Genomic DNA, 56,050 nt, shown 5'->3' with positions numbered 1-56,050 from the left:
GGAGGCGCCCGGATGCGGCAAGAGAAATTTCTGAACGATCGTTCGATTTTTGCTAAGCTGCGCGCAAATCACATTGCCGGCCCGCCGATTCATCAGGTCCGGCGCATGCAAACCAACAGACGGGGATCACGCATCATGGGTTTGTCGATCAATCTGGAAGGCAAGGTTGCGCTGATCACCGGCGCGTCGAGTGGCCTGGGAGCGCGCTTTGCGCACACGCTAGCCGCAGCCGGCGCCAAGGTCGTGCTGGCGTCGCGCCGCGTGGAGCGGTTGAAGGAGCTGCGCGCCGACATCGAATCCAAGGGCGGCAGCGCCCACGTCGTCCGCCTGGACGTGACGGATCCGGACAGTATCCGCGCGGCCATTGCACACGCCGAGACCGAAGCCGGCACGATCGACATCCTCGTCAACAATTCGGGCGTTTCGACCACGCAGCGGATGGTGGACGTGACGCCCGACGATTTCGATTTCATCTTCGACACCAACACGCGCGGCGCCTTCTTCGTGGCGCAGGAAACGGCCAAGCGCATGATCGCGCGGGCCAAGGGAGCGGAGAAGAACGGCTCGCCGCTGCCGCAATCGCGCATCGTCAACATCGCCTCCGTGGCGGGGCTGAAGGTGCTGTCGCAGATCGGTGTGTACTGCATGAGCAAGGCCGCCGTGGTCCACATGACCCGCGCCATGGCGCTGGAGTGGGGCCGCTACGGCATCAACACCAACGCCATCTGCCCGGGCTATATCGATACCGAGATCAACCATCACCACTGGGAAACCGAGGCCGGGCAGAAGCTCGTGCAGATGCTGCCGCGCAAGCGCGTTGGCAAGCCGGAAGACCTGGATGGGCTGATTCTGCTGCTGGCGTCCGACCAGTCTGACTTCATCAACGGCGCCGTCATCAACGCGGACGACGGCATGGTCTGAGCGGCCCGCTCAGTGCCCCATCAGCCGCTGCACGAGCTCCAGCGACGTGTTGGCGGCGTACTTCTTCATCAGGCGCGCGCGGTAGATTTCCACCGTGCGCGGGCTGATCTCCAGCTGCTTGCCGATCTGCTTGCTGGTTTTCCCTTCCACCAGCTGCGCGGCGATGTCGCGTTCGCGTGGCGTCAGGGCCGCGGTGACGGGGCGGTGCGAGGAAAGATCCTCGAAGGTCCAGATGCCTTCGCCCAGCGGCTTGGCGCGATCGAGCGCGCGGCCCGTGACGTGGCACCAGAACAGCTCGCCGTTGGCGCGCTTCATGATGCGCTCGTCTGAATAGCTGCCGCGCGCGTTCATGACCGGGATGATGCGCGCGCCGGTGCGCTCGTATTCATCGTGTGTCGGATAGAGCAGCTCAAACGATTGCCCGATCATCGCCGTGCGCGCGTGGCCGAAGATGCGCGCGGCCTCGTCGTTGACATCGAGCATGACGCGCTCGCGGGACATCACCATGCCCACCGGGGCAAGCTGGAATGCAGTCTGATAGTCGAGAGCGGGCATATGTATTCGTACGTATTGCTGCGTCGCGCGACGCTTGCGTATTCTCGCCAGATTGTATCGTTACTATTTTCCGGCGCTGCATCGCACAAACCCCAACTGGGCGATCGGTCAAAACCCTGCCGGATGTGTTGGACCACCAAGGAGAAGCACGCATGAACAAAATCTTCGCCAGCGCCAATGAGGCGCTCGCGGGCGTCGTCAAGGACGGCCAGACCATCGCCGTGGGCGGCTTCGGCCTGTGCGGCATTCCGGAAGCGCTGATCGCCGCGCTGCGCGACTCGGGCGTCAAGAATCTGACCTGCATCTCGAACAACGCGGGCGTCGATGGTTTTGGCCTCGGCCTGCTGCTGGAAACCCGCCAGATCAAGAAAATGATTTCGTCCTACGTGGGCGAGAACAAGGAGTTCGAGCGCCAGTACCTGGCCGGTGAACTCGAGCTCGAATTCACGCCGCAGGGGACGCTGGCCGAAAAGTTGCGCGCTGGCGGTGCGGGCATCCCGGCGTTCTTTACCAAGACCGGTGTCGGCACGATCGTGGCCGAGGGCAAGGAGCTGCGCGAGTTCGACGGCGAGACCTACGTCATGGAGCGCTCGCTCGTGCCGGATGTGTCGCTGGTCAAGGCGGCCGTGGCCGACAAGTCCGGCAATCTGCGCTTCAACCTGACCGCACGCAACTTCAACCCCGCTGCGGCCACGGCCGGCAAGATCTGCATCGTCGAAGTTGAAAAGATCGTGGAATTGGGCGAGCTTGCGCCGGACGACATCCACCTGCCTGGCATCTACGTGCACCGCATCGTGCTGAATGCCACGCCCGAGAAGCGCATCGAGAAGCGCACCATCCGCGCAGCCAACTAAGGAGACCGACATGGCCTGGACCCAAGACCAAATGGCGGCACGCGCTGCCCAGGAACTGCAAGACGGCTTCTACGTGAACCTCGGCATCGGCATCCCGACGCTGGTTGCCAACCATACCGGCGACAAGGAAGTCTGGCTGCAGAGCGAAAACGGCATGCTCGGCATCGGTCCGTTCCCCACCGAAGACGAAGTCGACGCCGACCTCATCAACGCCGGCAAGCAGACCGTGACCACGCTGCCCGGCAGCGCCATCTTCGGCAGCGACCAGAGCTTTGCGATGATCCGCGGCGGCAAGATCAATCTGTCGATTCTCGGCGCGATGCAGGTCAGCGAAACGGGCGATCTCGCCAACTGGATGATCCCGGGCAAGATGGTCAAGGGCATGGGCGGCGCGATGGACCTCGTGGCGGGTGTCAAGCGCGTGATCGTGCTAATGGAGCACACCGCCAAGAAGAAGGACGGCACCGAAGACCTGAAGATCCTGCCCAAGTGCACCTTGCCGCTGACCGGCGTGGGCGTGGTCGATCGCATCATTACGGACCTGGGCGTCATCGACGTGACGGAGCAGGGCCTGCGCCTGGTGGAAACCGCGCCGGGCGTGTCGCGCGAAGAGATCCAGGCCAAGACCGGCGTGAACCTGCTGTAATCCGGAGACCACGATGCTGCAAGGAAAAACCGCACTCGTCACGGGCTCGACCAGCGGGATCGGCCTGGGCATCGCCTGCGCGCTGGCCGCGCAGGGTGCCAACATCATCATGAACGGCTTTGGCGATGTGGAAGCGCCCAAGGCCCAGATCGCGTCTGCAGGCAAGAACGCCATCCGCATCGGCTATCACGGCGCCGACATGAGCAAGCCGGCCGAGATCGAAGCGATGTTCGCCTATGCCGAAGCCGAGTTCGGCGGCGTGGACATCCTGGTCAACAACGCCGGCATCCAGTACGTGGCCAACGTGGAGGATTTCCCGGTCGAGCGCTGGGACGCCATCATCGCCATCAACCTGAGCTCGGCGTTCCACACCACACGGCTGGCCATCCCGGGCATGAAGCGCAAGAACTGGGGGCGCATCATCAACATCGCTTCGGCGCATGGCCTGGTGGCGTCGGCGCAGAAGTCTGCATACGTGGCGGCCAAGCACGGCATTGTCGGCTTGACCAAGTCGGTGGCGTTGGAGACGGCCCAGACCGGCATCACCTCCAACGCGATCTGCCCGGGCTGGGTGCTGACACCGCTGGTGCAGAAGCAGATCGACGCGCGTGCAGAGAAGGAGGGCATCCCTGCGCTGCAGGCCAAGAAGGAGCTGCTGATGGAAAAGCAGCCCTCGGGCGAGTTCGTCACGCCCGACCAGCTCGGCGCGCTGGCGGTGTTCCTCTGCAGCGACGCGGCCGAACAGGTGCGCGGCGTGGCCTGGAACATGGATGGCGGCTGGGTCGCGCAATAAGCGTTCTGGTGCGTTCAAGAAGCCTCGCCGCGGCGAGGCTTTTTTGTTGCCCGCGACCGCATGCGCTGTTGCGCCGCCGCATGCTCGCCGGGCCGCGTACAATCGGGCCTTGTTCTCCAGCCGTTCATGTGTAGGAGTTGTCCATGGCCGTTTTGCCGCGCCTTGCTTTCGTGCAGTGCCTGAGCCCGTCTGGCTTGCACCGGATGGCGTATCACGAGTGGGGCGACCAGCAGAATCCGCGCGTGCTGGTGTGCGTGCACGGCCTGACGCGCACCGGCCGCGATTTCGACGTGCTGGCGCGGGCGCTGTGCAACGACTATCGCGTCATCTGCCCCGACGTGGTGGGGCGCGGGCGTTCCGATTGGCTGGCCGATCCCAAAGGCTACGTGCTGCCGCAGTACGTATCCGACATGGTGACGTTGCTGGCGCGGCTCAATGTCGAATCGGTTGACTGGTTCGGCACGTCGATGGGCGGGCTGATCGGCATGGGCCTCGCGGGCCTGCCGAACTCGCCGATCCGCAAGCTGCTTCTGAACGATGTGGGGCCGCGTGTGACCGAGTCGTCGTTGGCGCGCATTGGCGACTACCTTGGTCTGAACGTCCGCTTCAAGACGTTCGACGAAGGGCTGGCGTATCTGAAGACCATCAGCGCGTCGTTCGGGCCGCACTCGCCGGAGCAATGGCGCGAACTCAATGCCGCGATTCTCAAGCCACAGGGCGGCGAATGGATCCTGCACTACGATCCGCGCCTGGCCGAGGCGTTCAAGAGCACGACGCCCGAGATGATCGCCGCCGGCGAGGCCATGCTGTGGAAGCTGTTCGAGGCGATTCCGGGTGACGTGATGGTCGTGCGCGGCGCGCAGTCCGACCTGCTCACGCGCGAAACCGTCGAAGCCATGATGCAGCGCGGAAAGCACGTGAACACGGTGGAGATTCCCGACGTCGGGCATGCGCCCACCTTCATCCAGCCGGACCAGGTGGCGATCGCCCGCAAGTTCTTCCTCGGTCAATGACCGTTTGTCTGAACCCGATTCGATTTGCAAGATGAGCACTGAACTGAAGCGTTACAACGTCGAGCATCGCTATTCCGACGCCGCGGTTTTCAACGGCGTCGTCTATGTGGCCGGCCAGGTGCCGGAGACCACGCTGGACGCCGGCATCGCTGAGCAGACGGCCGAGGTGCTCGCCATCATCGACCGCGTGCTGGCCGCCAATGGTAGCGACAAGACACGCATCCTGATGTGCCAGATCTTCCTGAAGGACATCACCGAGATTGGCGAGATGAATAAGGTCTGGGACCAGTGGGTCGCCGCCGATTCCAAGAATTCGCCGCCGCGCGCCACGGTGCAGGCCGCGCTGGCCAACCCGAAGTACCGCATCGAAATCGTCGTGACGGCTGCACAGAAGACCTGAGCCCGTCGCGTCACAGCAGGACGCATCATGGAGAACAAGACCGACCGGCCGGCCGAGGCGGCCGGGCAGGTGGCAACCTCGGCGGCAGAACAGGTTGCACGGGCGATCGAATACCTGGCGGCCAACGCGGGCGATCATGTGACGCTCACCGGCGAGCCGCTGGAGTCGCACGCGCGCGGCACCATTGCCGTACTCGAGGCGCTGCGTGTCGATACGCCGTCGCTGCAGGCGGCCGCGCTGTTCCTGTTGCCCACACTGGCCGTGGACGGCGAAAAAACGCTCGAGCCCGCATTCGGCGCCGAGGTGGCCAAGCTCGTGCACGATGTGCGGCAGTTGCTGCGCATCGGCGCAATCGCGGGCGTCGTCAGCCCCAACGATGCCAGCATCACGCGCAAGAATGAAGCCGAAGCGCGCCGGGCGCAGGTCGAGGCGCTGCGCAAGATGTTGCTCGCGTTTGCGCAGGACATCCGCGTGGTGCTGATCCGGCTGGCGTCGCGGCTGCAGTCGTTGCGCTGGCTGGCGCAGAACAAGCGCCCCGCGCCCGACGGCATGGCACGCGAGACGCTCGACGTCTACGCGCCGCTGGCCAACCGCCTCGGCATCTGGCAACTCAAGTGGGAGCTCGAAGACCTCGGCTTCCGCTTTGAAGACCCCGACACCTACAAGCGCATCGCGCGGCTGCTCGATGAAAAGCGCATCGAGCGCGAGAAGTTCATTGGCGAGGCCATTGCGAAGTTGCAGAAGACACTGCACGACGCGGGCATCCAGGCCGAGGTGAGCGGCCGGCCCAAGCACATCTACAGCATCTGGAAGAAGATGCGCGGCAAGGAGCTCGACTTTGCCGACCTGTACGACGTGCGCGCGTTTCGCGTGATCGTCGACGACATCAAGGAGTGCTATACGGTGCTCGGCTTCGTGCACCACATGTGGCAGCCGATCCCGAAGGAGTTCGATGACTACATCTCGCGCCCGAAGGCCAACGGCTACATGTCGCTGCACACGGTCGTGATCGGCGACGACGGCCGCGCGCTGGAGGTGCAGATCCGCACGCGCGAGATGCATCACTTTGCGGAGTACGGCGTCGCCGCGCACTGGCGTTACAAGGAGGCCGGCAGCAAGGGCTACACCGGCCAGTTCTCAGCGAGCGAGCGCTACGACGAGAAGATCGCCTGGCTGCGCCAGCTCCTCGCCTGGAAGGATGATGCCGAGCACACCGTCGCGCATGAAGACTCTCCGTGGGAGCAGCTCAAACACACCGAGCTGGACGACCACATCTACGTGCTGACGCCGCAGGCCCGCGTCATCGCCTTGCCGCAAGGCGCGACGCCGGTCGACTTTGCGTATTACCTGCACAGCGATCTGGGCCATCGTTGCCGGGGCGCGCGCGTCGATGGCGCCATGGTGCCGCTGAACACGCCGCTCAAGAACGGGCAGACGGTGGAGATCGTCACCGTCAAGCAGGGCGGGCCGTCACGTGACTGGCTCAACCCCGAGCTGCGCTATCTGGTGAGCAGCCGCGCCAAGACGAAGGTGCGCGCCTGGTTCAATGCGCTCGAGCTGGAAGAGACGCTGGCGCAGGGCCGCGCACTCATCGACAAGACGCTCCAGCGCGAAGGCAAGACGGCGGTCAACCTGGAGGACCTCGCGGCCAAGCTCGGCTTCAAGTCGCCGGATGACCTGTACGCCGTTGTCGCCAAGGACGAGCTGAGCCTGCGCCGCGTCGAGGCCGTCCTGCGCTCCGACGGCGCGCCGCCGCCTCCGCCGGTGGACGATGAGGCGTCGATCACCAAGAAGAGCAAGGCCACCAGCGTCGCGCGCGGCGCCAAGAGCGGGGTGCTCGTTGTTGGCGTGGATTCGCTGCTCACGCAGATGTCGCGCTGCTGCAAGCCCGCGCCGCCGGACCCGATCGTCGGGTTTGTCACGCGCGGGCGGGGCGTGTCGATCCACCGGCAGAGCTGTGCGACGTTCCAGCAGCTCGCCGCACGCGCGCCGGGGCGGGTGATCCAGACCGAGTGGGGCCAGCGCAGCGATTCGGTGTACCCGATCGATATCCACGTGGAGGCGCTGGACCGCCAGGGGCTGTTGCGCGATATCTCGGAAATCCTCTCGCGCGAGAAGATCAACGTGACAGGCGTGCGCACGCTCTCGAGCAAGGGCGTTGCCAAGATGCAGTTCACGGCCGAGGTGGCGGAGGCCACACAACTGCAGCGCGCCCTCACATTAATCGAGGAAGTTACGGGGGTATTGTCAGCGCGGCGAAAGTGATGGTATAGTTTCGTCTTTCGGCAGGCTCGTAGCTCAGCTGGTTAGAGCACCACCTTGACATGGTGGGGGTCGTTGGTTCGAGTCCAATCGAGCCTACCAACGCATTTAGCAGGACGCGTCGGGTAGGGTGTGCAAGCCGTCATCCCTCGGTTCGTTCCGTACAACTGCATACAAGGCGAAACATGATCCAGGCACCGCGAACTACCACCGCTTCGGAGCGACAGTAGTCAAGGTGCGGTTTTCGCCCTTTGCGGTCTGCCCAAGCGGTAGTCAGCGCAAATGAAAACGCGGCCTTGGCCGCGTTTTTTTTCGTCCGCGTTTTGGTGTCGTGCGCGGCGACCCGGCTGAAAGCGCTTCGAAGCGCCGATTCGATAACCTGCCACGCCACCCGGCGAGGCGCACCACAGAATGACGACCGCCGCGAGCCTCAAAAGCGCGACGGTGACTCACAGGAGCAAGCATGATCGCAATCACGTTGCCGGACGGTTCCCGGCGTGAGTTTCCGGGCCCCGTCACGGTCGCCGAAGTGGCGCAGAGCATCGGTGCGGGCCTGGCCAAGGCCGCATTGGCTGGCCGCGTGGACGGCCAGCTGGTCGACACGAGCTACACCATCGACCGCGACGCCAAGCTGGCCATCATCACCGACAAGGACGCCGACGGCATCGACGTGATTCGCCATTCGACCGCGCACTTGCTAGCCTACGCCGTCAAGGAGCTGTATCCCGACGCACAGGTCACGATCGGTCCGGTCATCGAAAACGGCTTCTACTACGACTTCGCCTACAAGCGTCCCTTCACGCCGGAAGATCTCGTCGCCATCGAAAAGAAGATGACCGAGCTGGCCAAGAAGGACGAGAAGGTCACGCGTGAAGTCTGGAGCCGCGACGACGCCATCAAGCTGTTCGAAGGCATGGGCGAGAAGTACAAGGCCGAGATCATCGCGTCGATCCCGGAGGATCAGGAAATCGGCCTGTACCGCGAGGGCAACTTCGTCGACCTGTGCCGCGGCCCGCACGTGCCGTCCACCGGCAAGCTGAAGGTCTTCAAGCTCATGAAGGTGGCCGGGGCCTATTGGCGCGGCGACCACAACAACGAGATGCTCCAACGCATTTACGGCACGGCCTGGGCCAAGAAGGAGGACCAGGACGCCTACCTGCACATGCTGGAAGAGGCCGAAAAGCGTGACCACCGCAAGCTCGGCCGCGAACTCGACCTGTTCCACATCGACGAGTACTCGCCCGGCACGGTGTTCTGGCACCCCAAGGGCTGGACGCTGTGGCAGGAGGTCGAGCAGTACATGCGCCGCGTGTACCGCGAGAACGGCTACCAGGAAGTGAAGGGGCCGCAGATTCTCGACAAGTCGCTGTGGGAAAAGACCGGCCACTGGGACAAGTACCGCGAGAACATGTTCATCACGGAATCGGAAAAGCGCGAATACGCGCTCAAGCCGATGAACTGCCCCGGCCACATCCTCATCTACAAGCAGGGCATCAAGAGCTACCGCGATCTGCCGCTGCGCTTCGGCGAGTTCGGCGCGTGCCACCGCAACGAGCCCTCGGGCGGCCTGCACGGCATCATGCGCGTGCGCGGCTTCACGCAGGACGACGGCCATATCTTCTGCACGGAAGACATGATCCAGTCCGAAGTGACGGCCTTCACGACGCTGCTGCAGAAGGTCTACAAGGATTTCGGCTTTACCGAGATTCTGTACAAGTTGTCGACGCGCCCTGAAAAGCGCATCGGCTCCGACGAGAGCTGGGACCGTGCTGAGGCGGCCCTGGCTGAAGGTCTGCGTGCGTCCGGCTGCGAGTTCGAGTATTTGCCCGGCGAAGGGGCGTTCTATGGGCCGAAGATCGAATATGTGCTCAAAGATGCACTTGGTCGGCAATGGCAATGCGGCACGATCCAGGTCGACCCGAACCTGCCGGAGCGCCTGGACGCCGAGTTCGTCGGCGAGGATGGCGCGCGCCACCGCCCGATCATGCTGCACCGGGCCATCGTCGGCAGCCTCGAGCGCTTCATCGGTATCCTGATCGAGCAATACGCCGGCGCGCTGCCGACCTGGCTTTCGCCGGTGCAGGTGGCGGTGCTCGCCATCACCGATTCGCACGCCGAGTATGCACAATCCGTTGTGCAATCCCTGCAAAAACAAGGATTTAGGGCGATCGTCGATTTGCGGAACGAGAAGATTGGGTATAAAATCCGCGAGCATTCCATGCAGAAGGTCCCCTACCAGGTTGTGGTGGGCGACAAAGAGCGGGATGAAAATCAGGTGGCCGTGCGTGCCCGTGGCAACGTCGATCTAGGCTCCATGCCGCTGTCGGCGTTCGTTGAGCGACTGCAGAACGATCTCGCCAACAAGTCATGAGCTGGGCACGGCTTGTTTTTTTGCTTCTTTGAGGACATTCAACATCGCTACCGATAAATCTCACCGCATCAACCGCGAAATCACTGCGCCGGAAATCCGGCTGACCGGGGTTGAAGGGGAACAGATCGGCATCGTCAAGCTGCAGGAAGCTCTGCGCATGGCGGAAGAAAAGGACGTCGATCTGGTCGAGATCGCGCCGACTGCGCAGCCGCCAGTCTGCCGCCTGATGGACTATGGCAAGTTCAAGTATCAGGAGCAGAAGAAGGCCCACGAGGCCAAGCTGAAGCAGAAGGTCATCCAGGTGAAGGAAGTCAAATTCCGCCCGGGTACCGACGATGGTGACTACGACGTCAAGCTGCGCAACCTGAAGCGCTTCCTGGAAGACGGGGATCGCACCAAGATCACGCTGCGTTTCCGTGGCCGCGAAATGGCTCACCAGGAAATCGGCATGCGCATGCTCGAGCGCCTGAAGACTGACCTGGAGGAATTCGGTCAGGTCGAACAGATGCCGAAGATGGAAGGTCGCCAGGCCGTGATGATGTTGGCGCCCAAGAAGAAAAAGTAATGCAGTGGCGGCTGGACGATTCCGGCCGCGCTGAGCAGGTTCCTGACGGAAACGTCGGAAAACGCGATGGTCTGCAAAGCCCGTCGCGATACAACAAGTGAGTCCGGGTCATGCAAGTGTCGGCGCCAGCCGTCCACCTGGCTTCATGTCAAAAACGGAGTTGTTCCATGCCGAAGATGAAGACGAAGAAAAGCGCCTCCAAGCGCTTTACTGCCCGTCCTGGTGGCACGATCAAACGTGGCCAAGCCTTCAAGCGTCACATCCTGACCAAGAAGACCACCAAGAACAAGCGTCACCTGCGCGGTACCGAGGGCGTCCATGAGACGAACCTGAAGTCCGTTCGCGCAATGATGCCGTACGCCTAACCCCTGACTACGAAAGGAGAATTCCATGCCTCGAGTAAAACGTGGGGTCACAGCGCGGGCCCGTCACAAGAAGGTTATCAACGCTGCCAAGGGTTACCGCGGCCGCCGCAATAACGTCTATCGCATCGCCAAGCAGGCGGTCATGCGTGCTGGCCAGTACGCCTACCGCGATCGTCGCAACAAGAAGCGCGTGTTCCGCGCCCTCTGGATTGCACGTATCAACGCTGGCGCCCGCGAGCATGGTCTGACCTACAGCAAGTTCATGAACGGCCTGAAGAAGGCGTCCATCGAACTGGACCGCAAGGTGCTGTCGGACATGGCCATTCACGACAAGGTGGCATTTGCCGCCATCGTGAACCAGGTGAAAGCCAACGTCGCCTGAATTGGATTGGCCGGGCAGGCCGCTGGAATTGCCCAGCAGCGTGCCGGCTGGTCACCCTGACGGGGCTCTCACCGAGCCCCGTTTTTTATTCCGCGCATTCCGCGGACCGAATCCTCCGAATTCTTTTCGCTCGCCTTCCCATGTCACTGGATCTGGATCAAGTCGTCGCCGATGCCCAAAACGCGTTTGCCTCCGTGCAGGACAACGCCTCGCTGGAAAACGAGAAGGCGCGCTTTCTCGGCAAGTCCGGCGTGCTGACCGACTTGCTCAAGGGCCTCGGCAAGCTCGATCCGCAGACGCGCAAGACCGAAGGCGCGCGCATCAACCAGGCGAAAAGCCGCGTGGAAGAAGCGTTGAACGCGCGCCGGCAGGCCCTGGCCGATGCGCTCATGAACGCCCGCCTCGCGGCCGAGGCCATCGATGTGACGCTGCCCGGCCGCGACGTGGCCGAGGGCAGTCTGCACCCGGTGATGAACACTTGGGAGCGCGTCGCCAAGATTTTCGGTTCGATCGGTTTCGATGTGGCCGACGGCCCTGAAATCGAATCCGACTGGATGAACTTCACGGCGCTGAACAACCCGGACAACCACCCGGCGCGCTCGATGCAGGACACGTTCTACATCGACGGTCGCGACAGCGAAGACAAGCTCCTGCTGCTGCGCACCCATACGAGCCCGATGCAGGTGCGCTATGCCCGCATGCACGTCGAGAAGTACAAGCACCTCGACCGCATTCCGCCGATCAAGGTCATTGCGCCGGGGCGTACGTACCGCGTCGACAGCGACGCCACACACTCGCCGATGTTCCATCAGGTCGAAGGCCTCTGGATTGCAGACAACATCAGCTTTGCCGACCTGAAGGGCGTCTATACCGATTTCCTGCGCAACTTCTTCGAGCGCGACGACATCCAGGTGCGCTTCCGCCCGTCGTATTTCCCGTTCACCGAGCCGTCGGCCGAGATCGACATGGCATTCGGCAACGGTAAATGGCTGGAGATTTCCGGCTCCGGCCAGGTGCACCCGACCGTGGTGCGCAACATGGGCCTGGACCCCGAGCGCTACATCGGCTTCGCGTTCGGCTCCGGCCTGGAGCGCCTGACGATGCTGCGCTATGGCATCAACGATCTGCGCCTGTTCTTCGAGGGCGACGTGCGTTTCCTGCGCCAGTTCGCATAAACCTCGTTCGCTGATTCTCGTCGCCCCGTCCATCGAATTCTTCTTTTCGTCGCGCCATGCAATTTCCGGAATCCTGGCTTCGCAGTTTCGTCAATCCGCCGATCACCACCGATGAACTGTCCCATCGTCTGACGATGGCGGGTCTTGAAGTGGAAGAGGTCGACCCTGTCGCGCCGCCGTTCACGAAGATCGTGGTCGGCCATGTAGTGGAGGTGAACAAGCATCCGGACGCCGACCGCCTGAATGTGTGCAAGGTCGATGCGGGCACGGGCGAATTGCTGCAGATCGTCTGCGGTGCGCCGAACGTGTCGGTTGGCATCAAGGTGCCCTGTGCGCTGGTGGGCGCCGAGCTGCCGCCGGGCGAAGAGGGCAAGCCGTTCAAGATCAAGGTCGGCAAGCTTCGTGGCGTGGAGAGCTACGGCATGCTGTGCTCTGCCCGCGAGCTGAAGCTGTCGGAAGACCACGGCGGTCTGCTGATCCTGCCGGAAGACACGCCGGTGGGCGAGGACATCCGCAAGGTGCTCGATCTGGACGACCAGATCTTTGTCATCAAGCTCACGCCCAACAAGGCCGACTGCCTGTCGATCCATGGCGTGGCGCGTGAGGTGTCCGCGCTGACGGGCGCGCCCATCACGGTGCCGTCGATGGCGCCCGTGGCGGTGACGCTCGCGGACAAGCTGCCGGTCAAGGTGGAGGCGCCGGACCTGTGCGGTCGTTTTTCGGGCCGCATCATCCGCGGTGTGAATGCGCACGCGAAGACGCCGGCCTGGATGGTGTCGCGCATCGAGCGCGCGGGCATGCGCAGCGTGTCGGCGCTGGTCGATATTTCGAATTACGTGATGCTGGAGCTGGGCCGTCCGTCGCACGTGTTCGACCTGGACAAGATCCACGGCGGCCTGACGGTGCGCTGGGGCAAGGCTGGCGAACAACTGAAGCTGCTCAACGGCGAGACCATCACCGTCGATGAGAAGGTCGGCGTGATTGCCGACGAGCAGGCCATCGAAAGCCTCGCCGGCATCATGGGCGGCGACAAGACCGCCGTCACGCTGGACACGCAGAACATTTACGTCGAAGCCGCATTCTGGTGGCCGGAAGCCATCCAGGGCCGTGCGCGCCGCTACAACTTCTCGACCGATGCCGGCCACCGCTTCGAGCGTGGTGTTGACTATGCCACCACCGTCGAACACATCGAGCGCATCAGCGCGCTGATCCTCGAGATCTGCGGCGGCCAGGCAGGCCCGATCGATGACCAGATCGTCAACCTGCCCAAGCGCGAGCCGGTGCGCATGCGCGTGGCCCGGGCGGCGCGCGTGCTGGGCATCGCCCTTTCGCATGAAGTCGTGGCCGATGTGTTCAAACGTCTGGGCCTCACGTTCAGCGTGGAAGATGATGTGTTCATCGTCGAGCCGCCGTCGTATCGCTTCGACATCGAGATCGAGGAGGACCTCATCGAGGAGGTCGCGCGCATCTATGGTTTCGAGCAGATTCCCGCCAAGCCGCCGGTTGCCGAAAACGCCATGCGCCCGACCAACGAAGCGCGGCGCACGATGCATGATGTGCGTCACGCCGTGGCCGCGCGCGACTATCACGAAGTCGTCAACTTCGCCTTCGTCGAGACCGCTTGGGAAACCGACTTCGCCGGCAACAGCAACCCGATTCCGCTGCTGAACCCGATCGCCAGTCAGTATTCGGTGATGCGCAGCACGCTCATCGGCGGCCTCGTCGACAAGGTGCGCTACAACCTGAACCGCAAGGCTTCGCGCGTGCGCATGTTCGAAGTCGGCCGCGTGTTCCATCGCGATGCCAGCGTTGCGGATGGCGGTCTGTCGGTGGCGGGCTATGCACAGCCGATGATGGCCGGGGGTATTGCCTACGGCCCCGCGAAGGAAGAGCAGTGGGGCGTGCAGACGCGCGGCGTTGATTTCTTCGACGTGAAGGGCGATGTCGAATCGCTGCTGTGGCCGCTCCAGGCGCGTTTTGAACGCGCTGAGCATCCCGCGCTGCATCCGGGGCGCTCTGCACGGGTGGTGCTGAATGGCCGCGCGATCGGCTGGATCGGCGAGCTGCATCCGCGCTGGTTGCAGAAGTACGATCTGCCGACCGCACCCGTGGTCTGGGAACTCGAGTTGGAGGCCATCACTGCCGTCGGTCTGCCGACGTATCGCGAAGTGCCGCGCGTGCCCGCCGTGACGCGCGACATCGCGCTGGTCGTGCGTCAGGATGTGGCGGTGCAGGACCTGGTCGACACGTTCGAAAAGGCGGCGGTTGGCACCCCGTGGCAGCGTTATCTGCAGGGCGTCGTGCTGTTCGATGAGTTCCGCCCGAAAGCGGCGACGGCGGCCATTGGCGCGCAGGAGAAAAGCCTTGCCTTCAGAATTACGTTGCAAGATACTGACAGCACCCTCCAGGACGACATTGTCGAGGCCGCCACACAGCAACTGATTCGGGCGGCCGGCGATGCATTCGGCGCGCGCCTGCGCGCCTGACGTCTTTGACGTCCGCGCTGCGCTACAGACACGAACGAACCTCTGTATCCGAGCTCGATCACGCAAGCGAATCTATGAACGATCAACACGCGCCCGCGTTGGCGGCTTCCCTGGGCGACCCGCTCGGTTCTTCTTCGGCACTCGCCGAGACGCGGGATGCGCGCGGCCACGATGTGCCGACACTCACCAAGGCCGAACTCGCCGAGATGCTGTTCGAGCAGGTCGGCCTGAACAAGCGCGAGTCGAAGGACATGGTCGAGGCGTTCTTCGACGTGATTCGCGAGGCGCTCGAGCAAGGCGACAGCGTCAAGCTGTCCGGCTTCGGCAACTTCCAGTTGCGCGACAAGCCGCAGCGCCCCGGCCGCAATCCGAAGACCGGCGAGATCATCCCGATCACCGCACGCCGTGTCGTCACGTTCCATGCGAGCCAGAAGCTCAAGGCGCTTGTCGAAGAGCGCGCCGAGCCGCTGCCGGTGAGCGCTGCGTAATTCCCTTCATTCCGTTTCTTTCGCCAGCCCTTCATGGCCGCCGATAAACACACGGAGCGGGTCAACCTGCCGCCCATTCCTGCCAAACGCTACTTCACGATTGGTGAGGTCAGCGATCTGTGCGCCGTGAAGCCGCACGTGCTGCGCTATTGGGAGCAGGAATTCACCCAGCTCAAGCCGGTCAAGCGGCGCGGCAATCGCCGGTACTACCAGCATCATGAAGTGCTGCTGATCCGGCGGATTCGTGAACTGCTGTATGAGCAGGGCTTCACGATCAACGGCGCGCGCAACCGGTTGGATGAACTGCGGCATGGCGCAGCGCCGGCCGAGACCGAAGCGCCGGAGAAGGAAGTCGCCGCCCCACAGCGGCCCGCCATCGGCGGTTCAGTCGATGTGCAGGGATTGCGCCAGGCGCTGATGGCAGTGCTCGATGTGCTGCGGCCGGACAAGCCGTAGACGGATACCGCCTTCCCACACATCGCCGACGCCGGATAGGCGGACATGAAAAAGCCCGCGTAACGTCATCCGTTACGCGGGCTTTTGTTTTGGTCGGGGCGAGAGGATTTGAACCTCCGACCACCTGCACCCCATGCAGGTACGCTACCAGGCTGCGCTACGCCCCGAAGCCTGAAAGTATAACAGAGGCACCTCATCGGTGACTAGTGGGTTGCGCGCCGATACCTTGCCGGCGTCATTCCGAGTTGCTGTTGGAATGCCTTGTTGAATGCGGCTTCGGATTGGTAGCCCACACGTGCGCCGATCTCTCCGACGCTCTGGCGCGTGTGCGTCAGCTGATCGTGGCGGTGACCACGCGCTGCGATGGCTGTATCACGGTGCACACGGCGCAGGCGCTCACGCATGGCGCGACACATGACGAGATTGCGTATGCGCTGAGCGTGGCGATCTCGCTCAATGCCGGCGCGGCCCTGGTCTATTCGGCACGCGTGATGGACGCCGTGCAGGCGTATGAAAACGCCTGAGCGCCGAGCCGCACACTAGCGCGCGATCCGCAGGCGGCAGGTAGCCTGCCGTGTCTCGCCAGGGGCGAGCAGATGCAGGCCCTCGCCGTGATGGATCGCGTTGGGCAGGCCCATCCACGGTTCAACGCAGTAGAAGTCAGACGTGGCGTTTTCTGTCCACGTGGTGATGGCGTGCCAGGGCACCGGCGCGCCGTCGACCTCGAAGCGGATGCGGCGGCCAAGCGGCGCTTCGCCGTGCGGCGGAATGACCAGCGTTGCAGCGCCAGCGTCATCGAGCAGGTGATAGCGGTCTTGCAGCGCCGGGTCGTCGAGCTGGTAAGTCCTGCGCCCGGGCTCGGGGCGGTCGAGACTGCCATCGGGCAGTTGGCGTGACAGCCGTGCCGGCGGCATCAGCAGCTCGGTCGCGCCGCGCAATGCATGCGGCAGCGCCAGGTAGAAATGATGGCCGGCGTAGAAAGGCATCGGGGCATGCGCGTCACCTTCGTTCCGATGCTTGACCGAGAAGGTCGCCTCGAGCCCATCGTCAATCAGCCGGTACGTCACGCGAAACTCAAAGGCGAACGGATAGCCTTGACGTGTCTCGGGGCTGTCGCGCAGCAACAGAACGATGTGCGCGTCGCTTGCGTCTTCCACCTCGAACGGCAAGTCGCGTGCGAAACCGTGTTGCGGCAGGGCGTGAAGTTGCCCGCGCGCGTCGCGCCAGCGGCCGGTCTCCCCTTCTGCGAAGTGCCGGCCGATGAAGGGAAACAGCAGCGGATTGCCGCCACGGACCTTGGCTGCGTTCGACCAATTGGCCGGCTCGGGCCAGAAGAGAATGTCTTCGCCGCGATGGCGCCAGCGCACGAGCCGCCCGCCGGCATCGGGTGCCAGCAGCAGCATGGACCCATTGGCGTGCGACTCACCGATGCGGATGAGCGTGCGGTCTTGAAAGCGGGCGGTGGGCAGGTCGTACATAGGCGGGCGAGGTGGCTTGTTGGCATGGGAATCGCGTACTAGATTGTCAATGCGTTTTGCCCGGAGGGAAACCATGTCCGTCAATTGCGTGCTGCCCGCACATACCGTTCCCCCGCCCGACGAGCCGTCGCCACCGGGCATTCCACCAGATCTGCCATCGCCCGATGAACCCCCGCCGCCCGTCGAGCCACCGGAGATGTTGCGGACGTAATCTGCTGTTACCAATCGTCACAGCTTTGTGGGAAGCGGTTCGTAAGATAAGCGCCAGTTCTCGCGTAACTGCGCGTTTCTACAACGACGATACGAGCCCAAACATGTCGATTCTTCCGCGTCTGACCCTGTGCGCAGTCCTGGCGGCCTCCATGGCCGGTTGTGTCGTGGCGCCGCCGCAGCCCACGCGTACGGTGGTGGTGCGCGAGCCGGTTCCGGTCGCGGCACCTGCACCGGTGGATCCGCGCGCGCGCTTCGACCAGGTGCAAGGTCGCCTCGCAGAAGAATTCCACCGCATCGACGTTCGCCAATCAGAGGGCTACATCGATCCGTATCGCGCGGATGGCCTGCGCGATCGCCTGCGCCGCATCCGCCAGGAAGCCAACGACATGGCCAGCCAGCATCGCGGTGGCTTGTCCGGCGACGAGCAGCGCGCCCTGAATGACGAACTCGGCGCCGTGGCGCACGATATCGGCCGCTAAGCCGCTTTTCCGATCCCTTCATTCGCCGATGTTGCGTTGCAGTATCGGCGAAATGCATTGTTGCGCCGCGTTGCGTGCGCGACCCGCGGAAGCTGATACGCTTGCGTTCCTCCTGAACGAGCAAGCCCGACGCCGCTGCCGCCTCCCGCAGCCGGTTCTGGCCTTGTGCCGTGCGAAAGATCATCCACTGCGACTGCGATTGTTTTTACGCCGCCATCGAAATGCGCGACGATCCGCGCCTCGTCGGCAAGCCGCTGGCCGTCGGTGGGCGGCCGGAACGGCGCGGCGTGGTCGCGACTTGCAATTACGAAGCACGCAAGTTCGGCATCCATTCGGCGATGCCCATGGCGCAGGCCGTCAAGCGTTGTCCCGATTTGCTGATCGTGCCGCCGTCCATGGAGAAGTACCGCCAGGTCGCGCGCCAGATCTTCGCCATCTATCACAGCTACACGCCGCTGGTCGAGCCGCTGTCGCTCGACGAGGCTTATCTTGATGTGACTGACAGCCCGATGCTCGCCGGCAGCGGCACCCGCATCGCTGAAGACATCCGCCGCCGCGTGCGCGAAGAGATCGGCATTACCGTGTCGGCGGGCGTTGCGCCCAACAAGTTCATCGCCAAGATCGCCAGCGACTGGAACAAGCCCGATGGCCTGTTCGTCGTGCGGCCGGAGCAGGTGGACGCCTTTGTGGCCGCGCTGCCTGTGGACCGCCTGTTCGGCGTGGGCAAGGTGACGGCGGCCAAGCTGCGCCGCCTCGGTGCCGAGACGTGCGGCGACCTGCGCGCCTGGGGCACCGACCGGCTGCAGCAGCATTTCGGCGTCTTCGGATTTCGCTTGCATGACCTGTGTCGCGGCATCGACCACCGGCAGGTGCAACCTTCGCAGATCCGCAAGTCCGTCAGCGTGGAAGAAACCTACGCCACCGACCTGCGCACGCTCGACGATTGCCAGCGCGAACTGGCGATTCTGGTCGAACAGCTGGCCGCGCGCGTCGAGCGGGCCCGCGCCGGCAACATGATCCACAAGACCTACGTCAAGATGCGCTTCGCCGATTTCCGTGGCACGACGGTGGAGTGCATCGCACCGCAGGTGTCGCTGCCAGTGTTCACGAAGCTGCTGACACAGGGCTTCGAGCGTCGCCGGATGCCTGTGCGGCTGCTGGGGGTGGGCGTGCGGCTGTATGAGTCCGACGCGCATGCGCGCCAGCAGCCGCTGTTCGAAGATTTTGCTGCGGGGTAACGATTGCGCCTCCGGTTCCAGCAACCGGATGGGAATTGTCCTATTTTCTGTCTGCATTGCGGCGATAGAAGGGCGGAATGTCGCCTGCGGGTAAAATGCCCGCTTTTTTGCATAATCCGCCGCCGCGCGCCACACGTGCGCGACAGTGCATTCCGTCACATTCGGGTGCACGCAGACAGGAGACGCAGTAATGAGTTTGTTCCGTACCAAGAACGTGGATCACATGATCCGCACCGGCCACAGCGATACCGGCCTGAAGAAAGTCCTCGGTCCGCTGGATCTCACCTTCCTCGGCGTTGGCGCCATCATTGGCACCGGCATTTTCGTGCTGACGGGCACCGGGGCGCTCACCGCGGGCCCCGCACTGACGCTGTCGTTCATCGTCGCGGCGCTGGCGTGCGGGTTTGCCGCGCTGTGCTATGCAGAATTCGCCTCGACCATTCCCGTGTCCGGCTCCATTTATACGTACGCTTACGCGACCATGGGCGAACTGGTGGCCTGGATCATCGGCTGGGACCTGATGCTCGAATACGGCCTGGCCACATCCGCGGTTTCGGTGGGCTGGTCCGGCTATTTCCAGTCGCTGCTGTCAGGCTTCGGCCTGCATCTGCCGGTGGCGCTCACCGCTGCACCCGGCGCGATTCCGGGCGTGCAGACGCTGTTCAACCTGCCGGCGCTGGTGATCATGCTGCTGATCACGACGCTGCTGTCGTTCGGCATTCGCGAATCGGCGCGTGCAAACAACATCATGGTGGCGATCAAGGTGACGGTGGTGCTGCTGTTCATCGCGGTGGGCGCACGCCATGTGCAGCCGGCCAACTGGCAGCCGTTCATGCCGTTCGGCATGGAAGGCGTATTCGGGGCGGCGGCCATCGTGTTCTTTGCCTTCATCGGCTTCGATGCCGTGACGTCCGCGGCTGAAGAGGTGCGCAATCCCAAGCGCGACCTGCCCATCGGTATCATCGGCTCGCTGGCGGTCTGCACGATCCTCTACGTGCTGGTGGCGGCCATCATGACGGGCATCGTGCCGTTCGCGAAGTTTGCAGGCGTGGATCACCCCGTGTCTCTCGCATTGCAGGTGGCGGGCGAAACCTGGGTGGCGGGGTTTGTCGATCTTGGCGCCATCATCGGCATGACGACCGTGATCCTGGTGATGGCCTACGGCCAGACGCGCATCATCTTCGCCATGTCGCGCGATGGTCTGCTGCCCAAGCGTCTGTCGCACATTCATCCGCGCTATTCGACGCCGTTCCTGAATACGTGGGTGGTCGGCATCGTGTTCGCGGTGATTGCCGCCTTTGTGCCGCTGAACGTGCTGGCAGAGCTGATCAACATCGGCACGCTCGCCGCGTTCTCCCTGATCGCCGTGGCCGTGCTGGTGCTGCGCCGTACGCGTCCGGACCTGCATCGCGGCTTCCGCTGTCCTGGGGTGCCGGTGGTGCCGTTGCTGGCGATCGGCATGTGCCTGTTCCTGATGAGCCATCTGCAGGCCGTGACGTGGATTGCCTTCGGGGTGTGGGTCGTCATCGGCCTGCTCGTGTACTTCGGGTATGCCCGCCGCCGTTCGCTGCTGCATGTGTCGGAGCAAGGTGGTGGTGCACCGGCCTCCGAGACGGTGCACTGACTTCTGCGCCAAAAGGGCGCCGCGGCGTGGAGCGCCTGCACAGGCTCCACGCCGCCTGCATCGCCGGATGCGCCGGCCATCCATTCCCTCACAGCATAGGGTGGCGGACGCGCCCGGCGCACGCATCGAAACACGTCGATGCGGCTCGCAGGGTATTTCGTTGCATCCCGTGAAATTTCGGTGGTGTCGCCGGCCTGACGACATGACGATGTCGTAAAACCTGCAACTGGGAGCGCCGAGCGTTCCACCAGCAGACTGCATGCAATGGATTTTGTGATTGCGACTTTGCTTTGCAGTGCCGTCTTGGCCCCGACAAAAAAGCATAACGGCGCAGGTGCCCCGCGAGCCCTGATGCCGCCTGGGGTCGCCCCCTGTGAGGCTCGCCAGGATGCCACGAACGCGCAAACGGTGCTCGCACGCGCGTCCCAAGCTGTGGTTAAAATGATCTGTGCAGCCAGACAAATGTCTGACGAAACCCTGCCGGCCCCCCCGCACGGTTTCCACGCAACAGCGTGTGCGTTGTTGTCCATTGCAATCGGAGGGCTTTGACGATGGAAATCAAGTTCGAAAAGAAAGAGGCGTACGACATCAACAATGAAGGCCTGCTGTTCGACGCGCTCGTCGACGGCGAAAAGGTGACTTGCGTGGCAACGCGCGAGGCGCTTTGGGAAGGCCTGGAAGGTGATCAGGTGTTGTCGCTTCAGGCGGCCTTCGAGGCCGGCCAAGAGCGGATTCAGGATGCTGCCCGTGTGCTCATCGCCGATGGCGTACAGCGCGCCAACGGGCTGACCGATTTGCCGCAGCCGGTCGTGGTCAAGCGCGTGCATGTTGCCGTGGCGTGAGTCCGATCGATTGCCTCGATAGACATCGGCATGACCGATGTCCCCACGGTGGACATCGCCTCCGCCGTCAAACCAAAGCCGGCCCGCGTGGCCGGCTTTTTCATGGCGCGCATTTTCCCGGGTTGACATCGCGCCAATCCGCTCACATGATTAACATGTTAATAATATGGGGCGCTGGAGGCGGATGTGCGGCGAGGCAAGGTGAGGTTGTCAGACGGCCGGCAGCAGGACTGGGTGCAGGCCGACGGCACGCAGCCGGCCAGGGGTCCGGGGCCAGTGCAATGGCTGCCGCCGGTCGACGGCGCGGTGGTCGGCACGCTGCTCAACTTTCGCGGTGAGTTGGAGGCGCTCGGCGACGCGCTCGCCGAGCCGCCATACCAGGCGCCTCCCAACGCGCCGGTGCTGTATCTCAAGCCCGCCAATACACGCGTTGGCCATAACCAGTATGTCGTGCTGCCGCCTGATGTCGACGGCATCTGGGTCGGCGCATGCCTTGGCGTGGTCATCGGCCGGACAGCCACACGCGTGCGCGTGCCGCACGCTGCCGAGTGCATTGCCGGCTATACCATCGTCAACGACCTGACGGTGCCGCACGCAAGTTATTACCGGCCGCCGGTCCGGCACAAATGCCGGGATGGCTTCTGCCCGATCGGGCCGTGGGTGGTGGACCGCGAAGACCTGCCGGATGCCGACGCGCTGGACATCACCGTGCGGATCAACGGCGAGATCGCACAGCGCGCGAACACGTCGACGCTCGTGCGGCCCATCGGGCAACTGCTCGCCGACGTGACGGCGTTCATGACGCTGGAAGCCGGCGATGTGCTGCTCGCGGGCATCCCCGAGAACCCGCCGCTGGCGCGCGCCGGTGATCGGATCGATGTCGGCATCGCACACATCGGCACGCTGACGACACATCTCCTGCGGCAGGCGGAGGCGGTCCAATGAAACACGCCCGCATTGCGTATGACGGAGCAGTCCACCACGCGGGAGCCGTCCCCGGGGACGACACCCGCCTGCGGCTGAGCGACGGGCGCGTGCTGCGCGAAACAGAAGTCGTTTGGCTGCCGCCCATTGAACCGCGCACCATCTTTGCGCTGGGTCTGAACTATGCCGATCACGCCAAGGAACTCGCCTTCAAGGCGCCCGCCGAGCCGCTCGCGTTCCTGAAAGGCTCCAATACGTTGATCGGCCACCGTGCGCATACCGTGCGTCCGGCCGGCGTCGCATTCATGCACTACGAGTGCGAACTCGTGGTCGTCATCGGCAAGGCCGCGCGCAACGTGCCGCGGGAGCACGCGTACGAATATGTCGCCGGCTATACCGTGGCCAACGACTACGCCATCCGCGATTACCTCGAAAACTATTACCGCCCGAACCTGCGCGTGAAGAGCCGCGACACCTGCACGCCCCTCGGCCCGTGGCTCGTCGACCGCAACGATGTGCCCGACCCGATGAACCTCGCGCTGCGCACGACCGTCAACGGCCGCGTCACGCAGCAAGGCAGCACGCGCGACATGATCTTCGACATCCCGGCGCTGATCGCGTGGTTCTCGAGTTTCATGACATTGGGCGCGGGCGACATGATCCTGACCGGTACGCCGGAGGGCCTGGCCGATACGCAGCCGGGCGATGAAGTCGTCACCGAGATCGAAGGCATTGGGCGATTGGTCAGCACCATCGTCGCTGAACAGAGCAAGGAGACCGCATGACTGCCATCAGCATGGACCCCGTCAAACATTGGATCGACGGCAGGCAGGTCGACAGCGCCGAGCGGTTCGTCACGACCAACCCGGCCACGGGGGAGGCCATCGCCGAGGTGGCTTCCGGCGGCGAGGCGGAAATCCACGCGGCCGTGGCAGCGGCGAAGGCGGCGTTTCCGGCCTGGGCGAACACGCCCGCCAAGCAGCGCGCCAGGCTGATGCGCCGGTTGGGCGAACTGATCGAGCAGAACGTGCCGCAGCTGTCGGCACTGGAAACGATGGATACCGGCCTGCCGATCGCGCAGACGCGCAAGCAGCTCATTCCACGCGCTTCCGAGAACTTCCATTTCTTTGCGGAGGTCTGCACGCAGGTCAATGGCACGACGTATCCGGTGGACGACCAGATGCTGAACTACACGCTGTACCAGCCGGTGGGCGTGTGCGCGTTGATCTCGCCCTGGAACGTGCCATTCATGACGGCCACCTGGAAGGTCGCGCCGTGTCTGGCGCTGGGCAATACGGCGGTGCTGAAGATGTCGGAGCTCTCGCCGCTGACGGCGGACCAGCTTGGCCGCCTGGCGCTGGAGGCGGGCATTCCGCCGGGTGTGCTGAACGTGGTGCAGGGTTATGGTGCCACGGCGGGCGATGCCCTGGTGCGCCACCCCGGTGTGCGCGTGGTGTCCTTCACGGGCGGAACCGTCACCGGCAAACGCATCATGGAGCGCGCCGGGCTGAAGAAGTTCTCGATGGAACTGGGCGGCAAATCGCCGGTGCTGATCTTTGACGATGCGGATCTGGACCGGGCGCTGGACGCGTCGCTCTTCACGATCTTTTCGATCAACGGCGAGCGCTGCACGGCCGGCTCGCGCATCTTCGTGCAGGAAACGGTCTACGACGATTTCGTCGGCAAGTTTGCCGAGCGTGCCAAGCGGCTGATCGTGGGAGACCCGGCCGACGAGCAGACCAACGTCGGTTCGATGATCACGCGCGCGCATTGGGAGAAGGTGACCGGCTACATCCGCCTCGGCGAGCAGGAAGGCGCGAGGATCCTGGCCGGCGGCCCGGACAAGCCCGCCGGCCTGCCCGCGCATCTGCAGCATGGCAACTTCGTCGCCCCGACGGTGCTGGCCGATGTCGACAACCGCATGCGCGTGGCGCAGGAAGAGATTTTTGGCCCCGTGGCGTGCCTCATCCCGTTCAAGGACGAAGCCGACGGCCTCAGGCTCGCCAACGACGTGGAGTACGGCCTGGCGTCGTACATCTGGACGCAGGACGTGGGCAAGGTGCACCGGCTGGCGCGCGGCATTGAGGCAGGCATGGTCTTCGTCAACAGTCAGAACGTGCGCGACCTGCGACAGCCGTTTGGCGGCGTGAAGGCATCCGGCACCGGACGCGAGGGCGGCGAGTACAGTCTCGAAGTGTTTGCCGAAATCAAGAACGTCTGCATCTCGATGGGCAGCCACCACATCCCGCGCTGGGGCGTCTGACGCATCAGCCGACCAACCAAGAGAAGGGCGCAAGGAGACACCATGGGCAAGCTGGCCTTGGCCGCGAAGATCACCCACGTGCCGTCGATGTACCTGTCGGAGCTGCCCGGCAAGCACCACGGCTGCCGCGCCGCGGCCATCGAGGGGCACCGGATCATCGGGCAGCGCTGCCGCGATCTGGACGTGGACACCATCGTCGTGTCGGACGTGCACTGGCTGGTCAACGCCGGGTATCACGTCAACTGCAATGCGCGCTTCGAGGGCGTCTACACCAGCAACGAGCTGCCGCATTTCATCCAGGACATGCGCTACGCGTATCCGGGCAACCCGGCGCTCGGGCGGCGGATTGCCGAGACAGCCACGGCGCGCGGCGTGTTCACACGCGCGCATGAGATCGACAGCCTCGAACTCGAGTACGGCACGCTGGTGCCGATGCGCTACATGAACGGCGACCAGCACTTCAAGGTCGTGTCGGTGGCCGGCTGGTGCGCCTGGCACAAGCTGGACGAGAGCCGCCGCTTTGGCGCCGCGCTGCTCGAAGCCATTGAAGCCAGCGACAGCACCGTCGCATTCCTCGCCAGCGGATCGCTGTCGCACCGCTTCAATGACAACGGAAGCCCCGAAGGCGCCATCCACCAGATCAGCCGCGAGTTCTACCGCCAGGTCGATCTGCGCGCGGTGGATCTGTGGAAACAGGGCGACTGGAAGACGTTCTGCGCGATGCTGCCCGATTACGCATCGCTGTGCGAAGGCGAGGGCGGCATGCACGACACGGCGATGCTGCTCGGCCTGCTCGGCTGGGATGCCTACGACCGGGGTGTGGAGATCGTCACCGAGTACTTTGCCAGTTCCGGCACGGGCCAGATCAACGCGATCTTCCCGGTGCCGGCGCGGTCATGAGGAGGCTGCCATGCCGCACGTGATTGTCGAATACACGGCCAACCTGGGCGACGATGCCCGCATTCCTGAACTTCTGCAGACCATCAACGAGACGCTGATCGCGCAGAACGGCGTGTTTCCGACGGGCGGCATCCGCTCGCGCGCGCTCCAGCTGACGGACTACCGCGTGGCCGACGGCAAGGAGGACGACGCCTTCGTCCATGTCGCGCTCAAGATCGGCGCGGGTCGCCCGCCCCAGATCAAGAAGGCGGCTTGCGATGCCTTGTTCGAGGCCATCAAGGCGCATTTCGCCGAGGCCTTTGCGCGTCGCTATCTGGCGCTGTCCATGGAGCTGACCGAATTCGACGAAGGCGGCAGCTACAAGCACAACAACATCCACGCACGTTTCCGCAAGGCCTGATCCATGCTCGACACCACGACCGTCCAGACCATCGCGCGGCGCCTGCACCAGGCCGAGACCGAGCGCAGGCAGATCCGCCAGGTGTCGCTCGACCATCCCGGGATCACAATCGAAGACGCCTACGCGATCCAGCGCGAATGGGTGGCGATGAAGCTGGCAGAGGGCCGGCGCCTGAAGGGGCACAAGATCGGCCTGACCTCGCGCGCGATGCAGCAGTCGTCGCAGATCGACGAGCCGGACTACGGCGCGCTGCTCGACGACATGTTCTTCGCGGAGGGCGGCGACATTCCCGCCAGCCGCTTCATCGTGCCGCGCGTCGAGGTGGAGCTGGCCTTCGTGCTCGGCAAGCGGCTGCAGGGGCCGGGGGTGACGCTGTTCGACGTGTACGACGCGGTGGATCACGTGATTCCCGCGCTGGAGATCATCGACGCGCGTTCGCAATCGATCGATCCGGACACGGGCCGCCCGCGCAAGGTGTTCGACACGATCGCCGACAACGCTGCCAATGCCGGCGTGGTGATGGGCGGGCGGCCGATCCGCATGCGCGACGTGGATTTGCGCTGGGTCAGCGCCATCTTTTCGCGCAACGCCGTCATCGAGGAGACGGGGGTGGCGGCGGGCGTGCTGAACCATCCGGCCAACGGCGTCGTATGGCTCGCCAACAAGCTCGCGGCGCACGGCGTGGCGCTGGAGCCGGGGCAGGTCATCCTCGGTGGTTCATTTACGCGGCCGGTACCCGCGCGCCCGGGTGATACATTCCACTGCGATTACGGCCCGCTCGGCAGCATCGCCTGCCATTTCGTCTGACCCTGACAGGATTCCTGCCATGCAACTTCCGGTGAACCACTTCAAGCGCGCGCTGGCCGAACGGCGCCCGCAGATCGGCCTGTGGCTCGCGATGACGCATCCGTATCCGGCCGAGATCGTGGCCGGGGCCGGCTTCGACTGGCTGCTCATCGACAACGAGCACGCGCCCAACCAGCTGCAGTCGACGCTTGCCCAGCTGCAGGCTCTTGCGCCGTATCCGACGCATCCGATCGTGCGGCCGGCCTGGAACGATCCGGTCGAGATCAAGCGGCTGCTCGACATCGGCGCGCAGACCTTGCTGGTGCCCATGGTGCAGAACGCCGACGAAGCGCGCGCCGCGGTGCAAGCGATGCGCTATCCGCCCAACGGCATGCGGGGTGTGGGCAGCGTGCTGGCCCGTGCGTCGCGCTGGAACCGCGTCGACGACTACCTCGCCCAGGCGGATGCGCAGATGTGCACGCTCATCCAGGTCGAAACCGCCGAGAGCCTGACGCATCTCGACGCGATTCTCGCTGTTGAAGGCGTGGACGGCGTATTCATCGGCCCGGGCGATCTGGCGGCGTCGATGGGGCACCTGGGTGAGCCGGGCCATCCGGAAGTCCGCAAGACCATCGACGATACGATCGGCCGCATCGTGGCATCCGGCAAGGCGGCAGGCATCCTGTCGGCCGACCAGGCGCGGGCCCGGCATTACCTGTCGCTTGGCGCGACGTTTGTTGCGGTCGGCACCGATGTGACGTTGCTGGCCCGCAGCGCCGAACAGCTCGCGCAGGCGTTCAAGGGCGAGGGCGCGGCCAAGCCGCAGGCGGCCGGCACCGTGTATTGACGGCCGTTACTCTTCGCCGGTGAAGCGGGCCATCGGGGTGTGCGTTTCCATGAGATGGATCGCCTCGTCGATGGCCGTATAGAGGGCTTCCAGCCTCTCTCGCCCCAGCTGCGCCTCGATGCGCGCGTACTGGGCGTCCACCTGCGGTTCCACGTCGGCCAGGAACTGGCGGCTCTTCGCCGTGAGCGAGATCACCTGCCGGCGCTGATCCACCGACGACTTCGTCCGCACGATCATCTCCGACTGCTCCATGGCCGCCAGCATGCGCGTCAGGCTCGGGCTCAGGATGAGGCACGCATCGGCGAGCTGATTCGGCTCCATGTCGCCGGTGTCGTTGAGTGTGCGCAGCACGCGCCATTGCTGCTCGGTGATGCCGTACTCGCGCAAGATCGGCCGAAAGCGCGCCATGAAGGTTTCACGGGCACGCAGCAGCAGGTGCGGCAAATTGCGACGTTTGAAAGCGGAAGCCATGCCCCGCACCCTCACGCGCTGCGCAGTGCGGCGACCACCGGCGTGTGGTCGGACGGCTGCTCCCAGGTGCGCGGCACGCGGTCGATATGGCACGACTCGCACAGCTTGGCCAGCTCGGGGGACAGCATGATGTGGTCGATGCGCAGGCCGGCGTTGCGCTTGAAGGCAAAGAGCCGGTAGTCCCACCACGAGAAGAGCCTGTCTTCCTGATCGAACATGCGGAAGGCATCGACGAGCCCGGCGCCTTCCAGCGCACGAAACGCGGCCCGCTCTTCCGGCGACACCAGGTTCTGGCCCTCCCACTTTTTCGGGTCGTGCACGTCGCGGTCGTCCGGGGCGATGTTGAAATCGCCCAGCAGCATCAGCCGCGGATGGGCGGCCATTTCGGTTTTCAGCCAGTCCTGCAGCGCGGCCAGCCAGCGCATCTTGTAGGCCATCTTGTCGGAGCCGAGCGCCTGGCCGTTGGGGAAGTAGGCAGAGATCACGCGCACCGGGCCATCCGCCATGTCGTACGTGGCGGCCACGATGCGCTGCTGTTCGTCCTCGAAGCCGGGGATGTTCTTGACCACGTCGCGGCCCTCGGGCACGGCGGCCTTGCGCGAGAGGATGGCGACGCCGTTGTACGTTTTCTGGCCCGTGAACAGGGACGCATAGCCGGCGGCGTCAAGCTCGGCCAGCGGGTAGCGGTCATCGGGCAGTTTGAGCTCCTGGAGGCAGAGCAGATCGATGGGCGTGGCGTCGGCTTCGCGCTGGGCCAGCCATTGGAGCACGTGCGGCAGGCGAACCTTCAGGGAGTTAACGTTCCAAGTGGCGACACGCATGGGAGGTCAGGTCCTTGCAAATGGCGACGGCGCGCGCGGCGCCGCCCAGGGGTGCGTTATTGTGCCATCAAGCACCCTGCATCCAGATGGAAACGCCGCTTCGGCGCGAGGCGCGAAGCGGCGTCCTGATGACGACGGTGCGGCGTGTCAGGCCGCTTCAGCGACCATGCCGCCGTGGCGCAGCAACGCGTCGATGCTGGGCGCCCGGCCACGGAACGCGGTGAACGACTCGATCGCCGGGCGGCTACCGCCCACGGCCAGCACTTCGCGGCGATAGCGCGCGCCGGTTTCGGCATCCAGCACCGAGCCGCTCAGCTTGCTGGCTTCTTCGAACGCCGCGTAGGCGTCTGCCGAGAGCACCTCGGCCCACTTGTAGCTGTAATACCCGGCCGCGTAGCCCCCCGCAAAGATGTGGCTGAACGTGTTCGGCCAGCGCGAGAGTTCGACCTGCGGCACCACGTGGAAGCGGTTGTTGATCTGGCGGGACAGCTCCAGCACCGAGGTCGAACCCTTCGGATCGAAGTCGGTATGCAGGTGCATGTCGAACGCCGAGAAGACGATCTGGCGCAGTGTCGCCATGCCGTTCTGGAAGTTCTTCGCGGCCAGCATGCGGTCGTACAACGTGCGCGGCAAGGGCTCGCCGGTGTCCACGTGGCGCGTCATGCGCGAGAGCACCTCCCACTCCCAGCAGAAGTTCTCCATGAACTGCGAGGGCAGTTCCACTGCATCCCATTCCACGCCGTTGATGCCGGACACGCCGAGTTCATCCACCTGCGTGAGCATGTGGTGCAGGCCGTGGCCGAACTCGTGGAACAGCGTGATGACCTCGTCGTGCGTGAACAGCGCCGGCTTGTCGCCGACCGGGCCCGAGAAATTGCAGGTGAGGTAAGCCACCGGGGTTTGCACCCGTGCGTCGTCGAGCAGCTTGCGACCCCGTGCGTCGTCCATCCATGCACCGCCGCGCTTGCCGTCACGTGCGTACAGGTCGATGTAGAACTGCGCGAGCAACTCGCCCTGCGCCGATTCCACGCGGAAGAAGCGCACGTCCGGATGCCACACCTCGGCCTGCTCCGGACGGATCTGCACGGAGAAGAGCGTCTGCACGACATCGAACAGGCCGTCCAGCACGGCGGGTTCCGGGAAGTACTGCTTCACCTCCTGCTCGGAGAACGCGTAGCGCGCCTCGCGCAGCTTTTCCGACGCGTAGGCCATGTCCCACGGCTCGAGCTTGTCGATGCCGAGGTTGTCGCGGGCGAAGGCCTGGAGTTCGGCCCAGTCCTTTTCAGCGAAGGGGCGCGCGCGGTCGGCCAGCTCGCCGAGGAAGCGCAGCACGTCTTCGGGCGAGTCGGCCATCTTGGGCACGAGCGAGAGCTCGCCGAAGTTGCGGTAGCCGAGCATGCGCGCTTCTTCTGCACGCAGGGCAAGCTGCTCGGCCATGTTGGCGGTGTTGTCCCACTCGGGTTTGCCGCCGCCGTATTGCGCGCCGAGTTCCGACGCGCGCGTGACATTGGCTTCGTACAGCGTGCGGCGCAGTGCGCGGTCATCTGCGTACTGCAGCACCGGGAAGTACGACGGGAAGTGCAGGGTGAACTTCCAGCCCTTAGCATCCGGATTGTCGCGGCGGGCCGCTTCGCGTGCGGCCTGCTTGGCGTCTTCGGGCAGGCCGGCCAGGCGGGCTTCGTCGTCGATCAGCAGGGCGTAGGCGTTGGTCGCATCGAGGACGTGGTCGCTGAAGGCCTTCGTCAGTTGCGCCTGCTGCTCCTGGATGGCAGCGAAACGGGGCTTCTGGTGTTCGGGCAATTCGGCGCCGCCCAAGCGGAAGCCGCGCAGTTCGTTGTCGAGCAGCTTCTTGCGTGCCGGCGACAAGGTGGCGTATTCGGCGCTTTCGGCAATCGCCTTGTACTTTTCGAAGAGCTCCAGGTCTTGGCCCAGGCCCGACCAGAATTCCGTTACGCGGGGCAGGTTGGCGGCGTGCGCTTCGCGCAGCGCAGGCGTGTCCGCCACCGCGCTCAGGTGGCTGACGATGCCCCAGGCGCGGCCGAGCGGTTCGGTGGCCTCTTCCAACGTGGCGACGACCGTCTTCCAGCTGACCGGCGTGGCCGGGTTCTTGACCTGCGCGACTGCCGCGGCGGCCCGCTCGAGCAGCACGTCGATGGCCGGGGTGATGTGTTCCGGGCGGATGTCCGCAAAGCGCGGCAGACCGGAAAAATCGAGCAGCGGGTTGTTGGCTTGGAGCGAAGTGTCGGTCATGGCGGGCTCAAAAGAGAAATGCGCGGGACAAAAAAAGCGTCCAATCCGGAAGGTTGGGACGCTTTCCTCGATTCCAACAGGATCCGGTGAAGCTTACGCCGCCAGCGTGGCTCCATCGGCGGCACGCTCGGCGGCTTCCAGCGTGTTGATCAGCAGCATGGTGATCGTCATGGGCCCCACGCCGCCCGGCACCGGTGTGATGTAGCCAGCGACTTCCTTCACGCCGGCAAAGTCGACATCGCCGCACAGTTTGCCGGCCTCGTCGCGGTTCATGCCCACGTCGATGACGACGGCGCCGGGCTTGACCATGTCTGCGGTGATGATGTTGCGGCGGCCCACGGCGGCCACGATGATGTCGGCCTCGCGCGTGTGGGCGGCGAGATCACGTGTCTTGCTGTTGCAGATCGTGATGGTCGCGCCGGCCTGTAGCAGCAGCATCGCCATCGGCTTGCCGACGATGTTCGAGGCGCCCACCACCACCGCGCGCGCGCCGCGCACCGGGTAGTTGATCGATTCGAGCATCTTCATGCAGCCGTACGGCGTGCACGGGCGGAACAGCGGGGCGCCGGTCATCAGCGCGCCGGCGTTGGCCACGTGGAAGCCGTCGACGTCCTTCTCGGGCGCGATGGCTTCGAGCACCTTGTGGCTGTCGATGTGCTTGGGCAGCGGCAACTGCACGAGGATGCCGTGGATGCGCGGGTCGCGGTTCAGCGCGTCGATGCGGCCGAGGAGGTCGGCTTCGGTGAGGTCGGCCGGGTAGCGGTCGAATACGGAAAGGAAGCCGTTGTCCTCGCACGCCTTGATCTTGTTGCGCACGTAGACCTGGCTGGCGGGGTCTTCACCGACGAGGATGACGGCGAGACCAGGCTGGTGGCCGCGCGCAGTGAGGGCGGCGGCGCGTTGTGCGGCTTGCGCGCGGAGTTGCTTGGCAAGCGCGTTGCCGTCGATGAGTTGGGCAGTCATGGCTGGACGGAGGAGGGAGAGGGCAAACCGCGATTATAAATCGGCGCCCACCCCGCCACCGCCCGATGTGCGCTCAGCTATTGCGCGACAGTGCCAGGCGCAGCAGATCCGCCACGGTGTTCACGTTGAGCTTTTCCATGATGTTGGCGCGGTGCGCCTCCACCGTCTTGATGGAAATGCCCAGGTCGTCGGCGATCTGCTTGTTCAGCCGGCCTGCGACGATGCGTTCGAGCACCTGCTGCTCGCGCGTGGTGAGCTTGCTCAGGAGGTCCTTCGCTGCCTTCTGCTCGCGCGCGGCGGAGTCTTCGGTGCGTGCCTTGCTGAGCATGCGCTCCACCAGCTCGCGCAGCTCCGATTCATCGAAGGGCTTTTCGATGAAGTCGACGGCGCCTTTCTTCATGGTCGACACGGCCATCGGCACGTCGCCGTGACCGGTCACGAAGACGATCGGCATGCGGCTGTTCTCGGCCAGCAGGCGGTCCTGCAGTTCGGGGCCGCTCATGCCCTGCATGCGCACGTCGAGAATCAGGCAGCCGACCCCCTCGCCGCGCTTGTCGTCGACCAGGAATTCTTCAGCGCTGCGATACGTGCGCACGGTGTAGCCGTTGCCTTCGAGCAGCCACGTCAATGAGTCACGCATGGCTTCATCGTCATCGACGACGAACACGGTTTCGTTGCGCGGGGCAACTGCAGCGGGCGTTGTACTCATGGAGTCGTCCTCGGTCTACGTTCTGTGTTTTACGTTCTGGAAGCGATGGCGTGCGAATCACGGCCGATCTACAGCGGATTCAGCGGCAGGATGATTTTAAACGTACAGCCGATGCCGTCGGCGTTGTTTTCCACCCAGAGCCGGCCGAGATGGGATTCTATGATGGACCGGCAGATGTTGAGCCCCATCCCCATGCCGTCGGATTTGGTACTGAAGAACGGTTCGAACAGCCGTTCCTTGGTGCTGTCGTCCACGCCCGGGCCCTGGTCGATGACCTCGATCAGCACGGAGTTTTCCGGGTCGTCGATCAGGTTGGCGTGCAGGCGCAGCACGCTCGCGGCGCGCAGGCGCGGATGCGCCGCCATGGCTTCGGCGGCGTTCTTGAGCAGATTGACGAGCACCTGCTCGATCAGCACCGGGTCGACATACAGCGGCGGCAGGTCGGCCGGCAGGCGCGTGAGGATCGTGATGCCACGCCGTGTGGCTTCGAGTTCGGCCAGGCCGACGGCATCGGCCACGATCTCGCGCAGGTCGGCTTCGCGCCGCTGCGGCTGGCTGCGCTTCACGAACCCGCGGATGCGCTGGATGATGGTGCCCGCGCGCACGGCCTGCGCGGACGTCTTCTCCAGCACCGGAATCAGCTCTTCGGCGGTGCTGCGCCCGCTCTTGAGGCGGCCGACGGCGCCCATGCAGTAGTTGTTGATGGCGGCCAGCGGCTGGTTCAGTTCGTGGGCGAGCGACGAGGCCATCTCGCCCATGGTCGTCAGGCGGCTGGTGAACTGCAGGCGCTCCTCGTGCTGGCGCGTCATCTCTTCGGCGGCCTTGCGCACGGTGATGTCGGTGGCAATCTGCATCTGGGCGAGGTGGCCGTCCACCCACTGGATGTAGCGCCGGCGCACCTCAAACCACTTCTGCATCGACGGCACGTAGATTTCGCGCGCGTCGGCGGCGTGCGGCGTCAGCTCGGACGCGGGCAGGCCGGCGTAGGCGTCCACCAGGTCCAGTGCATCGCTGGAGACGTCTTCCGTGCTGACGTCGTGCCCGGACAGCTGCAGGTGACCGAAGGCCTCCCAGCCAAACAGCTGGCGGTAATAGCGGTTGGCGAACAGCAGCTCCGCCTTGTCGGTGGACAGCACCGACACGGCGGCATCCAGGCTTTCCAGCACCGTGGTAAAGCGGTCATGCGCGGCGGCGAGGTCTTCACGTGCGCGCTTGGGTTCGGTGATGTCGGTAATGGAACTCATCCACCCCGTGTGCCGGCCGCGTGCGTCGATCAGCGGCGAAACGTACATCCGCGCATAGAAGCTCGTGCCGTCGCGGCGCATCATGCGCAGCTCCATCCCGTTGGCGGGCGCCTTGCCGCGCAGCGTCAGCTCGATGTGCTTCTGCATTTCGCCGATCTCATTCGGGGGCCAGTACGGAAACGGCGGCATGCGGCCGACCAGCTCTGCCTCGGTCCAGCCGATCATGCGGCAGAACGCCGGGTTCACGTAGGTGATGCGGCCATTGAGATCGAGCGCGCGCATGCCGATCACCATGGAGTTTTCCATGGCGCGGCGGAACGACGTCTCCGCCAGCAGCGCCCGTTGCGCCTCGGAGCGCCGACTCGTGTGGCGCCACACGCTCCACAGGCTCCAGATGACGAAGCACGACAGCCCGGCCACCAACCACATCAGCATGTTATTGGGCAGGTTGGACGGCGCCGGATACGCTTCGGCCCGCAGCGACAGCGAATGCCCCGGCGGATCGAGCAGCACTTCGTACGAGGCCGCGGCCTTCGGCACGGGCCGCAGCGACGTGCTGGCGCGCACCACGTTGTTCTTGTCGACCAGCGAGAACCGGTAGCGGTCGGTCAGCTCGCCGGGCAGCAGTTGCGTGAGGATGCCGGTGACCGAATACATGGCGCCCACGGTGCCGAGGAACTCGTTGTCACGCACGATCGGCACTTCCATCAGCATGAAGCTCTCGCCGCGCTCGTTCTGGATTGGGCGCGAGTACACGGCCCGCTGGGTCTCGCGCGCGGCATCGTAGGCGGACTGGATTTCGGGCTCGAGCGGGTGGTCGCGCGTCTCGCGCACCCGCCCGGCGAACTCGGAGTTGGACGGAAACGCCCAGCGCGGGCGCCGCGTGGCGTCCAGCCAGTTGATGAAGACGAGCTCGGGATTCTCGCGCAGCAGTTGCCGCGCGGCGTCGCGGTAGGCGCTCGGGTCGAGCTGCGCGGCGCCGATGTCACGCGCCAGCGCGGCCACCTGGTCCTGGTTGCTCTGCAGGGACAGCCGCACCTTCTGCTCGGCCCAGGCCGCGTCCCGGTAGAGGGCATCGCGCTGTTGCTGCACTTCGGTGGCGTGCAGCTGATACAGGATGAAGATCATCGCGCCGGCAAACAGGACGATCGCCACCAGCGGGATGAACATGAACCAGTTCGTCGTCCATAGCCGCCCCAGCCGCGTCAGCCACAGGCGCCGCGGCACGTTCGGGCGCACGCCGTCTTCGGGGGGCAGTTCGGGCGCAGCGGCGGCCGGCGGCTCCGGTGCGGCCGAATCCTGCGAGGCGTGGGAGGGGGCAAGCATGATGGGCGGGCGAACGCCGGAACTCTGCGGAGGTAGGGAAGTGGGCATCTGTGCAACTGCGCAAAACCAAGTGTAACGGCAATTAGCGTGCTGGTCGCTTGGGGAAACCGCTTGGTGAGATGCGCGCAGCATGCGGCAAATGCTGCGGTGCAATGTCAAAACTGCTTTGTTCTGCACTGCGGCAATATTCCGCATTATAAAAAACCATATCGCAATTTGAAAATTCCGCTTGTGCTCGCTTTGGGGGTACCCATAGAATCAGCGCAAAAGTCGGGGCGGCCCGTGTGCGCGTGCGAACGTGTGTGCCGGCGGGGCGCCTCTCAAGAGACGCATCAAACGTTACTGCTACCCAAGGAGACCGCCATGTCGGCCGTACCAGAGCAAGTCCTGGGCGCCACGCGCGCCAGCGACGTCGATCCCCAGGAAACCAAGGAATGGCTGGAGGCGCTGCAAGGCGTCATCGGCGCAGAAGGCCCGCAGCGCGCGGCGTTCCTCCTCGACAAGCAGATCGAGTACGCCCGCATCAACGGCGTGACCTCGCCGCTGCACGCAGAAACTCCCTACATCAATACGATTCCGGTCGAAAACCAGGAGCGCATTCCGGGCGACCAGGAAATCGAACACCGCATCCGCTCGTACACGCGCTGGAATGCCATGGCGATGGTGCTGCGCGCGAACAAGGACACCAACGTCGGCGGCCATATCTCGTCGTTCGCCTCCGCTGCCACGCTGTATGACGTCGGCTACAACCACTTCTGGCACGCCCCGTCGGACAAGCACGGCGGCGACATGGTCTTCGTGCAGGGGCACTCGGCGCCGGGCGTGTACTCGCGCGCGTTCCTGCTGGGCCGCCTGACCGAAGAGCAGCTCGACAACTTCCGCCAGGAAGTGGATGGCAAGGGCATCTCGTCGTATCCGCACCCGTGGCTGATGCCGGATTTCTGGCAATTCCCGACCGTGTCCATGGGCCTGGGCCCGATCATGGCGATCTACCAGGCGCGCTTTACCAAGTACCTGGCCAGCCGCGGCCTGATCCAGAACTGGGAAAACCGCAAGGTCTGGGCGTTCCTGGGCGACGGTGAAACCGACGAGCCGGAATCGCTCGGCGCGATCGGCATGGCCGGCCGTGAAAAGCTGGACAACCTCGTCTTCGTGATCAACTGCAACCTGCAGCGCCTGGACGGCCCGGTGCGCGGCAACGGCAAGATCATCCAGGAGCTCGAGAGCGAATTCCGCGGCGCCGGCTGGAACGTGATCAAGGTGATCTGGGGCAGCCGGTGGGATCAGCTGCTGGCGCGCGACACCAAGGGCCTGCTCATGCAGCGCATGATGGAATGCGTCGACGGCGAATACCAGACCTTCAAGTCGAAGAACGGCGCCTACGTGCGCGAGCATTTCTTCAACACGCCGGAGCTCAAGGCCATGGTGGCCGACTGGTCCGATGACGACATCTGGGCGCTGAATCGGGGCGGCCATGATCCGCACAAGATCTATGCGGCGTTCAAGGCGGCAACCGACCACAAGGGTCAGCCGACCGTCATCCTCGCCAAGACCATCAAGGGCTACGGCATGGGCGAAGCCGGTGAAGCGATGAACATCGCCCACCAGCAGAAGAAGATGCCGGTGGAGGCAATCCGCAAGCTGCGCGACCGCTTCAACATTCCGGTGCCCGACGACCAGCTCGAGCACGTCCCGTACGTCAAGTTCGAAGAGGGCTCGAAGGAGCTCGAATACATGCGCAAGGCGCGCATGGATCTGGGCGGCTATCTGCCCGCGCGTCGCCAGAAGGCCGACCCGCTGCAGATCCCGGCCCTGTCGGCGTTCGATGCGCTGCTCAAGGCCACGGGCGAAGGCCGCGAAGTCTCCACGACGATGGCCTTCGTGCGCATTCTGAACATCCTGCTCAAGGACAAGAACATCGGCAAGCACGTCGTGCCCATCGTGCCGGATGAGTCGCGCACGTTCGGCATGGAAGGCCTGTTCCGCCAGGTCGGCATCTGGAACCAGGAAGGCCAGAAGTACGTGCCGCAGGATCACGACCAGTTGATGTTCTACAAGGAATCGCAGACGGGTCAGGTGCTGCAGGAAGGCATCAACGAAGCCGGTGCCATGTGCGACTGGATCGCGGCCGCCACGTCGTATTCGACGCATGGCGTGGCGATGATCCCGTTCTACATCTACTACTCGATGTTCGGCATCCAGCGCATCGGCGACCTGTGCTGGGCCGCCGGCGACATGCGCTCGCGCGGCTTCCTGCTGGGCGGCACCTCGGGCCGCACGACGCTCAACGGCGAAGGCCTGCAGCACGAGGATGGTCACTCGCACGTGTACCACGCTGCCATCCCGAACTGCATCTCGTATGACCCGACGTTCCAGTACGAACTGGCGGTCATCGTGCAGGACGGCCTGCGCCGCATGTATGTCGAGCAGGAAGACGTCTACTACTACCTGACGGTGATGAACGAGAACTACGAGCACCCCGAAATGCCGGCGGGTGCCGAGGCCGACATCATCAAGGGCATGTATCTGTTCAAGAAGGGCGTCGAGAACAGCAACGCACCGCGCGTGCAGCTGCTGGGCTCGGGCACGATCTTCCGCGAGGTGATTGCCGCGGCTGAACTGCTCAAGAAGGATTGGGGCGTCGAGTCGGACCTGTGGGGCTGCCCGAGCTTTACCGAGCTGGCCCGCGAAGGCAACGCCACCGCCCGCTGGAACCTGCTGCACCCGACCGAAACGCCGCGCGAGTCGCACGTCGAGAAGATGCTCAAAGGCGTGCGCGGCCCGGTCATCGCTTCGACCGACTACGTCCGCACCTTCGCCGAGCAGATCCGCGCCTTCGTGCCGCGCCGCTACGTGGTGCTGGGCACCGACGGCTTCGGCCGCTCGGATACCCGCGAGAAGCTGCGCCACTTCTTCGAGGTGGACCGCTACTGGGTGACGGTCGCGTCGCTCAAGGCGCTCGCCGATGAGGGCGTGCTGCCGCGCGAAAAGGTGGCCGAGGCACTGAAGAAGTACAACCTCGACCCGAACAAGCCCAACCCGATGACCGTATAACGGAGCCGCCGGGCGCGCTGGTTGCGCCCCGGCCGGGCACTGCCCTGGCAGGCTCCCGCGACGTGCATTTGCCTGCACGATGCGGTAGCCTGCGGGGCAATGTGTGCTCGCCGCCGGACGCGCCCGCCGCCAGACCTCTGGAGACAGAAGAATGAGTCAAGTCGTAGAAATCAAGGTGCCGGACATCGGCGACTACAAGGATGTCCCGGTGATCGAAGTGCTGGTCAAGGCGGGCGATACCGTCAATGCCGAGGACTCCCTCGTTACGCTGGAATCGGACAAGGCGACCATGGACGTGCCGTCGCCGAAGAGCGGCGTCGTCAAGGAAGTGAAGGTCAAGGTGGGCGACACCGTGTCGGAAGGCTCGCTCGTGCTGCTGCTCGAGGAGCAGGGCGCGGCTGCGGCTCCGGCACCCGCACCCCAAGCTGCACCGGCTGCTGCTGCACCGGCGCCTGCCCCTGCTGCGCAAGCTCCGGCTCCGGCGCCGGCCGCAGCGGGCGGCGGCACGATCGAGGTGAAGGTCCCGGACATCGGCGACTACAAGGACGTGCCGGTCATCGAGATCAGCGTGAAGGTGGGCGACAAGGTGGAAGCCGAGCAGTCGCTGATCACGCTCGAATCGGACAAGGCGACGATGGATGTGCCGTCGCCGGCCGCCGGTACAGTGAAGGACATCCGCGTGAAGGTCGGTGACGCCGTGTCGGAAGGGACACTGATCGTCGTGCTGGAAGGCGCGGGCGGCGCTGCGGCCGCTGCCCCGGCTCCGGCACCGGCACCGGCACAAGCGCCTGCACCGGCTGCGGCTGCGCCGAGCCTGGCCCCTGCGGCCGCGCCCGCTGCTCCGGCTGCCGCGCCGGCCACGTACACCGCTGACACCGTCGGTACGGTGGGCAAGGCTGCCCACGCCAGCCCCTCGGTGCGCAAGTATGCGCGTGAGCTTGGCGTGGACGTCAACCTCGTCGGCGGCACCGGCCCGAAGGGCCGCATCACGCAGGAAGACGTGCAGCGCTACGTCAAGAGTGTGATGAGCGGCCAGGCAGCTGCCCCGGGCAAGGCTGCGGCGGCCGCACCGGCTGGCGGCGGCGAACTGAACCTGCTGCCGTGGCCGAAGGTGGATTTCACGAAGTTCGGCCCAGTCGATCCGAAGCCGCTGTCGCGCATCAAGAAGATCTCGGGCGCGAACCTGCATCGCAACTGGGTCATGATCCCGCACGTCACCAACAACGACGAAGCGGACATCACCGATCTGGAAGCGCTGCGCGTGCAGCTGAACAAGGAAAACGAAAAGGCCGGCGTGAAGTTCACGATGCTGGCGTTCGTGATCAAGGCAGTCGTTTCGGCGCTGAAGAAATTCCCGACCTTCAACGCCAGCCTGGACGGCGACAACCTCGTCTTCAAGCAGTACTACCACATCGGGTTTGCGGCGGACACGCCCAACGGTCTGGTCGTGCCGGTGATCCGCGATGCGGACAAGAAGGGCCTCATCGACATCGCCAAGGAGATGGCCGAGCTGTCGAAAGCCGCGCGTGAAGGCAAGCTCAAGCCGGACCAGATGCAGGGCGGCTGCTTCTCGATCTCGTCGCTGGGCGGCATTGGCGGTACGCATTTCACGCCGATCATCAACGCGCCGGAAGTGGCCATCCTCGGCCTGTCGCGCGGCTACCAGAAGCCGGTGTGGGACGGCAAGCAGTTCGTGCCGCGCCTGACGTTGCCGCTGTCGCTGTCGTACGATCACCGCGTGATCGACGGCGCGGAGGCCGCACGCTTCAACGCGTACCTGGCGAGCGTGCTGGCGGACTTCCGCCGCGTCAGCCTGTAAGCCCGGGCGGGTTCGGCACGCATCTGGCTTCGGGCCTGTGCGTGCCGACCCACATGGGCTTGCGGCGGTCGGCGAACTTCTCGCGAGGGCGACATGACGACGTGCGTGGTGGTCAAGAAAGACGGCGAAGTGGCGATTGCAGCCGATTCCCTGGTGACGTTTGGCGATACCCGCCTGGCGCGCGGCTACGAGCAGAACCAGAAGATCTTTCAGGTGGGCGATTCGTTGATCGCGCTGGCGGGCACGACGGCCCACTTTCCGGTCATGCGCAGCCTGCTCACGGGCCTGGCCGATGAGTGTCGCCTCGGCTCGCGCGACGACGTCTTCCGAACCTTCCTCAAGGTGCACGAAAAGCTGAAGGACGAGTACTTCGTCAACACCAAGGAAGACGACGACGACCCGTATGAGTCGTCGCAGATCACGTGCCTGATCGCCAACCCGACCGGCATCTACGGCGTCTATTCGTACCGCGAGGTGTTTTCGTTCGACCGCTTCTGGGGCATCGGCTCGGGGCGCAATTTCGCGCTGGGCGCCATGTCGGCGGTGTTCGATCTGCCCGGCAAGAGCGCCGCAGATATTGCGCAGGCCGGCGTGTCGGCGGGCGTGGAGTTCGACAAGAGTTCGGGTGGCCCGATCGAGGTGCACACGGTACGTCTGCAGGATTGAAAGCGTCGGCGGCCAGGGCAATGCCCGCAGCCGACGACAAGAACAAGGAGTCAGGAATGAGCGTGGTGGAAATCAAGGTGCCGGACATCGGCGATTTCGATGCGGTGGAAGTCATCGAAGTGCTGGTCAAGGCGGGCGATGCCGTCGAGAAAGAGCAATCGCTGATCGTGCTGGAATCCGACAAGGCCAGCATGGAGGTGCCGTCGGACGTGGCCGGCAAGATCGTCGACGTGAAGGTCAAGGTGGGCGACAAGGTCAGCAAGGGTACGGTGATTGCCACGGCGGAAGCAGGCGCTGCCGCAGCGCCCGCACCCGCGCAGGCACCGGCTCCGGCCGCTGCGCCCGCCGCGGCTGCGGCGGTATCGGCCCCCGCACCGCAAGCGGCCAAGCATGCCGGCGGCGCCGATATCGAATGCGAGATGCTCGTCCTGGGCTCGGGCCCGGGCGGCTACTCGGCAGCGTTCCGCAGCGCAGACCTGGGCATGAACACGGTGCTGGTCGAGCGCTTTTCCACGCTCGGCGGCGTCTGCCTGAACGTCGGTTGCATTCCGTCGAAGGCGCTGCTCCACACGGCCGCCGTCATGGAAGAAGTCAAGGCGATGGCTGCACACGGCATTGTCTATAGCGAGCCCAAGGTCGACATCGACCAGTTGCGCAAGCACAAGGAATCCGTGATCGGCAAGCTGACCGGCGGCCTGGCCGGCATGGCCAAGGCGCGCAAGGTGCAGGTCGTGCGCGGCGTCGGCACGTTCCTCGATCCGAACCATCTGGAAGTCCAGCTGACGGGCGGCGACGGCAAGGCCACGACGGGCGAGAAGAAGGTCATCCGGTTTGCCAAGGCCATCATCGCCGCGGGCAGCGAGGCCGTGAAGCTGCCGTTCATTCCGGAAGATCCGCGCATCGTCGATTCGACCGGCGCGCTGGAACTGCGCCAGGTGCCCGGCAAGATGCTGGTGATCGGCGGCGGCATCATCGGCCTGGAAATGGCGACGGTGTACAGCACACTGGGCGCACGCATCGACGTGGTGGAAATGCTCGACGGCCTGATGCAGGGCGCCGACCGCGACCTCGTCAAGGTGTGGGACAAGATGAACAAGGGCCGCTTCGACAAGGTCATGCTCCAGACCAAGACGGTCGGCGTGGAAGCGAAGCCGGACGGCATCTACGTCAAGTTCGAAGGCGATGCCGCGCCGGCCGAGCCGCAGCGTTACGACATGGTCCTCGTGGCCGTGGGCCGCAGCCCGAACGGCAAGCGTATCGGCGCCGAGAAGGCTGGCGTGGCCGTGACGGACCGCGGCTTCATCAACGTGGACAAGCAGCAGCGCACCAATGTGCCGCACATTTTCGCGATCGGCGACATCGTCGGGCAGCCGATGCTGGCACACAAGGCCGTGCATGAAGGCCATGTGGCAGCCGAAGCCGCACACGGCGAGAAGGCGTATTTCGATGTCAAGCAGATTCCGTCGGTGGCCTATACCGATCCAGAAGTGGCTTGGGCGGGGCTGACGGAAGAGCAGTGCAAGGCGCAGGGCATCAAGTACGGCAAGGGCGTGTTCCCCTGGGCCGCCTCCGGCCGCGCCATCGCCAATGGCCGCGACGAGGGTTTCACGAAGGTGATCTTCGACGAAGAGACACATCGCATCATCGGTGGCGGCATTGTGGGCACGCACGCGGGCGACCTCATCAGCGAGATCTGCCTGGCCATCGAAATGGGCGCAGACGCCGTGGACATCGGCAAGACCATCCACCCGCACCCGACGCTCGGTGAATCGGTGGGCATGGCGGCGGAAATCTATGAAGGCGTGTGTACGGACGTGCCACCAGCGCGTAAGCGTTAATGCAATTAACCGCCTTGTTTTTCAGAGCACCATAAAACAGGCTGGCAAAGCGAGAAGGGCTGCTCCGTGGTGGGCAGCCCTTTTTTTGGCGCGTCTGGTGCCGCGCTCAATGACGCGGTTCAATGGGCCGGCGGTGGCGGCGCAGCAGGCGCAGTGCGGCTGTCAGGCGGCGCCAAGCCTGATGCACGAGACCGTCCCGGTGCATGCGCAAGTCAGCAAGCCGTGCTTGCAGCGTTTTCCATGTCGGTGTGGCTTTCAGGGCGGTCACCATTCGGCGTTTCCAGGCGAGGAACGCGGTTTCCCAACGCGCATACCAGGCCAGCGTATGCAGTTGCGGCCGCACGGCGCAGTAGATCCGTACGCCGAGCCCTGTGCTGACGACTTTGGCCAGCACCAGCACCAACGTCCCCGCAATCAGATGGCCGCGGGCCAGCACGTAGATCGCTGCCAGCTTGAAGGGAAGCAGCGCCAGCATGGGCAACGCAAAGGCGCAGAGCGCCTCGATGGGTTGCAGCGCAGCGAGCCGCCGTTCCGCGGCCTGCACCAACGGATGCGCGGCGAGCCGGGCGGTGAGACGCAGCATGACATTCCAGATCCATTCCTCGAACAGCAGGATGAGCGCTGCGATCAGGATCAGGCCGCGTTTGGCCAAGGATTCGCGAGACATCGTGATGGGGACAGGGGCGGCGAGCCGCAATACCGAATGGAGCGCCGTGCTGCCACAAAAGTTCGCAATTTGAAGGTTGCGCTACGTTTGCAGCACACAAAAAACCCGGCCGAAGCCGGGTCAAAGGTACTCACTGATCACCACTGAGGACAGGCTTTCAGCAGCGGTACCGAGGAGACAATCTGACGAACACGCTGCAATGGACTGGCCAGCCGGCGCCGGAGTTCCGCGCAAATGCGCGCAAAACAGGGCGTCTGGAAGACGGGCTCGATGCACCAAAGCAAAACGGGCCTCCCGAAGGAGGCCCGCTTGTCAGACGCAGTTGACCGGATCAGGCAGCGGTCGTGGTCTTCTTGCCGGCCGCGGCACGTGCCTGGGCCGAAGCTTGGGCAGTGGCCTTGCTGGCGGCGTTGGCGGCAGCGTGGAAGTTGCTCTCAGCCAGTTCCACGGCTTGCTTGGTGGCCTTCTGCACCGAGTCGTAAGCATTGTTGGCAGCCGACAGAGCCGACTTCACGAGGGCCACCGCCGATTCCGAACCGGCCGGAGCGTTCTTGGACACGTTGTCGACCAGCGCTTGCAGCTTGCGGCTGTTTTCTGCGATTTGCAGCTCAGCGGCCTTGCTGAACTCGCTTTGCGTGTCCGAAGCGATTTCGTACAGGTGGCGGCTGTAGGCCAGCACCTTCTCAGCCAGCGGCTGGACGGCGGCGGTCTGCACCGACAGCAGTTCCTGGGCGTCCTTGGCGGACAGGGCCTTCTTGGCGTGTTCGACGTTCTCAGCCAGGGTAGCCTTGACGACTTGCAGGTTCAGTTCGACCAGCTTTTCGACGCCTTCAAATGCCTTGTTGGTCAGGCCGAAGAAGGTTTCCAGGTTGGCCTTGTGCGCCGCAGCGATCTGTTCCTGAGTCAGCATGTTGTCTCTCCAAATACAAAGGTGGGTCGGGAAATCAAAATCAAAATTTAGATCGCCCAGATGTACAAAGCGTGACGTTCAGCGTCGGGCCGTCCAGGCGACATCGCGATGGATCAGGGATGGTGCATCGCAACAATTTCATTGTTGTTGAATGCCAAACGAGTGTCAAGCATTCTTTGTGCGTCGCACAAAAATCGGATTTTGCCGATTTTTCGTGCGCGGGAATTGCGCAGAGAACCGTTTGGCGTGATTTTTTGTGGCAGAAAAATGCGCGTTTATGGTGCGCAATCGAACGGGAAAGGGCGTCGGAGCGACAATCTCGTCTCAAAAAACAGGCGAGGGCGCACCGGGTTAGCATGCGCTGGACTGCCGATTACGTTGTAGTGGGATCCCAACTTCACATGCGCGCGTTCTATACCGATCATTTTGTGTTGCCGCTGCCGCCGGGGCACCGCTTCCCGATGCGTAAGTACAGCGAGTTGCGGCAGCGGGTGCTCACCCAGGTGTCGGGGGTGCAGATGCAGGAGGCTCCCCGCGCTGATGACGATGCGCTGCTGCTGGCGCATGCGGCCAGCTATATTGAGGCTGTCAGCGGCGGCACGCTCGACCCGGCGCGCCAGCGCGAGATCGGTTTCCCGTGGTCGCTCGAGATGGTCGAGCGCAGCCGCCGTTCGGCTGGCGCGACGATGGCCGCATGCGAGGCCGCCATGGTCGACGGCATCGCCGTAAATCTGGCAGGCGGAACACACCACGCCTATGCCGACAAGGGCGGTGGCTTTTGCGTGTTCAACGACGCGGCGATCGCTTCACGCTGGATGCAGCGCAGGCCGGGCAGAACCCCCGAGGACTTTCCGGTCGCGATCATCGACCTGGATGTGCATCAGGGCAACGGTACGGCATCGATCCTGCGCGACGATCCTTCGGTCTTCACCCTGTCCGTGCATGGCGAGAAGAATTATCCGTTTCGCAAGGAAGCGTCCGATCTGGACGTGGGTCTGCACGACGGCTGCTGCGACGACGATTATCTGCAGGCCCTGACCGGCGCCCTCGATATCCTGGCGGGCCGGTTCAAGCCGCGCCTCATTATTTACCTGGCGGGGGCGGATCCGCACGAAGGCGACCGCCTGGGGCGGTTGAAGTTGACCCTGGACGGCCTGGCACGGCGCGACCAGGAGGTGTTCGATTTTGCGTATCAGCGGTGCATTCCGATTGCCGTTACCATGGCGGGCGGCTACGGCAACAATATTGACGACACCGTGGCTGTCCACGCGCAGACGATTGCGCTGGCCGCCCGGCACGCACAGCGCTGGGCCGCCCGCGAAAGCGCTGCGGCTGCATCGACCTCTCTTCCGCTTTCCGCATGACACAAGCGTATTCCGTTGCGCCCGCGCAGGCGCGCGATTCCCTGTTCGTCGCCGCCATGCCATGGCTCTTCGTGCTGATCTGGAGCACGGGCTTCATCGTGGCCAAGTACGGGATGCCGTACGCCGAGCCGATCACCTTCCTGTTCCTCCGCTTTGTCGGCGTGCTGGTGTGCCTGCTGCCGCTGGTGTGGCTGGCGCGCGTGCCATTACCACGCAAGGCGGGCACGGGCGAGACCGATTGGGCCACCGTCGGCCACATCGCCGTGGCGGGTGTGCTGATGCAATGGGGATATCTGGCGGGCGTATGGGCGGCGGTCAAGCTCGGTATGCCTGCCGGGATGACCGCGCTCATCGTCGGCATGCAACCGATTCTCACGGCGCTGTACGTGTCGATGCGCGGCGAGCGTGTCTCGGGCCGCCAATGGCTGGGCCTGTTGTGCGGCATTGCCGGCGTGGGCCTGGTGGTGGCCAACAAGCTGCATCTGGCCGGTGTGGGCGTGACGACGCTTGCCCTGTGCGTGGGCGCGCTGCTGTCGATTACCGTGGGCACGCTGTATCAGAAGCGCCATTGCCCTGTGTTCGATCTGCGCATGGGCACGTGCATCCAGTTTGGCGCTTCCGCGCTGCTCTGCCTGCCGTTCATGTTCTTGTTCGAGACCCGCGACGTGCATTGGACCGTGCAGATGATCGGCTCGCTCGTGTGGTCGGTTCTGGCGCTGTCGATTGGCGCGATCTCGCTACTGTTCGTGCTGATCCGCAAGGGCGCGGCCACCCGGGTGACGTCGTTGCTGTATCTGACGCCGCCCACGACCGCCGTGATGGCGTGGGCGCTGTTCGGCGAGCGGTTTCCGCCGCTCGCGGCACTCGGCATGGTCGTTGCCGCATGCGGCGTGGCCCTCGTCATCCGCAAGTGACCTCGCCCGGGCCGCTGGTATCCTCATCACATTCGATTGCCCCGCTGACACCCATGAGCACGCCACGCCAGACGCGCGACGACTACCGCCATTTCCACACCATCACCACGCGGTGGATGGATAACGACGTCTACGGCCACGTCAACAACGTCGTCTACTACAGCTACTTCGACACCGTGGTGAACGCGTATCTCATCGGCGAGGGCGTGCTGGACCCGGAGCGCAGCGAGACCATCGGCCTCGTCATCGAGACGCAATGCAATTACTTCGCGCCGCTGTCGTTTCCGGATCCGGTGGTGGCAGGGCTGCGCGTGGCGCGCCTGGGGAACACGAGCGTGCGCTACGAGGTGGGCCTGTTCCGCGCAGACGCGCATGAAGCCGCTGCACAAGGCCACTTCGTGCACGTGTATGTCGATCGCGAAACGCGCCGGCCGGTGCCGTTGCCCGGTGCGTTGCGTGCGGTGCTTGAGCCGCTCGTCTCCAGCGCCGTCGCCTGAGCGTTTGCGTCGCCATGAACGACCGCCGACCCACCGCTGCTGAAGTCGAGCTCGTCGATCGCGCCATCACCTCGCGCCGTTCAGTTCGCGCGTTCCTGCCGACGCCTGTGGCACGCGAAGACATTGAAGCGATTCTGGACGTGGCGCGCCGCGCGCCCTCCGGCAGCAACACGCAGCCTTGGAAGGTGTACGTGCTGACGGGCGAATCGAAGGCGCGCCTGTCGGAATCCGTGCTGGCGGCATACGACCATCCGGAAGTCGACACACTGCATCGCGAGGAATACCCGTACTACCCGCGCACGTGGGTCGATCCGTATCAGAGCCGCCGCCGCAAGGTCGGCTGGGATCTGTACGGCCTGCTCGGCATCGGCCGCGCCGACAAGGAGCGCATGCACGCCCAGCACGCGCGCAATTTCCGCTTCTTCGACGCGCCGGTCGGCATCATCTTCACCATCGACCGCGTGATGGAGCAGGGCAGCTGGCTCGATTACGGCATGTTCCTCGAAGCCGTCATGGTGGCGGCCCGTGCGCGCGGCATCGATACATGCCCGCAGGCCGCATTCACCCAATTTCACCGCGTCATCCGCGAGCAACTCGGCCTGCCCGACGAAGAGATGGTCGTCTGCGGCATGTCGATGGGCTATGCGAACCCGACGGCCATCGAGAACACCCTCGTCACCGAACGCGCACCTGTCTCGCACTTCACCCGTTTCCTCGGCTGACGTCGCAATCGGTGCCGCCTGCGTGCTACAGCGCACATCGTCGCGCAAAGCGAGAATTGGCGCGGAAAAGTCCTCGAAATATGTCAACAGATTCGACCGATGTGTCGTTAGACTTTCCATCATGCGATACCGCGTACGAAGCGCGCGTGTCGTGAGGCACGGTCCGGGCAAATTGTCAGCCGCAATTGTTGTTGACAGACGCGAGGGAATCTCGTGGCGATTTCCGACTCCGTTCTCATTGCACGCAGAGCGTCATGTGCTGTTTGCGCAACTTTTTTCGCCCTTTTCGTCCTGCCTTGGCAGGAGATTGCGTCGAAATGATGACCGAATGATAAGGCTCCCGAGGTCAAACTTTAACGGCGTGAGCTAAGTCCTTCATCTTGCTAAGAATTTTGTTTTTGCCTACACTTGCGCCATCTCACGCGCGGGTGATCGAACCATGTCACGGTCTGTTTCCTCATTTTTTCGACGTCTCGGCTTCGTTTCGCTGATGACCGTCGCGCTCGCCGCCGCGTCCATCACGACCGCTCACGCGGCCACGTCGTCCAAGAAGCCTGCTGCCAGCAAGACCGCCAAGACGAAAGGCAAGGCCGTTGGCAAGCACAAGGCCGGCGCCAACGTTGCAGCTGCAAGCAGCGACGAAGCCGCTACCACCAAGGTCCGCAAGGTCGTCACCGTCAAGGGCAAGCGCCGCGTGATCGTGGTCGAGCGCGGCGCGCGTCCGGTGCGCGCCGCTTTCGTGCCGGCAGCCCCCACGCTCGGTGAGGCCATGGGGCTGCGCTCCACGCCCGATGCACTGGCGCTGCGTTCGTCCGTTGCGCTCGTGATGGACCAGAACACCGGTGAGGTGCTGTTCCAGAAGAATTCGTCGGCGGTGTTGCCGATTGCGTCCATTACCAAGCTGATGACCGCGCTCGTCGTGATGGATGCGCACCAGCCGATGGACGAACTGCTCGAGATCACCGAGGAGGATCGCGACTACGAGCGCAATACCGGCTCGCGCCTGCGCTTTGGCACGATGCTCACGCGTGAAGACCTGCTGCTGCTGGCGCTGATGTCGTCGGAGAACCGTGCAGCGTCGGCCCTCGGCCGCAACTATCCGGGCGGCCGTCCGGCCTTTGTTGCCGCCATGAACCGCAAGGCCCGCGAACTCGGCATGAACGACACGCACTACGTCGATTCGAACGGCCTGTCGAGCAGCAACGTGTCGAGCGCGCAGGATCTGGCCAAGATCGTGATGGCTGCCTACAAGGTACCGCTCATCCGCCAGTTCACGACCACGACCGAGCACACCGTCAACGTGAACGGCCGCTCGCTGCATTACGTCAACACCAACCGCCTCGTGCGCGGCGGCGACTGGGACATCGGCCTGCAGAAGACCGGTTTCATCAACGAGGCGGGCCGCTGCCTGGTCATGCAGGCCAATGTGCACGGGCGCAACGTGGTGATGGTGTTCCTGGATTCCGCCGGCAACCTGACGCGCTTTGCCGATGCCACGCGCGTGCGCCACTGGCTGGAGCGTAATCCGCATGTCGAGCCGGCCACGCAGGCAGCTGCGCCGCTGCGCAATGTTCCGGTGTCGACGCAGCCGCCGGCCGTCCTGGCTTCGGAGCAGCACGGCGCCTGATCTGCCGCATGCCCCAACAAAAAAAGCGCGTTCGAGGACGCGCTTTTTTGTTGGGCCGACACCTGCACGGCGCGCTATTCGACGCGCGCTGCCGGTTCTTCGTGCGTGTAGCCCATCCCCTTGGAAATCTGCAGGGCGGTGTCCTTGAGGTTTTCCAGCCAGCTGTCCTGCAGCCGGTCGGCCGGCGCGGACAGCGACAGACCTGCCACCAGCCGGCGCGAATCGTCATAGATGCCGGCAGCGATGCAACGCACACCCAGCTCCAGTTCTTCATTGTCGCGCGCGTAGCCGTTCGTGCGGACCCAGTTCAGCTCACGTTCGAGCTTGGGCAGGTCGGTGATCGACGTGCGCGTGTGGCCCGACAGGCCCGTGCGTGTGGCATAGGCTCGCACTCGGCCGATCTCGTCGGCGGCCAGGAACAGCTTGCCGACCGAGGTCAGATGCAGCGGAGCGCGGCCGCCGATGGCGCGCACCACCTGCATGCCCGAGCGCTCCGAATAGGCGCGTTCGATGTAGACGATCTCGTCGCCCTGGCGTACGGAGAGGTTGACCGTCTGGCCGGTCAGGCGGTGCAGCGCGCGCATTGGCGCCAGCGCGGCTTCGCGCACCGACAGGCGTGCCTTGACGAGGTTACCCAGCTCAAGCAGTCGCATGCCGAGGCGGTAGCTGCCAGGGTCGGACCGATCGACAAAGCGGCAGGCCACCATGTCGTTCAGGATGCGGTGGGCGGTGGACGGGTGCAGGCCAGTGCTGGCCGACAATGCCTTGAGGCTCACAGGGTCGGCATGTTCGGCCAACGCGTCGAGCAGCATCATCATGCGTTCGATGACCTGGATGGACGTCTTGCCAGGGTCCTTGTCTGCTTCTGCCATGGGTGCAGTGGGTTGCGGATGCGATGCAAAATTTTATCCCACCATGTGAAAACGCGCACCCTCCCATCGCATGATCCCGTCTATTTTCGAGGGCATGCTCAACTGTGCCGAAGGTGTGCCTGCGTAGGGCAGGTGAAGTGCACTCATGACCAGCATGAACAAGTTCTGTGCCGTGCGAGCCGCCCGGGACGGACATCCGGGCGCATAATGGCGGCTTCCAGAAGAGACATGAGAGTTCCCATGCGCGTAGGTCTGTTCGTCACTTGCCTGGTCGATCTGATGCGGCCCGACATCGGGTTTTCGGTGTTGAAGCTGCTGGAGAAGGCGGGTTACGAAGTGATCGTGCCGCCCGCGCAGACGTGCTGCGGCCAGCCGGCCTACAACTCTGGCGACCGACCCCTGGCGCGCGACCTGGCCGAGAAAACCCTCAAGGAATTCGAGCAGTTCGACTACGTCGTCATTCCGTCGGGTTCGTGTGGCGGGATGATCCGCAAGCACTACGCCGATCTCTTTCGCGACGATCCGGAACTGGCCGGCCGTTACGAGCGCCTGGCGCCGCGCGTGCACGAGTTGACCGATTTCCTGGTCAACGTGGCGCGCGTTGAATCGCTCGATTCGGAATTCAAGGGCCATGTGACTTACCACGATTCGTGTTCCGGTCTGCGGGAGCTCGGGGTGAAGGCGCAGCCGCGCGAGTTGCTTGCCAAGCTGCCGGGCGTGCAGCTGACCGAGATGCCGGCGTGCGAAGCGTGCTGCGGCTTCGGCGGCACGTTTTCGATCAAGTACGGCGACATCTCCACCGCCATTGCCGATGAGAAGTGCGCCAACATCAAGGCGAGCGGCGCCGATGCCGTGGTGCTCGGGGACGTGGGCTGCATGCTCAACATCGAGGGCCGCCTGCGCCGCACCGGCGACACACGCACGCGCGTGCTGCATATCGCGCAGGTCCTGGCCGGCGACGCCTGACCCCACGAACCCGACGGAGACGCAATCGCATGCAAGTCCGCAGCATGGAATTCAAGGCGCGCGCCGGCCAGAAGCTTGCCGACCAGCGCCTGCAGCAGAACCTGACCAAGCTCTCGACCAAATTCGTCACCGCGCGCGCCGCGGCCATCCAGGAGATCGACTTTACGGCGACACGCGAGGCGTTGAAGGAGCGTCGCAACCGCGCGCTCGAGAACCTCGACGTCTGGCTCGCCACGTTCGAAGCCGAAGCCACGCGCCGTGGCGCCAAGGTCCTGTTTGCCGAAACGACGGCCGATGCGGCGCGGCTGGTCGCGGAAATCGCGCGCAGGCACGACGTGAAGAAAGTCATCAAGAGCAAGTCGATGGTGACCGAGGAGATGCGCCTGAACCAGGTGCTCGGCGAGATGGGCGTGCAGAGCATCGAGACCGATCTGGGCGAATACATCCTGCAGATCAACGACAGCGAGCCGCCGTCGCACATCATCGCGCCGGTGGTGCACAAGGATAAGGAAGAGATCGCAGATCTCTTTGCCAAGACCCACAAGAAGCCGCGCCTGACCGACATTCCGCAGATGACCCGCGAGGCGCGCGAGGTGCTGCGGCCCGAGTTCCTCTCTGCCGACATGGGCGTGACGGGGGGCAATTTCATCATTGCCGAAACGGGCTCGGTCGCCATCGTCACCAACGAAGGCAACGAAGGCATGTGCACGATCATGCCGCGCGTGCACGTTGCCGTGACCGGCATCGAGAAGGTGTTGCCCACGCTCGAAGACCTGGCCACGGTCATGCGCCTGCTGCCGCGCTCGGCCACGGGGCAGGCCATTTCCAATTACTTCTCGCTGCTGACCGGCCCACGCGCCCCGGGCGAGCAGGATGGCCCGGAGCATATGTACTTCGTCCTCGTCGATGGTGGCCGCAGTGGCCTCATCGGCGGCGCGTTCCAGGAGATGCTGCGCTGCATCCGCTGCGGCGCGTGCATGAACCACTGCCCGGTCTATCAGAAGATCGGCGGCCACGCGTATGGCTGGGTGTATCCCGGCCCGATGGGCAGCGTGCTGACGCCGAGCTACGTTGGGCTGTCGAACGCCCTCGATCTGCCGCAGGCTGCCACGCTGTGCGGCGAGTGCAATCGCGTGTGCCCGGCGTCCATCCCGCTGTCGGACCTGCTGCGCACGCTGCGCGAGAAACAGATGGAGCGCGAACTGCGTCCGCCATCGGAGCGCTTCGGCCTGCGGGTGTGGGGCTTCATGGCGCGGCGTCCCGCGCTGTATTCAGCCGGCACATGGGTCGCCGCACGCGTGCTGCGCTGGATGGGCGGCGACAAAAGGCTGATCCGCTCGCTGCCGGTAGGCAAAGGTTGGACGGACACGCGCGACATGCCCGCACCGGCCGGCAAGACGTTCCGCGAGCTGTATCGTGAAAAGAGGGCCCGGGCATGACGGCGGCTGAATCGTTGCAGAACCTGCGTGAGGCGCTCGAGCGTCACACGAAATCCCCCGACTTGCCGCGACTCCTGAATCAATGGCGCGACGATGCCACGCTCGCGCCGCTGGCCGTCCTGCCGCCGGCCTATGACCAGGTCCGACGCTCGCTGCTGCAGCGGCTCGATATGGCGGTGTCGTTCGGCGAAGAGAGCTGCTCGTTCTCGCCGGCGTCGCTGCTCGCGGAAATGCGGTTGTGGACAGTCAAGGCTGAAGCCAAGCTCGCCGCCATGTAGCCGGTGGTCGACATGGAACGTGCCATGCGGGTGAGTGTCTGACACGTTATCCCGTGGCAGCCAGCGCCATGAACCGGACCGCCCGCGAAACCATGCTGTACGACGCCCTGAAGAAGAGCGCGGGACTCGCCTGCCTGTGGTGGTTTCCTCCTGGGTCTTCCGGTCGGGCCGCTTTGATCTGAAGCGGCCGGGAAGCGCCATCGCGCAGGCCGTCACCAGTATCGGGGGCACGTGGTGGCGTCCGCGATATGGGCAATACCGCCGACTCGGTGCTGGCAGTGATTGGCGGGCGTTGGGTACTTGGGGGACTTGTTCCTGATTCCGGGGATGGTCCGTGCGTACAACACGGTGTTGGCCGAGCAGCTCGGCCACGCCCGGACAGGGGGTGACATCATGAGCAAGAGAATCGCGTGGAAACGTGCAGCGTTGTGGGCGGCGGGCCTCGTGTGCGTCGGCGCAGCGCTGACGGCGTGCACGACGTCGCGTGATCAATATCGCGACAGCTCGAACATCAGCACGTATGGCGTGGTGGACGTCGGCATCGAGCGCACGTCGCGCTGACAGTCAACCCTTGGCTGGCGCCACGTCGTCAAATGGCCGCCATTCTCCATTGACCAACAGCTCCAGCGGCTGAAACAGCGCCTTGTACGCCATCTTCCGGCTCTGTTCGATCCAGTAGCCGAGATACACATAGGGCAGGTCCAGCGCCTGCGCCTGGGCGATCTGCCACAGCACGTTGTACGTCCCGTAGCTGGCCTTGTGCTCGAGCGGATCATAAAACGTGTAGACGGACGATAAACCGTCTTCCAGCACGTCGATCATGCTCACCATGCGCAACTTGCCCGCGGATGGCGACTCGGGCGGCTCGCGAAACTCCACCAGGCGCGAATTCACGCGGCTTTGCAGCAGGAACTGCTCGTACTGGTCGCGGCTGTCGTGGTCCATGCCGCCGCCGGCGTGGCGAATCGACTGGTACAGCAGATACAGCTGGTAATGCTCTTCCACATAGGTAAGCGGCGCCACCAGGGCTTCGAGTGACTGGTGTCGTTCCGCCGCCCGGCGCTGCGCACGCGACGGCACGAACTGATCGACCACGACGCGGCATGGCGTGCAGGCATGGCAGTCGTCGCAATGAGGGCGGTACGTGAAGATGCCGCTGCGCCGGAAGCCCGCGCGTACGAGCTTGGAATAGACGTCGGCGTTGATGAGGTGTGCCGGCGTAGCAACTTGCGACCGCGCCAGGCGGCCATCCAGGTAGCTGCATGCGTAAGGCGCAGTGGCATAGAACTGCAATGCCGAGAGGGGGAGTTCCTTAAGCTTGCTCATTGCGCGTAGTCCACCGGCGGAGTACCGACTTGTCGAAGTACCACGGCACGATGGCCGGCGCGTTGGCCGCTTCCCGCACATGTGCGAGAAACGCCGCGCGCGACACCGGCGCTGCGCCCAGCGACGCCAGGTGCTCGGTCTCCTGCTGGCAGTCTATCATCGCGACGCCCTGGCCGCCCAGGAAGGCGCAGAGGGCCGCGAGCGCAATCTTCGACGCGTCGGTGCGACGCGCAAACATCGATTCGCCGTAGAACATCCGGCCAAGAGACACCCCGTACAGTCCGCCCACACGCTCGCCCGCATACCAGCTTTCGACGCTGTGCGCATAGCCGCGGCGGTGCAGGGCGGTGTAGGCGTGGATGACGTCCTCGGTGATCCACGTGCCGTGCTGGCCGGGGCGGGCCGTCGTGGCGCAATCCACCATCGTCTCGCGGAATGCGTGGTCGATGCGGATTTCCCATGCCGGATTGTCGAGCACCCGGCGAAGCGTCTTGCGGAAGGTCGTCGACACGCGAAAATCTTCCGGGCGCAGAACCATGCGCGGATCGGTGCTCCACCACAACACCGGCTGGCCCTGGGCATACCACGGAAAAATGCCTTGCCGATATGCGATGAGCAGCCGTTGCGGAGACAGATCCGCGCTGGCCGCCAGCAACCCGGGCGCCTCGGAGTCTGGCCCGAGCGCACGATCGACCGGCGGGAAGGGATCGTGCGGATCCAACCAGGCGATCATGATGCGGACAACTTGGGATGGGGTTACGGCGTGGTGGCGGGCGTATCGATGGCCGCCGAGCGCATCGGCTTGTAGATGTCCAGCGTGTGCAGCCGGAAGCTGCTGTCCGACAGTTTGCCCGCCGCGCGGTCCGCAAAGAAGCAGCGCAGGGTGTGGATGACCGTGGGGAAGGCGAGGTCATCCCACGGGATATCGGCCTCGTTGAACAGCGCGACCTCGAGACTTTCTTCGCCGGGTGCGAAATCGAGGTCGTTCAGGCTGGCCAGATAGAAGAGATGCACCTGATGCACGTGCGGCACATTGAGCACCGAGTACAGCTCGCCGATTTCAACGCGGGCGCCGGCTTCCTCAAGCGTTTCGCGCGACGCGGCCTGCGCCGTGGTTTCGCCGATTTCCATGAAGCCCGCGGGCAGGGTCCAGAAGCCGTAGCGCGGCTCGATCGCGCGCTTGCACAGCAGGACCTGATCTTTCCAAACGGGCACGGTGCCGACCACGTTGCGCGGATTCACGTAGTGAATCGTATTGCAATGGTCGCAAACGTCGCGCAGCCGGTTGTCGCCGGCAGGAATGCGCGATACGACTGGCTGGCCGCAGTTGGAACAGAATTTCATGGGGAATCGTTGCGGGTGGAATGCCTCAGTGTATCACCGAGGCAGTAGCCGTCAGCCCGTGCGGCGGGAGCCGGAGTATCCAGTGCGGTGCGCGACGAGCAGCGCGCAGAAAGCAAAAAGCCCGCTTGGTTGCGGGCTTTGCTGCATCGGCTCAGGTCTTGGAGCGAGCCGTTCGACTTTGGCTGGTTGCGGGGGCAGGATTTGAACCTGCGACCTTCGGGTTATGAGCCCGACGAG

Annotated in this window: 55 protein-coding genes, 2 tRNA genes and 1 pseudogene; 42 read left to right on the top strand and 16 right to left on the bottom strand. The window is 64.4% G+C overall.

Going from position 1 to position 56,050, the window contains the following annotated elements; genetic code table 11:
* Positions 1-135: 135 nt before the first annotated feature.
* Positions 136-921: an SDR family oxidoreductase gene (locus tag A6M56_RS12040; RefSeq protein ID WP_045787874.1), complete on the top strand. Its 786-nt coding sequence runs from the start codon at positions 136-138 to the stop codon at positions 919-921.
* A 9-nt stretch (positions 922-930) separates the two neighbouring features.
* Here A6M56_RS12040 and A6M56_RS12035 read toward each other — a convergent pair whose 3' ends face one another.
* Entirely contained in the window at positions 931-1,476 is a 546-nt protein-coding gene (locus tag A6M56_RS12035; RefSeq protein WP_045786998.1) for a LuxR C-terminal-related transcriptional regulator, read from the bottom strand.
* A 152-nt stretch (positions 1,477-1,628) separates the two neighbouring features.
* Here A6M56_RS12035 and A6M56_RS12030 point away from each other — a divergent pair, with 152 nt between their 5' ends.
* The 15 genes from A6M56_RS12030 (at position 1,629) to A6M56_RS11960 (ending at position 15,732) form a co-directional block, all read left to right on the top strand.
* Positions 1,629-2,330, top strand: a complete 702-nt coding sequence (locus tag A6M56_RS12030; RefSeq protein ID WP_045786997.1) for a CoA transferase subunit A — start codon at positions 1,629-1,631, stop codon at positions 2,328-2,330.
* A 10-nt stretch (positions 2,331-2,340) separates the two neighbouring features.
* Positions 2,341-2,976, top strand: a complete 636-nt coding sequence (locus tag A6M56_RS12025; RefSeq protein ID WP_045786996.1) for a 3-oxoacid CoA-transferase subunit B — start codon at positions 2,341-2,343, stop codon at positions 2,974-2,976.
* Positions 2,977-2,989: 13 nt separating this feature from the next.
* A complete protein-coding gene (locus A6M56_RS12020) occupies positions 2,990-3,769 on the top strand; it encodes a 3-hydroxybutyrate dehydrogenase (RefSeq protein WP_045786995.1) in 780 nt (259 codons plus the stop codon).
* Positions 3,770-3,912: 143 nt separating this feature from the next.
* Complete coding sequence (gene phaZc, locus A6M56_RS12015) at positions 3,913-4,782, top strand: 3-hydroxybutyrate-oligomer hydrolase PhaZc (RefSeq protein WP_045786994.1); 870 nt, start codon at positions 3,913-3,915, stop codon at positions 4,780-4,782.
* 31 nt (positions 4,783-4,813) lie between these two features.
* On the top strand, positions 4,814-5,182 hold the full coding sequence (locus A6M56_RS12010) for a RidA family protein (RefSeq protein WP_045786993.1): 369 nt from the start codon (positions 4,814-4,816) through the stop codon (positions 5,180-5,182).
* A 27-nt stretch (positions 5,183-5,209) separates the two neighbouring features.
* Complete coding sequence (locus A6M56_RS12005) at positions 5,210-7,447, top strand: RelA/SpoT family protein (protein WP_102079858.1); 2,238 nt, start codon at positions 5,210-5,212, stop codon at positions 7,445-7,447.
* 22 nt (positions 7,448-7,469) lie between these two features.
* Positions 7,470-7,546, top strand: a tRNA-Val gene (locus A6M56_RS12000).
* A 361-nt stretch (positions 7,547-7,907) separates the two neighbouring features.
* Positions 7,908-9,815, top strand: coding sequence for a threonine--tRNA ligase (gene thrS / locus A6M56_RS11995; protein ID WP_102079857.1), 1,908 nt, complete (start codon positions 7,908-7,910; stop codon positions 9,813-9,815).
* Between the two features lie 28 nt (positions 9,816-9,843).
* Positions 9,844-10,380 (top strand): translation initiation factor IF-3, encoded by a 537-nt coding sequence (infC, locus tag A6M56_RS11990; RefSeq protein ID WP_082062890.1) that lies wholly within the window; start codon positions 9,844-9,846, stop codon positions 10,378-10,380.
* A gap of 167 nt (positions 10,381-10,547) precedes the next feature.
* A complete protein-coding gene (gene rpmI, locus A6M56_RS11985; RefSeq protein ID WP_004636003.1) occupies positions 10,548-10,745 on the top strand; it encodes a 50S ribosomal protein L35 in 198 nt (65 codons plus the stop codon).
* A gap of 25 nt (positions 10,746-10,770) precedes the next feature.
* Positions 10,771-11,127, top strand: a complete 357-nt coding sequence (rplT, locus tag A6M56_RS11980; RefSeq protein WP_039597500.1) for a 50S ribosomal protein L20 — start codon at positions 10,771-10,773, stop codon at positions 11,125-11,127.
* Between the two features lie 140 nt (positions 11,128-11,267).
* The gene (gene pheS, locus A6M56_RS11975; protein WP_045786990.1) at positions 11,268-12,302 is read left to right on the top strand and encodes a phenylalanine--tRNA ligase subunit alpha; all 1,035 of its coding nucleotides are present in this window, start codon (positions 11,268-11,270) and stop codon (positions 12,300-12,302) included.
* Positions 12,303-12,358: 56 nt separating this feature from the next.
* Positions 12,359-14,788 (top strand): phenylalanine--tRNA ligase subunit beta, encoded by a 2,430-nt coding sequence (pheT, locus tag A6M56_RS11970; protein ID WP_102079856.1) that lies wholly within the window; start codon positions 12,359-12,361, stop codon positions 14,786-14,788.
* Positions 14,789-14,862: 74 nt separating this feature from the next.
* Positions 14,863-15,276 carry an integration host factor subunit alpha gene (locus A6M56_RS11965; RefSeq protein ID WP_045786988.1) on the top strand — a complete coding sequence of 138 codons (414 nt, stop codon included), beginning with the start codon at positions 14,863-14,865 and terminating at the stop codon, positions 15,274-15,276.
* A 33-nt stretch (positions 15,277-15,309) separates the two neighbouring features.
* Positions 15,310-15,732 (top strand): MerR family transcriptional regulator, encoded by a 423-nt coding sequence (locus A6M56_RS11960; protein WP_062738477.1) that lies wholly within the window; start codon positions 15,310-15,312, stop codon positions 15,730-15,732.
* Positions 15,733-15,822: 90 nt separating this feature from the next.
* Here the strand turns inward: A6M56_RS11960 and A6M56_RS11955 are convergent.
* Positions 15,823-15,899 (bottom strand) — tRNA-Pro (locus tag A6M56_RS11955).
* Positions 15,900-15,935: 36 nt separating this feature from the next.
* Positions 15,936-16,025 carry an AraC family transcriptional regulator gene (locus A6M56_RS11950; RefSeq protein ID WP_233902577.1) on the bottom strand — a complete coding sequence of 30 codons (90 nt, stop codon included), beginning with the start codon at positions 16,023-16,025 and terminating at the stop codon, positions 15,936-15,938.
* Between A6M56_RS11950 and A6M56_RS11945 the strand changes: the two genes are divergently transcribed.
* Entirely contained in the window at positions 16,014-16,256 is a 243-nt protein-coding gene (locus tag A6M56_RS11945) for a carboxymuconolactone decarboxylase family protein (RefSeq protein ID WP_373271734.1), read from the top strand. The genes A6M56_RS11950 and A6M56_RS11945 overlap by 12 nt on opposite strands.
* Before the next feature lie 15 nt (positions 16,257-16,271).
* On the opposite strand, the gene A6M56_RS11940 is transcribed toward A6M56_RS11945, so the two are convergent.
* A complete protein-coding gene (locus A6M56_RS11940; RefSeq protein WP_045786986.1) occupies positions 16,272-17,210 on the bottom strand; it encodes an aldose epimerase family protein in 939 nt (312 codons plus the stop codon).
* A gap of 314 nt (positions 17,211-17,524) precedes the next feature.
* Between A6M56_RS11940 and A6M56_RS11935 the strand changes: the two genes are divergently transcribed.
* The 11 genes from A6M56_RS11935 to hpaI all read left to right on the top strand — a co-directional run bounded on the left by A6M56_RS11935 (position 17,525) and on the right by hpaI (position 27,726).
* Complete coding sequence (locus A6M56_RS11935; protein ID WP_045786985.1) at positions 17,525-17,902, top strand: hypothetical protein; 378 nt, start codon at positions 17,525-17,527, stop codon at positions 17,900-17,902.
* 170 nt (positions 17,903-18,072) lie between these two features.
* Positions 18,073-19,140, top strand: coding sequence for a DNA polymerase IV (gene dinB, locus A6M56_RS11930; protein ID WP_045786984.1), 1,068 nt, complete (start codon positions 18,073-18,075; stop codon positions 19,138-19,140).
* Between the two features lie 190 nt (positions 19,141-19,330).
* Positions 19,331-20,764 carry a branched-chain amino acid transporter BcaP gene (gene bcaP, locus A6M56_RS11925; RefSeq protein ID WP_102079855.1) on the top strand — a complete coding sequence of 478 codons (1,434 nt, stop codon included), beginning with the start codon at positions 19,331-19,333 and terminating at the stop codon, positions 20,762-20,764.
* Positions 20,765-21,315: 551 nt separating this feature from the next.
* Positions 21,316-21,606 carry a DUF1488 family protein gene (locus A6M56_RS11920; RefSeq protein ID WP_045786982.1) on the top strand — a complete coding sequence of 97 codons (291 nt, stop codon included), beginning with the start codon at positions 21,316-21,318 and terminating at the stop codon, positions 21,604-21,606.
* 186 nt (positions 21,607-21,792) lie between these two features.
* Entirely contained in the window at positions 21,793-22,551 is a 759-nt protein-coding gene (locus A6M56_RS11915) for a fumarylacetoacetate hydrolase family protein (RefSeq protein WP_102079854.1), read from the top strand.
* On the top strand, positions 22,548-23,315 hold the full coding sequence (locus A6M56_RS11910) for a fumarylacetoacetate hydrolase family protein (protein WP_045786980.1): 768 nt from the start codon (positions 22,548-22,550) through the stop codon (positions 23,313-23,315). Before A6M56_RS11915 ends, A6M56_RS11910 begins: the two co-directional genes overlap by 4 nt.
* Complete coding sequence (hpaE, locus tag A6M56_RS11905; protein WP_102079853.1) at positions 23,312-24,793, top strand: 5-carboxymethyl-2-hydroxymuconate semialdehyde dehydrogenase; 1,482 nt, start codon at positions 23,312-23,314, stop codon at positions 24,791-24,793. Before A6M56_RS11910 ends, hpaE begins: the two co-directional genes overlap by 4 nt.
* A gap of 42 nt (positions 24,794-24,835) precedes the next feature.
* Positions 24,836-25,693 carry a 3,4-dihydroxyphenylacetate 2,3-dioxygenase gene (gene hpaD / locus A6M56_RS11900; protein WP_045786978.1) on the top strand — a complete coding sequence of 286 codons (858 nt, stop codon included), beginning with the start codon at positions 24,836-24,838 and terminating at the stop codon, positions 25,691-25,693.
* A 10-nt stretch (positions 25,694-25,703) separates the two neighbouring features.
* On the top strand, positions 25,704-26,093 hold the full coding sequence (locus A6M56_RS11895; protein WP_045786977.1) for a 5-carboxymethyl-2-hydroxymuconate Delta-isomerase: 390 nt from the start codon (positions 25,704-25,706) through the stop codon (positions 26,091-26,093).
* Positions 26,094-26,096: 3 nt separating this feature from the next.
* On the top strand, positions 26,097-26,900 hold the full coding sequence (gene hpaH / locus A6M56_RS11890; protein WP_045786976.1) for a 2-oxo-hept-4-ene-1,7-dioate hydratase: 804 nt from the start codon (positions 26,097-26,099) through the stop codon (positions 26,898-26,900).
* Between the two features lie 19 nt (positions 26,901-26,919).
* Entirely contained in the window at positions 26,920-27,726 is an 807-nt protein-coding gene (gene hpaI, locus A6M56_RS11885; protein WP_045786975.1) for a 4-hydroxy-2-oxoheptanedioate aldolase, read from the top strand.
* Positions 27,727-27,732: 6 nt separating this feature from the next.
* Here hpaI and hpaR read toward each other — a convergent pair whose 3' ends face one another.
* The 6 genes from hpaR to A6M56_RS11855 form a co-directional block, all read right to left on the bottom strand.
* Positions 27,733-28,197 carry a homoprotocatechuate degradation operon regulator HpaR gene (gene hpaR / locus A6M56_RS11880; protein WP_045786974.1) on the bottom strand — a complete coding sequence of 155 codons (465 nt, stop codon included), beginning with the start codon at positions 28,195-28,197 and terminating at the stop codon, positions 27,733-27,735.
* A gap of 11 nt (positions 28,198-28,208) precedes the next feature.
* The gene (xth, locus tag A6M56_RS11875) at positions 28,209-29,018 is read right to left on the bottom strand and encodes an exodeoxyribonuclease III (RefSeq protein ID WP_045786973.1); all 810 of its coding nucleotides are present in this window, start codon (positions 29,016-29,018) and stop codon (positions 28,209-28,211) included.
* Positions 29,019-29,165: 147 nt separating this feature from the next.
* Positions 29,166-31,268 (bottom strand): M3 family metallopeptidase, encoded by a 2,103-nt coding sequence (locus A6M56_RS11870; RefSeq protein ID WP_045786972.1) that lies wholly within the window; start codon positions 31,266-31,268, stop codon positions 29,166-29,168.
* A 93-nt stretch (positions 31,269-31,361) separates the two neighbouring features.
* On the bottom strand, positions 31,362-32,231 hold the full coding sequence (gene folD, locus A6M56_RS11865; protein ID WP_045786971.1) for a bifunctional methylenetetrahydrofolate dehydrogenase/methenyltetrahydrofolate cyclohydrolase FolD: 870 nt from the start codon (positions 32,229-32,231) through the stop codon (positions 31,362-31,364).
* A gap of 73 nt (positions 32,232-32,304) precedes the next feature.
* Complete coding sequence (locus A6M56_RS11860) at positions 32,305-32,940, bottom strand: response regulator transcription factor (RefSeq protein WP_045786970.1); 636 nt, start codon at positions 32,938-32,940, stop codon at positions 32,305-32,307.
* A gap of 68 nt (positions 32,941-33,008) precedes the next feature.
* Positions 33,009-35,510 (bottom strand): PAS domain-containing sensor histidine kinase, encoded by a 2,502-nt coding sequence (locus A6M56_RS11855; protein WP_099050663.1) that lies wholly within the window; start codon positions 35,508-35,510, stop codon positions 33,009-33,011.
* Positions 35,511-35,873: 363 nt separating this feature from the next.
* On the opposite strand from A6M56_RS11855, the gene aceE reads away from it, so the two are divergent.
* The 4 genes from aceE (at position 35,874) to lpdA (ending at position 42,887) form a co-directional block, all read left to right on the top strand.
* Positions 35,874-38,564, top strand: coding sequence for a pyruvate dehydrogenase (acetyl-transferring), homodimeric type (aceE, locus tag A6M56_RS11850; protein WP_045786968.1), 2,691 nt, complete (start codon positions 35,874-35,876; stop codon positions 38,562-38,564).
* Between the two features lie 151 nt (positions 38,565-38,715).
* Positions 38,716-40,383, top strand: coding sequence for a dihydrolipoyllysine-residue acetyltransferase (gene aceF / locus A6M56_RS11845; protein ID WP_102079851.1), 1,668 nt, complete (start codon positions 38,716-38,718; stop codon positions 40,381-40,383).
* 93 nt (positions 40,384-40,476) lie between these two features.
* Positions 40,477-41,049 (top strand): Ntn hydrolase family protein, encoded by a 573-nt coding sequence (locus tag A6M56_RS11840; protein WP_045786966.1) that lies wholly within the window; start codon positions 40,477-40,479, stop codon positions 41,047-41,049.
* Between the two features lie 56 nt (positions 41,050-41,105).
* Positions 41,106-42,887 (top strand): dihydrolipoyl dehydrogenase, encoded by a 1,782-nt coding sequence (gene lpdA, locus A6M56_RS11835; RefSeq protein ID WP_102079850.1) that lies wholly within the window; start codon positions 41,106-41,108, stop codon positions 42,885-42,887.
* Positions 42,888-42,993: 106 nt separating this feature from the next.
* On the opposite strand, the gene A6M56_RS11830 is transcribed toward lpdA, so the two are convergent.
* Positions 42,994-43,554 carry a hypothetical protein gene (locus A6M56_RS11830; RefSeq protein ID WP_102079849.1) on the bottom strand — a complete coding sequence of 187 codons (561 nt, stop codon included), beginning with the start codon at positions 43,552-43,554 and terminating at the stop codon, positions 42,994-42,996.
* A 331-nt stretch (positions 43,555-43,885) separates the two neighbouring features.
* Positions 43,886-44,464: a phasin family protein gene (locus tag A6M56_RS11825; protein WP_045786963.1), complete on the bottom strand. Its 579-nt coding sequence runs from the start codon at positions 44,462-44,464 to the stop codon at positions 43,886-43,888.
* A gap of 401 nt (positions 44,465-44,865) precedes the next feature.
* Here A6M56_RS11825 and A6M56_RS11820 point away from each other — a divergent pair, with 401 nt between their 5' ends.
* From A6M56_RS11820 to pbpG, 5 genes are all read left to right on the top strand, one after another.
* The gene (locus tag A6M56_RS11820) at positions 44,866-45,828 is read left to right on the top strand and encodes a histone deacetylase family protein (protein WP_257984042.1); all 963 of its coding nucleotides are present in this window, start codon (positions 44,866-44,868) and stop codon (positions 45,826-45,828) included.
* Positions 45,825-46,742 (top strand): DMT family transporter, encoded by a 918-nt coding sequence (locus A6M56_RS11815; protein ID WP_045786961.1) that lies wholly within the window; start codon positions 45,825-45,827, stop codon positions 46,740-46,742. Before A6M56_RS11820 ends, A6M56_RS11815 begins: the two co-directional genes overlap by 4 nt.
* A 53-nt stretch (positions 46,743-46,795) precedes the next feature.
* Positions 46,796-47,239, top strand: coding sequence for an acyl-CoA thioesterase (locus A6M56_RS11810; RefSeq protein ID WP_045786960.1), 444 nt, complete (start codon positions 46,796-46,798; stop codon positions 47,237-47,239).
* A gap of 14 nt (positions 47,240-47,253) precedes the next feature.
* Positions 47,254-47,961 carry a nitroreductase gene (locus tag A6M56_RS11805; RefSeq protein ID WP_062738491.1) on the top strand — a complete coding sequence of 236 codons (708 nt, stop codon included), beginning with the start codon at positions 47,254-47,256 and terminating at the stop codon, positions 47,959-47,961.
* Between the two features lie 439 nt (positions 47,962-48,400).
* Complete coding sequence (pbpG, locus tag A6M56_RS11800; RefSeq protein WP_045786958.1) at positions 48,401-49,588, top strand: D-alanyl-D-alanine endopeptidase; 1,188 nt, start codon at positions 48,401-48,403, stop codon at positions 49,586-49,588.
* Positions 49,589-49,662: 74 nt separating this feature from the next.
* Here pbpG and A6M56_RS11795 read toward each other — a convergent pair whose 3' ends face one another.
* Positions 49,663-50,460 (bottom strand): IclR family transcriptional regulator, encoded by a 798-nt coding sequence (locus tag A6M56_RS11795; RefSeq protein WP_045786957.1) that lies wholly within the window; start codon positions 50,458-50,460, stop codon positions 49,663-49,665.
* A 240-nt stretch (positions 50,461-50,700) separates the two neighbouring features.
* Here A6M56_RS11795 and A6M56_RS11790 point away from each other — a divergent pair, with 240 nt between their 5' ends.
* The 5 genes and pseudogenes from A6M56_RS11790 to A6M56_RS11775 all read left to right on the top strand — a co-directional run bounded on the left by A6M56_RS11790 (position 50,701) and on the right by A6M56_RS11775 (position 53,704).
* Positions 50,701-51,426, top strand: coding sequence for a (Fe-S)-binding protein (locus A6M56_RS11790; RefSeq protein ID WP_102079848.1), 726 nt, complete (start codon positions 50,701-50,703; stop codon positions 51,424-51,426).
* A gap of 29 nt (positions 51,427-51,455) precedes the next feature.
* On the top strand, positions 51,456-52,865 hold the full coding sequence (locus A6M56_RS11785) for a LutB/LldF family L-lactate oxidation iron-sulfur protein (RefSeq protein ID WP_062738494.1): 1,410 nt from the start codon (positions 51,456-51,458) through the stop codon (positions 52,863-52,865).
* A complete protein-coding gene (locus tag A6M56_RS11780) occupies positions 52,862-53,143 on the top strand; it encodes a hypothetical protein (protein ID WP_102079847.1) in 282 nt (93 codons plus the stop codon). Before A6M56_RS11785 ends, A6M56_RS11780 begins: the two co-directional genes overlap by 4 nt.
* Positions 53,144-53,211: 68 nt before the next feature.
* Positions 53,212-53,518 (top strand): annotated as a pseudogene (locus tag A6M56_RS24240) (TM2 domain-containing protein); the annotation flags it as partial.
* 18 nt (positions 53,519-53,536) lie between these two features.
* Entirely contained in the window at positions 53,537-53,704 is a 168-nt protein-coding gene (locus A6M56_RS11775) for a hypothetical protein (protein ID WP_180964235.1), read from the top strand.
* Positions 53,705-53,707: 3 nt separating this feature from the next.
* Here the strand turns inward: A6M56_RS11775 and A6M56_RS11770 are convergent, their stop codons facing one another.
* Genes A6M56_RS11770 through A6M56_RS11760 form a run of 3 tightly spaced genes read right to left on the bottom strand, consistent with a single transcriptional unit; the run spans position 53,708 to position 55,813 of the window.
* Positions 53,708-54,469 (bottom strand): arginyltransferase, encoded by a 762-nt coding sequence (locus A6M56_RS11770; RefSeq protein ID WP_062738495.1) that lies wholly within the window; start codon positions 54,467-54,469, stop codon positions 53,708-53,710.
* The gene (aat, locus tag A6M56_RS11765; RefSeq protein ID WP_102079846.1) at positions 54,456-55,202 is read right to left on the bottom strand and encodes a leucyl/phenylalanyl-tRNA--protein transferase; all 747 of its coding nucleotides are present in this window, start codon (positions 55,200-55,202) and stop codon (positions 54,456-54,458) included. The genes A6M56_RS11770 and aat overlap by 14 nt, the downstream gene beginning before the upstream one ends.
* 23 nt (positions 55,203-55,225) lie before the next feature.
* A complete protein-coding gene (locus tag A6M56_RS11760; protein ID WP_045786951.1) occupies positions 55,226-55,813 on the bottom strand; it encodes an NUDIX hydrolase in 588 nt (195 codons plus the stop codon).
* Positions 55,814-56,050: the final 237 nt, after the last annotated feature.

The sequence above is a fragment of the Ralstonia sp. RL genome (genome assembly GCF_001683835.1).
Taxonomy (GTDB): Bacteria; Pseudomonadota; Gammaproteobacteria; order Burkholderiales; family Burkholderiaceae; genus Ralstonia; species Ralstonia mannitolilytica.
Note: the sequence above shows the minus strand (reverse complement) of the source record. Positions and strands in the feature narration are given on the sequence as shown.

Bases quoted from the DNA above. Each gene is read 5' to 3' on its own strand.
- A6M56_RS12025 (WP_045786996.1), top strand. From the start codon at position 2,341: ATGGCCTGGACCCAAGACCAAATGGCGGCACGCGCTGCCCAGGAACTG.
- A6M56_RS11820 (WP_257984042.1), top strand. From the start codon at position 44,866: ATGCGCGCGTTCTATACCGATCATTTTGTGTTGCCGCTGCCGCCGGGG.
- A6M56_RS12030 (WP_045786997.1), top strand. From the start codon at position 1,629: ATGAACAAAATCTTCGCCAGCGCCAATGAGGCGCTCGCGGGCGTCGTC.
- A6M56_RS11840 (WP_045786966.1), top strand. From the start codon at position 40,477: ATGACGACGTGCGTGGTGGTCAAGAAAGACGGCGAAGTGGCGATTGCA.
- A6M56_RS11960 (WP_062738477.1), top strand. From the start codon at position 15,310: ATGGCCGCCGATAAACACACGGAGCGGGTCAACCTGCCGCCCATTCCT.
- folD (WP_045786971.1), bottom strand. From the start codon at position 32,231: ATGACTGCCCAACTCATCGACGGCAACGCGCTTGCCAAGCAACTCCGC.
- A6M56_RS12035 (WP_045786998.1), bottom strand. From the start codon at position 1,476: ATGCCCGCTCTCGACTATCAGACTGCATTCCAGCTTGCCCCGGTGGGC.
- A6M56_RS11870 (WP_045786972.1), bottom strand. From the start codon at position 31,268: ATGACCGACACTTCGCTCCAAGCCAACAACCCGCTGCTCGATTTTTCC.
- A6M56_RS11810 (WP_045786960.1), top strand. From the start codon at position 46,796: ATGAGCACGCCACGCCAGACGCGCGACGACTACCGCCATTTCCACACC.
- rplT (WP_039597500.1), top strand. From the start codon at position 10,771: ATGCCTCGAGTAAAACGTGGGGTCACAGCGCGGGCCCGTCACAAGAAG.
- A6M56_RS11825 (WP_045786963.1), bottom strand. From the start codon at position 44,464: ATGCTGACTCAGGAACAGATCGCTGCGGCGCACAAGGCCAACCTGGAA.
- A6M56_RS11935 (WP_045786985.1), top strand. From the start codon at position 17,525: ATGTCGATTCTTCCGCGTCTGACCCTGTGCGCAGTCCTGGCGGCCTCC.
- hpaD (WP_045786978.1), top strand. From the start codon at position 24,836: ATGGGCAAGCTGGCCTTGGCCGCGAAGATCACCCACGTGCCGTCGATG.
- A6M56_RS11895 (WP_045786977.1), top strand. From the start codon at position 25,704: ATGCCGCACGTGATTGTCGAATACACGGCCAACCTGGGCGACGATGCC.
- pheT (WP_102079856.1), top strand. From the start codon at position 12,359: ATGCAATTTCCGGAATCCTGGCTTCGCAGTTTCGTCAATCCGCCGATC.
- aat (WP_102079846.1), bottom strand. From the start codon at position 55,202: ATGATCGCCTGGTTGGATCCGCACGATCCCTTCCCGCCGGTCGATCGT.
- aceF (WP_102079851.1), top strand. From the start codon at position 38,716: ATGAGTCAAGTCGTAGAAATCAAGGTGCCGGACATCGGCGACTACAAG.
- A6M56_RS12020 (WP_045786995.1), top strand. From the start codon at position 2,990: ATGCTGCAAGGAAAAACCGCACTCGTCACGGGCTCGACCAGCGGGATC.
- hpaH (WP_045786976.1), top strand. From the start codon at position 26,097: ATGCTCGACACCACGACCGTCCAGACCATCGCGCGGCGCCTGCACCAG.
- A6M56_RS11940 (WP_045786986.1), bottom strand. From the start codon at position 17,210: ATGTACGACCTGCCCACCGCCCGCTTTCAAGACCGCACGCTCATCCGC.
- A6M56_RS11780 (WP_102079847.1), top strand. From the start codon at position 52,862: ATGACGGCGGCTGAATCGTTGCAGAACCTGCGTGAGGCGCTCGAGCGT.
- xth (WP_045786973.1), bottom strand. From the start codon at position 29,018: ATGCGTGTCGCCACTTGGAACGTTAACTCCCTGAAGGTTCGCCTGCCG.
- hpaE (WP_102079853.1), top strand. From the start codon at position 23,312: ATGACTGCCATCAGCATGGACCCCGTCAAACATTGGATCGACGGCAGG.
- A6M56_RS11920 (WP_045786982.1), top strand. From the start codon at position 21,316: ATGGAAATCAAGTTCGAAAAGAAAGAGGCGTACGACATCAACAATGAA.
- pbpG (WP_045786958.1), top strand. From the start codon at position 48,401: ATGTCACGGTCTGTTTCCTCATTTTTTCGACGTCTCGGCTTCGTTTCG.
- A6M56_RS12005 (WP_102079858.1), top strand. From the start codon at position 5,210: ATGGAGAACAAGACCGACCGGCCGGCCGAGGCGGCCGGGCAGGTGGCA.
- A6M56_RS11760 (WP_045786951.1), bottom strand. From the start codon at position 55,813: ATGAAATTCTGTTCCAACTGCGGCCAGCCAGTCGTATCGCGCATTCCT.
- hpaI (WP_045786975.1), top strand. From the start codon at position 26,920: ATGCAACTTCCGGTGAACCACTTCAAGCGCGCGCTGGCCGAACGGCGC.
- A6M56_RS11770 (WP_062738495.1), bottom strand. From the start codon at position 54,469: ATGAGCAAGCTTAAGGAACTCCCCCTCTCGGCATTGCAGTTCTATGCC.
- A6M56_RS11910 (WP_045786980.1), top strand. From the start codon at position 22,548: ATGAAACACGCCCGCATTGCGTATGACGGAGCAGTCCACCACGCGGGA.
- pheS (WP_045786990.1), top strand. From the start codon at position 11,268: ATGTCACTGGATCTGGATCAAGTCGTCGCCGATGCCCAAAACGCGTTT.
- A6M56_RS11965 (WP_045786988.1), top strand. From the start codon at position 14,863: ATGAACGATCAACACGCGCCCGCGTTGGCGGCTTCCCTGGGCGACCCG.
- A6M56_RS11790 (WP_102079848.1), top strand. From the start codon at position 50,701: ATGCGCGTAGGTCTGTTCGTCACTTGCCTGGTCGATCTGATGCGGCCC.
- A6M56_RS11855 (WP_099050663.1), bottom strand. From the start codon at position 35,510: ATGCTTGCCCCCTCCCACGCCTCGCAGGATTCGGCCGCACCGGAGCCG.
- aceE (WP_045786968.1), top strand. From the start codon at position 35,874: ATGTCGGCCGTACCAGAGCAAGTCCTGGGCGCCACGCGCGCCAGCGAC.
- lpdA (WP_102079850.1), top strand. From the start codon at position 41,106: ATGAGCGTGGTGGAAATCAAGGTGCCGGACATCGGCGATTTCGATGCG.
- A6M56_RS11805 (WP_062738491.1), top strand. From the start codon at position 47,254: ATGAACGACCGCCGACCCACCGCTGCTGAAGTCGAGCTCGTCGATCGC.
- A6M56_RS11815 (WP_045786961.1), top strand. From the start codon at position 45,825: ATGACACAAGCGTATTCCGTTGCGCCCGCGCAGGCGCGCGATTCCCTG.
- A6M56_RS11795 (WP_045786957.1), bottom strand. From the start codon at position 50,460: ATGGCAGAAGCAGACAAGGACCCTGGCAAGACGTCCATCCAGGTCATC.
- thrS (WP_102079857.1), top strand. From the start codon at position 7,908: ATGATCGCAATCACGTTGCCGGACGGTTCCCGGCGTGAGTTTCCGGGC.
- bcaP (WP_102079855.1), top strand. From the start codon at position 19,331: ATGAGTTTGTTCCGTACCAAGAACGTGGATCACATGATCCGCACCGGC.
- A6M56_RS11860 (WP_045786970.1), bottom strand. From the start codon at position 32,940: ATGAGTACAACGCCCGCTGCAGTTGCCCCGCGCAACGAAACCGTGTTC.
- A6M56_RS11775 (WP_180964235.1), top strand. From the start codon at position 53,537: ATGAGCAAGAGAATCGCGTGGAAACGTGCAGCGTTGTGGGCGGCGGGC.
- A6M56_RS11785 (WP_062738494.1), top strand. From the start codon at position 51,456: ATGCAAGTCCGCAGCATGGAATTCAAGGCGCGCGCCGGCCAGAAGCTT.
- A6M56_RS11830 (WP_102079849.1), bottom strand. From the start codon at position 43,554: ATGTCTCGCGAATCCTTGGCCAAACGCGGCCTGATCCTGATCGCAGCG.
- phaZc (WP_045786994.1), top strand. From the start codon at position 3,913: ATGGCCGTTTTGCCGCGCCTTGCTTTCGTGCAGTGCCTGAGCCCGTCT.
- hpaR (WP_045786974.1), bottom strand. From the start codon at position 28,197: ATGGCTTCCGCTTTCAAACGTCGCAATTTGCCGCACCTGCTGCTGCGT.
- A6M56_RS12010 (WP_045786993.1), top strand. From the start codon at position 4,814: ATGAGCACTGAACTGAAGCGTTACAACGTCGAGCATCGCTATTCCGAC.
- rpmI (WP_004636003.1), top strand. From the start codon at position 10,548: ATGCCGAAGATGAAGACGAAGAAAAGCGCCTCCAAGCGCTTTACTGCC.
- A6M56_RS12040 (WP_045787874.1), top strand. From the start codon at position 136: ATGGGTTTGTCGATCAATCTGGAAGGCAAGGTTGCGCTGATCACCGGC.